The 56563-nt window shown below is 68.3% G+C and carries 57 protein-coding genes and 1 pseudogene (1 of these 58 cut by a window edge); 31 read left to right on the top strand and 27 right to left on the bottom strand.

Annotation, left to right across the window (positions count from 1 at the left end; translation table 11 throughout):
- Both D473_RS28120 and D473_RS0111170 read left to right on the top strand, forming a co-directional pair.
- Positions 1-137, top strand: partial view of a transposase family protein gene (locus D473_RS28120; RefSeq protein ID WP_017609157.1) — the final stretch only. The gene continues 163 nt to the left of window position 1, outside the view; only the last 137 of its 300 coding nucleotides appear in the window; its start codon lies beyond the left edge, outside the window; it ends in the stop codon at positions 135-137.
- 220 nt (positions 138-357) lie between these two features.
- Positions 358-1692, top strand: a complete 1335-nt coding sequence (locus D473_RS0111170) for a hypothetical protein (RefSeq protein WP_152436817.1) — start codon at positions 358-360, stop codon at positions 1690-1692.
- Positions 1693-1889: 197 nt separating this feature from the next.
- Here the strand turns inward: D473_RS0111170 and D473_RS27460 are convergent, their stop codons facing one another.
- Positions 1890-2030, bottom strand: coding sequence for a hypothetical protein (locus tag D473_RS27460; protein ID WP_161626421.1), 141 nt, complete (start codon positions 2028-2030; stop codon positions 1890-1892).
- A gap of 355 nt (positions 2031-2385) precedes the next feature.
- On the opposite strand from D473_RS27460, the gene D473_RS0111160 reads away from it, so the two are divergent.
- The 7 genes from D473_RS0111160 (at position 2386) to D473_RS0111130 (ending at position 8808) form a co-directional block, all read left to right on the top strand.
- Positions 2386-3546 carry a hypothetical protein gene (locus D473_RS0111160; RefSeq protein WP_017609154.1) on the top strand — a complete coding sequence of 387 codons (1161 nt, stop codon included), beginning with the start codon at positions 2386-2388 and terminating at the stop codon, positions 3544-3546.
- 152 nt (positions 3547-3698) lie between these two features.
- On the top strand, positions 3699-4034 hold the full coding sequence (locus D473_RS0111155) for a hypothetical protein (protein WP_017609153.1): 336 nt from the start codon (positions 3699-3701) through the stop codon (positions 4032-4034).
- Positions 4035-4109: 75 nt separating this feature from the next.
- Positions 4110-4406, top strand: coding sequence for a WXG100 family type VII secretion target (locus tag D473_RS0111150; RefSeq protein ID WP_017609152.1), 297 nt, complete (start codon positions 4110-4112; stop codon positions 4404-4406).
- A 14-nt stretch (positions 4407-4420) separates the two neighbouring features.
- Positions 4421-4783, top strand: a complete 363-nt coding sequence (locus D473_RS0111145) for a hypothetical protein (protein ID WP_017609151.1) — start codon at positions 4421-4423, stop codon at positions 4781-4783.
- Positions 4784-4841: 58 nt separating this feature from the next.
- Positions 4842-7196 carry a serine/threonine protein kinase gene (locus D473_RS0111140; protein ID WP_017609150.1) on the top strand — a complete coding sequence of 785 codons (2355 nt, stop codon included), beginning with the start codon at positions 4842-4844 and terminating at the stop codon, positions 7194-7196.
- Positions 7197-7289: 93 nt separating this feature from the next.
- Complete coding sequence (locus tag D473_RS0111135) at positions 7290-7715, top strand: GerW family sporulation protein (protein ID WP_017609149.1); 426 nt, start codon at positions 7290-7292, stop codon at positions 7713-7715.
- 163 nt (positions 7716-7878) lie between these two features.
- Positions 7879-8808, top strand: a complete 930-nt coding sequence (locus D473_RS0111130) for an AEC family transporter (RefSeq protein WP_026126838.1) — start codon at positions 7879-7881, stop codon at positions 8806-8808.
- An 85-nt stretch (positions 8809-8893) separates the two neighbouring features.
- Here D473_RS0111130 and D473_RS0111125 read toward each other — a convergent pair whose 3' ends face one another.
- The 5 genes from D473_RS0111125 to D473_RS0111105 form a co-directional block, all read right to left on the bottom strand.
- Positions 8894-10534 (bottom strand): OmpA family protein, encoded by a 1641-nt coding sequence (locus tag D473_RS0111125; RefSeq protein WP_017609147.1) that lies wholly within the window; start codon positions 10532-10534, stop codon positions 8894-8896.
- Positions 10535-11311: 777 nt separating this feature from the next.
- On the bottom strand, positions 11312-12727 hold the full coding sequence (locus D473_RS0111120; RefSeq protein ID WP_017609146.1) for a dihydrolipoamide acetyltransferase family protein: 1416 nt from the start codon (positions 12725-12727) through the stop codon (positions 11312-11314).
- A gap of 31 nt (positions 12728-12758) precedes the next feature.
- Positions 12759-13739 (bottom strand): alpha-ketoacid dehydrogenase subunit beta, encoded by a 981-nt coding sequence (locus D473_RS0111115; protein ID WP_017609145.1) that lies wholly within the window; start codon positions 13737-13739, stop codon positions 12759-12761.
- Between the two features lie 3 nt (positions 13740-13742).
- Positions 13743-14858, bottom strand: a complete 1116-nt coding sequence (pdhA, locus tag D473_RS0111110; RefSeq protein WP_017609144.1) for a pyruvate dehydrogenase (acetyl-transferring) E1 component subunit alpha — start codon at positions 14856-14858, stop codon at positions 13743-13745.
- Between the two features lie 404 nt (positions 14859-15262).
- A complete protein-coding gene (locus tag D473_RS0111105; protein WP_017609143.1) occupies positions 15263-15877 on the bottom strand; it encodes a sigma-70 family RNA polymerase sigma factor in 615 nt (204 codons plus the stop codon).
- Between the two features lie 318 nt (positions 15878-16195).
- Between D473_RS0111105 and purS the strand changes: the two genes are divergently transcribed.
- The 6 genes from purS to D473_RS0111075 all read left to right on the top strand — a co-directional run bounded on the left by purS (position 16196) and on the right by D473_RS0111075 (position 21587).
- A complete protein-coding gene (gene purS, locus D473_RS0111100) occupies positions 16196-16441 on the top strand; it encodes a phosphoribosylformylglycinamidine synthase subunit PurS (protein WP_017609142.1) in 246 nt (81 codons plus the stop codon).
- Between the two features lie 213 nt (positions 16442-16654).
- Entirely contained in the window at positions 16655-17128 is a 474-nt protein-coding gene (locus D473_RS0111095) for an ATP-binding protein (protein WP_017609141.1), read from the top strand.
- Between the two features lie 271 nt (positions 17129-17399).
- The gene (purQ, locus tag D473_RS0111090; RefSeq protein WP_017609140.1) at positions 17400-18095 is read left to right on the top strand and encodes a phosphoribosylformylglycinamidine synthase subunit PurQ; all 696 of its coding nucleotides are present in this window, start codon (positions 17400-17402) and stop codon (positions 18093-18095) included.
- A 102-nt stretch (positions 18096-18197) separates the two neighbouring features.
- Entirely contained in the window at positions 18198-18731 is a 534-nt protein-coding gene (locus D473_RS0111085; RefSeq protein ID WP_241474765.1) for a hypothetical protein, read from the top strand.
- 91 nt (positions 18732-18822) lie between these two features.
- Complete coding sequence (purL, locus tag D473_RS0111080) at positions 18823-21117, top strand: phosphoribosylformylglycinamidine synthase subunit PurL (protein ID WP_017609138.1); 2295 nt, start codon at positions 18823-18825, stop codon at positions 21115-21117.
- A gap of 230 nt (positions 21118-21347) precedes the next feature.
- The gene (locus D473_RS0111075; RefSeq protein ID WP_026126835.1) at positions 21348-21587 is read left to right on the top strand and encodes a hypothetical protein; all 240 of its coding nucleotides are present in this window, start codon (positions 21348-21350) and stop codon (positions 21585-21587) included.
- A 10-nt stretch (positions 21588-21597) separates the two neighbouring features.
- On the opposite strand, the gene D473_RS27675 is transcribed toward D473_RS0111075, so the two are convergent.
- The 6 genes from D473_RS27675 to D473_RS0111045 form a co-directional block, all read right to left on the bottom strand.
- Positions 21598-21801, bottom strand: a complete 204-nt coding sequence (locus tag D473_RS27675; RefSeq protein ID WP_017609136.1) for a hypothetical protein — start codon at positions 21799-21801, stop codon at positions 21598-21600.
- Between the two features lie 127 nt (positions 21802-21928).
- A complete protein-coding gene (locus D473_RS0111065) occupies positions 21929-22906 on the bottom strand; it encodes a glycine betaine ABC transporter substrate-binding protein (RefSeq protein WP_033353199.1) in 978 nt (325 codons plus the stop codon).
- Positions 22899-24851 carry an ABC transporter permease gene (locus D473_RS0111060; RefSeq protein ID WP_033353211.1) on the bottom strand — a complete coding sequence of 651 codons (1953 nt, stop codon included), beginning with the start codon at positions 24849-24851 and terminating at the stop codon, positions 22899-22901. Before D473_RS0111060 ends, D473_RS0111065 begins: the two co-directional genes overlap by 8 nt.
- A 1-nt stretch (position 24852) precedes the next feature.
- Complete coding sequence (locus tag D473_RS0111055) at positions 24853-26028, bottom strand: quaternary amine ABC transporter ATP-binding protein (RefSeq protein WP_026126832.1); 1176 nt, start codon at positions 26026-26028, stop codon at positions 24853-24855.
- Positions 26025-27599, bottom strand: coding sequence for a GMC family oxidoreductase (locus D473_RS0111050; RefSeq protein ID WP_017609132.1), 1575 nt, complete (start codon positions 27597-27599; stop codon positions 26025-26027). The genes D473_RS0111055 and D473_RS0111050 overlap by 4 nt, the downstream gene beginning before the upstream one ends.
- Before the next feature lie 252 nt (positions 27600-27851).
- Positions 27852-29309 carry an aldehyde dehydrogenase family protein gene (locus tag D473_RS0111045; RefSeq protein ID WP_026126831.1) on the bottom strand — a complete coding sequence of 486 codons (1458 nt, stop codon included), beginning with the start codon at positions 29307-29309 and terminating at the stop codon, positions 27852-27854.
- Positions 29310-29667: 358 nt separating this feature from the next.
- Here D473_RS0111045 and D473_RS0111040 point away from each other — a divergent pair, with 358 nt between their 5' ends.
- Positions 29668-30330, top strand: a complete 663-nt coding sequence (locus D473_RS0111040) for a class II aldolase/adducin family protein (RefSeq protein ID WP_017609130.1) — start codon at positions 29668-29670, stop codon at positions 30328-30330.
- Between the two features lie 324 nt (positions 30331-30654).
- Here the strand turns inward: D473_RS0111040 and D473_RS0111035 are convergent, their stop codons facing one another.
- The 5 genes from D473_RS0111035 to D473_RS0111015 are packed head-to-tail and all read right to left on the bottom strand — an operon-like array spanning position 30655 to position 33853.
- Entirely contained in the window at positions 30655-31209 is a 555-nt protein-coding gene (locus D473_RS0111035; RefSeq protein WP_017609129.1) for a hypothetical protein, read from the bottom strand.
- A gap of 31 nt (positions 31210-31240) precedes the next feature.
- Positions 31241-31786: a hypothetical protein gene (locus D473_RS0111030; RefSeq protein WP_017609128.1), complete on the bottom strand. Its 546-nt coding sequence runs from the start codon at positions 31784-31786 to the stop codon at positions 31241-31243.
- A 27-nt stretch (positions 31787-31813) separates the two neighbouring features.
- Entirely contained in the window at positions 31814-32008 is a 195-nt protein-coding gene (locus tag D473_RS0111025) for a helix-turn-helix transcriptional regulator (RefSeq protein WP_193373271.1), read from the bottom strand.
- Positions 32009-32042: 34 nt separating this feature from the next.
- Positions 32043-32891 carry an ABC transporter permease gene (locus D473_RS0111020; protein WP_017609126.1) on the bottom strand — a complete coding sequence of 283 codons (849 nt, stop codon included), beginning with the start codon at positions 32889-32891 and terminating at the stop codon, positions 32043-32045.
- Complete coding sequence (locus D473_RS0111015; RefSeq protein WP_033353209.1) at positions 32888-33853, bottom strand: ABC transporter ATP-binding protein; 966 nt, start codon at positions 33851-33853, stop codon at positions 32888-32890. The genes D473_RS0111020 and D473_RS0111015 overlap by 4 nt, the downstream gene beginning before the upstream one ends.
- A gap of 256 nt (positions 33854-34109) precedes the next feature.
- On the opposite strand from D473_RS0111015, the gene D473_RS0111010 reads away from it, so the two are divergent.
- Positions 34110-34514, top strand: a complete 405-nt coding sequence (locus D473_RS0111010) for a VOC family protein (protein WP_017609124.1) — start codon at positions 34110-34112, stop codon at positions 34512-34514.
- Between the two features lie 219 nt (positions 34515-34733).
- Here the strand turns inward: D473_RS0111010 and D473_RS0111005 are convergent, their stop codons facing one another.
- The 4 genes from D473_RS0111005 to D473_RS0110985 all read right to left on the bottom strand — a co-directional run bounded on the left by D473_RS0111005 (position 34734) and on the right by D473_RS0110985 (position 37397).
- A complete protein-coding gene (locus tag D473_RS0111005; protein ID WP_017609123.1) occupies positions 34734-35858 on the bottom strand; it encodes a methyltransferase domain-containing protein in 1125 nt (374 codons plus the stop codon).
- 213 nt (positions 35859-36071) lie between these two features.
- A complete protein-coding gene (locus D473_RS27670; protein ID WP_017609121.1) occupies positions 36072-36263 on the bottom strand; it encodes a hypothetical protein in 192 nt (63 codons plus the stop codon).
- 79 nt (positions 36264-36342) lie between these two features.
- Complete coding sequence (locus D473_RS0110990; protein WP_017609120.1) at positions 36343-36555, bottom strand: DUF397 domain-containing protein; 213 nt, start codon at positions 36553-36555, stop codon at positions 36343-36345.
- On the bottom strand, positions 36552-37397 hold the full coding sequence (locus D473_RS0110985) for a helix-turn-helix domain-containing protein (RefSeq protein ID WP_033353204.1): 846 nt from the start codon (positions 37395-37397) through the stop codon (positions 36552-36554). Before D473_RS0110985 ends, D473_RS0110990 begins: the two co-directional genes overlap by 4 nt.
- Before the next feature lie 238 nt (positions 37398-37635).
- Between D473_RS0110985 and D473_RS0110980 the strand changes: the two genes are divergently transcribed.
- Positions 37636-38175 (top strand): ATP-binding protein, encoded by a 540-nt coding sequence (locus tag D473_RS0110980; protein WP_017609118.1) that lies wholly within the window; start codon positions 37636-37638, stop codon positions 38173-38175.
- 575 nt (positions 38176-38750) lie between these two features.
- Here the strand turns inward: D473_RS0110980 and D473_RS0110970 are convergent.
- Positions 38751-39518: an alpha/beta fold hydrolase gene (locus D473_RS0110970; protein ID WP_017609116.1), complete on the bottom strand. Its 768-nt coding sequence runs from the start codon at positions 39516-39518 to the stop codon at positions 38751-38753.
- A 135-nt stretch (positions 39519-39653) separates the two neighbouring features.
- Here D473_RS0110970 and D473_RS0110965 point away from each other — a divergent pair, with 135 nt between their 5' ends.
- Complete coding sequence (locus D473_RS0110965) at positions 39654-39878, top strand: hypothetical protein (RefSeq protein WP_017609115.1); 225 nt, start codon at positions 39654-39656, stop codon at positions 39876-39878.
- A 1312-nt stretch (positions 39879-41190) separates the two neighbouring features.
- Positions 41191-41991, top strand: a complete 801-nt coding sequence (locus D473_RS0110960; protein WP_017609114.1) for an SURF1 family protein — start codon at positions 41191-41193, stop codon at positions 41989-41991.
- Here the strand turns inward: D473_RS0110960 and D473_RS0110955 are convergent.
- Positions 41967-42365, bottom strand: coding sequence for a DUF3817 domain-containing protein (locus D473_RS0110955; RefSeq protein ID WP_017609113.1), 399 nt, complete (start codon positions 42363-42365; stop codon positions 41967-41969). The genes D473_RS0110960 and D473_RS0110955 overlap by 25 nt on opposite strands.
- A gap of 159 nt (positions 42366-42524) precedes the next feature.
- Complete coding sequence (locus tag D473_RS0110950; protein WP_026126828.1) at positions 42525-44048, bottom strand: glycosyltransferase family 2 protein; 1524 nt, start codon at positions 44046-44048, stop codon at positions 42525-42527.
- A gap of 402 nt (positions 44049-44450) precedes the next feature.
- On the opposite strand from D473_RS0110950, the gene D473_RS0110945 reads away from it, so the two are divergent.
- The 3 genes from D473_RS0110945 (at position 44451) to D473_RS0110935 (ending at position 47077) form a co-directional block, all read left to right on the top strand.
- Positions 44451-45128, top strand: coding sequence for a WbqC family protein (locus D473_RS0110945; protein WP_017609111.1), 678 nt, complete (start codon positions 44451-44453; stop codon positions 45126-45128).
- 120 nt (positions 45129-45248) lie between these two features.
- Positions 45249-45962, top strand: a complete 714-nt coding sequence (locus D473_RS0110940) for a PIG-L deacetylase family protein (RefSeq protein WP_017609110.1) — start codon at positions 45249-45251, stop codon at positions 45960-45962.
- Between the two features lie 95 nt (positions 45963-46057).
- Positions 46058-47077 (top strand): NAD-dependent epimerase/dehydratase family protein, encoded by a 1020-nt coding sequence (locus D473_RS0110935; RefSeq protein WP_017609109.1) that lies wholly within the window; start codon positions 46058-46060, stop codon positions 47075-47077.
- A gap of 115 nt (positions 47078-47192) precedes the next feature.
- Here the strand turns inward: D473_RS0110935 and D473_RS0110930 are convergent, their stop codons facing one another.
- On the bottom strand, positions 47193-47564 hold the full coding sequence (locus tag D473_RS0110930; RefSeq protein WP_017609108.1) for a DUF202 domain-containing protein: 372 nt from the start codon (positions 47562-47564) through the stop codon (positions 47193-47195).
- On the bottom strand, positions 47561-47932 hold the full coding sequence (locus D473_RS0110925) for a YidH family protein (RefSeq protein WP_026126826.1): 372 nt from the start codon (positions 47930-47932) through the stop codon (positions 47561-47563). The genes D473_RS0110930 and D473_RS0110925 overlap by 4 nt, the downstream gene beginning before the upstream one ends.
- 276 nt (positions 47933-48208) lie before the next feature.
- On the opposite strand from D473_RS0110925, the gene trxA reads away from it, so the two are divergent.
- The 7 genes from trxA (at position 48209) to D473_RS0110885 (ending at position 54412) form a co-directional block, all read left to right on the top strand.
- The gene (trxA, locus tag D473_RS0110920; protein ID WP_017609106.1) at positions 48209-48604 is read left to right on the top strand and encodes a thioredoxin; all 396 of its coding nucleotides are present in this window, start codon (positions 48209-48211) and stop codon (positions 48602-48604) included.
- Positions 48605-48883: 279 nt separating this feature from the next.
- On the top strand, positions 48884-49753 hold the full coding sequence (gene pstB, locus D473_RS0110915) for a phosphate ABC transporter ATP-binding protein PstB (protein WP_017609105.1): 870 nt from the start codon (positions 48884-48886) through the stop codon (positions 49751-49753).
- Positions 49754-49802: 49 nt separating this feature from the next.
- Complete coding sequence (locus D473_RS0110910; RefSeq protein ID WP_017609104.1) at positions 49803-50570, top strand: response regulator transcription factor; 768 nt, start codon at positions 49803-49805, stop codon at positions 50568-50570.
- Positions 50571-50960: 390 nt separating this feature from the next.
- Positions 50961-52112, top strand: coding sequence for a phosphate ABC transporter substrate-binding protein PstS (pstS, locus tag D473_RS0110905; RefSeq protein ID WP_017609103.1), 1152 nt, complete (start codon positions 50961-50963; stop codon positions 52110-52112).
- A 91-nt stretch (positions 52113-52203) separates the two neighbouring features.
- The gene (gene pstC / locus D473_RS0110900) at positions 52204-53211 is read left to right on the top strand and encodes a phosphate ABC transporter permease subunit PstC (RefSeq protein ID WP_017609102.1); all 1008 of its coding nucleotides are present in this window, start codon (positions 52204-52206) and stop codon (positions 53209-53211) included.
- Positions 53208-54116: a phosphate ABC transporter permease PstA gene (gene pstA / locus D473_RS0110895; RefSeq protein ID WP_017609101.1), complete on the top strand. Its 909-nt coding sequence runs from the start codon at positions 53208-53210 to the stop codon at positions 54114-54116. Before pstC ends, pstA begins: the two co-directional genes overlap by 4 nt.
- 77 nt (positions 54117-54193) lie before the next feature.
- Positions 54194-54412, top strand: a complete 219-nt coding sequence (locus tag D473_RS0110885; RefSeq protein WP_017609100.1) for an EF-hand domain-containing protein — start codon at positions 54194-54196, stop codon at positions 54410-54412.
- 30 nt (positions 54413-54442) lie between these two features.
- Here D473_RS0110885 and D473_RS0110880 read toward each other — a convergent pair whose 3' ends face one another.
- Positions 54443-55159, bottom strand: coding sequence for a spermine/spermidine synthase domain-containing protein (locus tag D473_RS0110880; RefSeq protein ID WP_026126825.1), 717 nt, complete (start codon positions 55157-55159; stop codon positions 54443-54445).
- Positions 55160-56192: 1033 nt separating this feature from the next.
- Here D473_RS0110880 and D473_RS24685 point away from each other — a divergent pair.
- A pseudogene (locus D473_RS24685) lies at positions 56193-56563 on the top strand (HNH endonuclease); the annotation flags it as partial.

The following is a 56563-nucleotide window of genomic DNA, read 5'->3' as shown; positions in this document are numbered from 1 at the left end:
GCATCGGCGAGCGTGCCATGGCCGTGCTCACCGGCAGGTGGAGGGCACTGCGCCACACCACGACGGGCCCGTCCAAGATCGGGATGATCGTGCAAGCCGCGTTGGCTCTGACGAATATCGAAAAGCAAACTCGCTGAGATCACCTCAATGACGCATGGCGGGAACTTTTCCACGATTCGTGGCACGGAACGGAATTCAATCACGATGAAGCAGTAAGTGAATACATCGATGCCCACAATGTCACTCGTGAAAAAATTCAAGAAGAGCTCGACGCGACCCAACTCTAGATCTTTGGTGAAATTAGTTTCTTTGGGCTACAAATTTATGAGACTAGCATGCAACGCAATAATATCTTCGGTGTCCATTTCCGTGTTTCTGGCTGGGTGCTCCGTCAACAGCACTGAAAACCAGAACCCCGGCCCCGAGCCTTTGGCCGGCCACGCTCTCGAACACCACACCACCGATATCCCGCCCGACCCGGGCCCCGTCCCGAGCACCGTCACCGAGACCGCCTGGACCTGGGAAGGCACCCCCGGCACCACCATCCAGGCCATCCACCCCACACCCAGCGGTGCCCTGATCGAACTCAACAACGGCCTCATCGGCATGGACACCACCACCGGCGAAACCACCTGGAGCTACCTACTCCCCGACTCCACCGACCTCGAGGAAGACGAAACCGACCTGGCCCTCACCCCCGACGGCACCATCGCCGCTTTCTCCCCCGGCCAGACCACCGTCCTACTCGACACCGCCACCGGCCAAGAACACCAACGCATCGACCACCAAACCGAGGGCAGCGACGACCTGTTCACCCCCACCCGCCTCGGCCTGCCCCACACCACAGGCAACCTCACCTCCACCAGCGACCACGACCTCCACCTGACCCTGACCCCCTGGGAACACCAGGACCAGGATCAGGACACCGGATGGGAAACCACCCTGCCCGGATGCGACGACGGCAACAACGCCATCATCGAACAAGGCCTACTCACCGACGAGACCGCCGTCATCGTCCACACCTGCCCCACCCAAGACCCCGCCCTCACCGGCATCGACCTACAAACCGGCGAACAAACCTGGCACCTCCAACAAGGAGACGACTACCAACCCGACGAAAACGTCTACCCGATTCCGTTGTCTCCGAGAAAGACGGATTTCTTCGTATCCGATGACCTGCTGGTATTGGAGAACATCTCCCTTCAACGCGGAACCGTCGTCATCGACACCACCACCGGCGACCTCATCACCGATGACCTACCCAGCACCGCCGATGACTCCCTACTCCGTGTCTTCCCTAACGGATACTTGAACGTTGTGAGTAACAGCTCCGAACACAATAAAGTTCGGTACGAACTACGTGACTTCGACGGATCTGTCCGCGACACCATCTCCACGGACGAGAACGTGGCCCGAGGAAGTAATCATAGTTTTGTCCTCCTGGAAGAATCATTGGTCAAACTGCGTCTAACCGGCGAAGAAAAAGAACAGGAAATCGTCGTCCTAGAGTGGGGCAACGATAACGACCATCGCATCCCCCTCAACATCGAGCTCAACACCGAAGATATACTCAACTCCGACCGGCTCAATCGCGAAGTCGGTCCGATGACTTTCCGAGAGGTACCGGGAGCCGTCCTCCTACGCGAGTTCCCCAGAAATGACCACACCCCGCGCCTGACCGCACTCCGATGAAACCCCGCACCACTCTCGTCACCACAGCCACCCTGGTTCTCCTGGCCACCGCAGGCTGCACCGCCCCCGACCCACTGCGAGTCGAGCACCACACCACTGGTAGCGGCAGCATCGATCCCCAGGACCAGGAAAAACCTGTCCGAATCCACAAAGCCGGACCCGATCCCGACACACCTGCCGACACCTTCTTCATCGGCTCATCGCAGACCATCGAGGCCCATGTGCTCCACCACAGCATCCAACGGCTCATCGACCAGGGCACCTTCGCTCCGGAGGACCTCGATCAGGACACGTTCGCGGATCCGGAGCGCCACCAACTCCGCGACCCCAGCGATCACTTGTGCTACCACGATGTACAGCTGAACGATCTTCGTGACGCACTCGAAACAATTACTCAGCGAGAGCCAGATCACTTCTTGGTGCGCTCATACCTGAAAAATCGCCGTTCCGCGCACCGTTCTGGACCGATGGCCGGAATCGGCCAAACCCTACCGACAGGCACACGCTCGAACCGGCACCGAGTCGCCGCAGACGGGCTGGACAGGCCTTCTGCCCTGTATGAACGCCGTGCGGCCACTGTCAGAGAAGTGCCTCCGTGTCCCGTACTGCGCGGACCGAACCATAACCTTTCGGGGGGAGTCACATCTTCAGTCCCTGCGTTCCCTCGCCTCTGCCCCGAAAGGTAGGTCCTGCATGCGGCGCCCTCTCGCCCTGCTCTCGGCCGTGTGCGTGCTCTGTGTGGCCGCGTGCAGCGAGACGGGGGACGACGGCGACGCCGGGGCGCCCGAGACCGTCGACGACCTGGCGGAGCAAGGCCCCTCCGGGCTCGCTCTACTGCACCGCGGTCACGAGGGCGGCGACCCCGAGACCGACCAGACGCTGGTTTTTCACGACCCGGAGACCGGGCAGCCCGAGCAGCGCTTCGGCCTTCCCGAGGGCGCCGTCGACGCGATGGCGGAGGGACCTCAGGTACACGCACAGTTCTCCGAGGACTGGATGGTGTTCGTGTACGCCACGGAGGAGCCCAACGCCGTGAACATCGCGATGCTGACCGAAGCCGAGGACGCTGAGAGCTCCTCTCCGGAGGACGAGGAGAGCGGTGAGGACCCCACGCAGTTCAGCTACGAAGCCGTGGAATCGGTGCCGCCGGCCAACGGCGAAGTCGTCTCGGACCCCGTCGTGCACGAGGACCGCGTGTGGTACGTCTCGGACGCCCCTGAGGGCCCCAACCCACCGCAGGTCCTCTCGGTCCCCCTGGAGGCGCCCACCGGCACCCCGAACCAGGAAGGAACCCTCGCCCTCGGTGAGAACCAAGCCCCGAGCGACTGGGCCCTGACCCCCGAAGGCGCCCTCCACATCCGCGACAGCGTCCAGACCGAACAGCTCAACGGGGGTGGCAACCTCGTGGTGCGGCGCACCGGCGAGACGGTCGTCAACGCCACTCTGACCACCGACGGAGAACAGTGGCAGACCTTCGACGGTGCGGCCGTGTGGGGAGAAGGCACCGCCCTGCTGCGCCCCGATCCCTCCCCCGAGGACGAAGATCCCCCTCCGGGCGCTTACCTGGTGGAGGCCGACGGACAGGATTACACTGAAGCCCGTCTGCTCGAGGACGAATCCGGTCCCGTGGTGCAGTACGCCCTGACTCCAGAGCGTGATGCCGTGCTCCTGCAGACGGAGGACCAATGGTTCCGTATCGATCTCGACGACTCCGGGAAGACGGAGTCGACGGAGGAGGCCTTCCCTGTCCTGCACGACTCCTCCATGAACGGCTGGCCCCTGGCCGTGCGGTGGGTACGTGACCCCGTCCCCGTCGACCCGAGCAGCGCTCCCTCTCCGGACGCCCAGCAATAGGAACGAAAATTACTCCGTCCCTTCGAACCACCTGGAGTAATTGACGCACCCGGATCGGGATGGCTATCGTTCCCGATGTAAACTTCTGGCCTCCTGTTCCTTGTCCCCCACTGAACAAGGAACGGTTATCCCAATCCAACAGAAAGGGAACCATGTCCGGAACAGGTCTTGAAAATTTCGATACACTCGGCACCGGTGGCGAGCAGCTCGCACAGGAGTCGGAGTCGATCCAGCGTCAGATGAGCCAGCTCATCGACGACATGTCCGAGGACGCCAAGGTCCTCCAAGGTGAGGCCCTCAAGGAGTTCAACGAAGCCAAGAGGGCGCTCACCGAAAGGTTCGAAGAGCTCATGTCCTGGTGCTCCCAGAACGGCATCAAGTTGAACGAGGGCCAGTCCCAGTTCAGCACCACCGACATGGATTCCAGCGACGTCCTGGGCCAGTCGGGCGCCGACCTCGGCGGTCTCAACCGCCCGGTCAACGCCTGATCACACAGGTACCAGCCCGTCTTCACGGCGCTTCGGCACCGAGACCACGATCCCGCCTCAGGAAAGGGCGTCTTCATGTCCGCCAGCAATTTCGACGTCTACGGTGACGCGGCCGGCCTGCAGGGTCTCGCCGAGGACCAGCAGGCCCACCTCGGCCGCTTCACCGCGATCATGAGTCAGATCAACGAACAGTCGGAAATGACTGTCAGCCAGTGGGAAGGCTCCGGCAGCCCCCAATTCCAGGCCAAGGCTCAGGAGTACGACACACATTTCTCGGACGTGAACTCGGCCTTCGCCAAGTTGATCAACGCGACCGATGACACCGCGAACAACTACAACAGGCTCAACCAGTACCTCGACGGGTTGTTCTAGTAAGCTCGACGACGATGTCCATCCAGGCCCCTGCACCGTCGGCGGCGTCGGCCGACCCGGATCCGCAGCTCCCGGAGGCGTTCCATTACACGCCTGACGAGGAGAAGTACGTCCTGCAGGCCGACGCCCTCCGGCACCGACAACTCCGGTCGGCCCTGCTGTACGGTTCGAGCCGTTACTGGCGTCGACGGCAGCGGGTGTGGCCCGCGGTGATCGGCGGGGCCATCGTCACAGGACTCGTGTGCGGGATCATCGCCCTCATCGGCGCCTTCGAACGACAACAGGAGGTGAACGAGGAGCGCGGATTCGGACAGTTCCGGCAACAGTCGGTCCAGATCCTGCCCCACGACTCCCCCCTGCTGTCGGATCCCCTCTGAACCCCGCACACGTCAGAACCACCGTCCCTTTCCAACACGAACAGGGGGTCGACCTCGCATGTCCGGCTCCGCTCCCGAGGCAGAGTGGGCTCCCGGGTACACTTCCGCAGCGCTCCTGCTGCAGGGGCGCCGTGCCCGCATCGTCCGTGCCACTCGTGTCACCAGCGGTGCCGAGGTCGTCCTCAAGGTCCTGCCCCCCGACGCCGGCCGGGCAGAGATCGGCCATCTGCAGTCACTCGACGGGGTACCGGGCGCGGTACCCGTCCTGGACGCCGGGACCACCTCCGATGGGGCGTTCTTCGTCGTCCTGCCCTTCTACCCCGACGGTTCGTTCGGGGAGATGTTGGCCAAGAAGGGACCCGCGCCCATCCAGGAGGCCGCTGCTGTATCGCGCAGTGTTGCAGCCGCCCTGGGCGCCGTCCACGGCCGCGGCCTCGTACACAACGACGTCTGTCCAGGCAACGTGCTGCGCGCCGGACGCACCCCCGTACTCACCGGTTTCGGCGCTGTCCACCGGGCAGGGGAAGCGCTGCCTCCACCTCCCCCGTCCATGGAGTCCTTCCTGCACGCGCCCCCCGAGGCACTGCAGGGCGAGCCACGGACCTCCGCCTCGGACATCTACCAGCTCGCGTCCACCATCTGGACCATGCTCGTGGGTCACGCACCGTTCGCAACGACGGACGGCAGCCCTTTCGATCCTCACCAGTACGCGAACCGGGTGTTGCAGGACACCCCGCCCCCGGTACGCCGGTCCGACATCTCGCGCAGCCTCCGGCAGGTCCTCACCCGTGCCCTGTCCAAGAACCCCCGAGACCGCTACGCCACCACCGCGGACTTCGCCACGGCCTTCGAGCGAGCGCGCACCGGCCGGGTCGCCACCTCGCCTCAGAGGGATGGTGGGCAGTCGGCCGAGCAGCCCCCCGAGACCACACCTGCCGTAACTCCGTCCGGTCCCCAGGCCCCACTCTGGCCCTCCGGCCCCCAGGTCCCGCACGGCACCGTCTCCTCCGGGCCCCAGGATCCACACGACTCAGCGCAGCCGGATCCACGAGCGCCCCACGGTACAGCGCCCCCAGGGCACCAGGACCCGCCTCCGCAGTCCCCCTCCGGAGGGCAGATTCCTCCGGAGCCCTCACCCTCCTCCCGTCCTCGAGATGCATTCGAAGGACCGACGCCTTCGTCTGCCCCGGACGCACAGACCGGGTCGTCCTTGTCGGCTCCCGCTCACGAGGAGCCCCGGGGCCCATACCGTCCTGTGCCCCCCGCTCCCGTCGCACCACCGCCCGGTCCCTCGCCGGAACACCACCGGGAAGGTCAGTTCCACTCGCAGACCCCTGTACCTCCGCCCCCTGTGCCGCAGGGAACGTCTCCGGACCAACGGACCCCCGAGACCCCGCACGTCCCCGACGCTGTACAGCCGCACGGTGTCGAAAACACTGCTCCGTCCTCCGACGACACCCACTTGGGCGAGAACGCCGGGGCCAGACCCCGACCGCGAGCGCTACCGACCCCCGAAGAACGCGAACGCAACGGCGTGATGCCGGAGGAGGTGCCCAACGGCACCGCCGACCTGATGATGGCCAGGCTCCGGGGCGAGGAGATCTCTCCCCTGCGTGCGTGGTCACGTCTCGAAGGTTGGCGTGGCGATGCGGAGTCTTCCCGTCTCCCCGTCGAGAAGGGGCGGGAGAAGGAGAACGAGGGGTGGGAAGCGCTCGATGTCCCCCCGAGCGGTCTTCCGCGGTGGCGTCGACAAATGCACATCGCCGTAGCTGTCTGCGGCACGCTCGTGGTCACGCTGGTCACCAGCTCCTTCGCTGCCACCAACACCTCCGGGCCGATGATCGCGGCTGCCGAGAATTCCGATTCGGAGGAGGACGGTGGCTCTGACGAATCCGGCTCGGAGGAGCAGGCCGCCACCGAGGCCGAGCCGGTCGAGCCATCTCCCCCACCCGAGGTGGCCGAGCCGAGCGGGGTCGCCCTGGAAGACGCGCTCAGCGCCGTCACACTCACTTGGACCGACAACAGCGGCGGCACCGCTGACTACTTCGTGCTCGGCAGCATCCGAGGCCAGGACCCCGAAACCCTGGCACGCACCGGTCCCGGAGCAGAGACCGCACAGGTCGACACCCCGAACAACTCCGCCGAGTACTGCTACACGGTGATCGCTGTCGAGGGGGCCGCATCCCCTGCGGACGAAGTCTGCACCACCCGTGCAGCCGACCGCGCAGAGGCAGAGCGTGAGGCCGAGCGTGAGGCCGAGGAGGCCGCGGAAGAGGAAGAAGAGAGCGAGGACGAAGCCGCCTCGGACGAGGATGAAAGCGCCGACGACGCGGACGACACCTCGGGTTCCGGGTCCGGCAGCTCCGATTCCGGTGGAGGCGGTTCCGGTTCCTCCGGCGGCTCGGGCGATTGACCGGTAACGGACACACCGGACGGAGCGCCCCCGCAGGGTTCGGTTGCGGCTATAGCGTGACATCGGTTGACCGTGCTCCGGAAAGGAACGCCCATGTCCGACCAGACCAGCCCCACGTTGTCCGTACTCGGCCGCCTCATCGACGGGGTCCGTGAGAGCGCTCGAGCCACGACGGTGTTCGGCGCCCCGGTGACCTCCGGGGAGACCACGGTCGTCCCCGTGGCCCGGGTGGGGTTCATCAGCTCCATGGGAGGCGGGATCAGCCGCGCGGCCATGCTCGGCGGCGACGGCGCGGGCGGGATCGGGGCCGTGAGGGCCCGGCCCTCGGGGTTCATCGTGCTCGACGGTGAGGGCGCGGCTTTCCGTCCGATCCGTCAGCCGGCGACGAAGCTGGCCCTGCCGTTGGCGGCGATCACGGCGGTGGCCCTCACGCGCATCGTGACGGTGTCCGTGCGCGAGGCCCGTCGGCGCAAGAAGCTCGAGGCGAGGCGGGCCGAGGGGGAGAACGCCGCGGACTGAACGCCCGACGACCCTCGAACGCAGGCCGGTGCCGCGCGGCACCGGCCTTTCCGTTGTGCGCGCCCCGGAGCGTATTGGTGCGACCCGGGACGTATCGGCTCGGAGCAGGTCGGATAACGTGCTCCACGCTGTTGAGCACGTGCAGACGACGGGGGGGCGCTTCTTGTCCGGGGTCATAACAGGGTTCGGGGTCATCGCGAGCATCGTGGTGGTGGGTTACCTGCTCGGACGGTGGCCGGTCCTGGGGCCGAGCGGGCGCGAGGTGCTGCACAAGCTCGCGTTCTACGTGGCGAGCCCGGCGCTGCTTTTCACGTTGCTTGCCGACACGGATCTGACGCTGCTGGTGTCGGGGCCGGTCGTGGTGAGCCTGCTGAGCGTGTTCGCCGTCGCGTCCGTGTTCATCGTCGTGGGGCTGGTGCGGCGTTGGGGTGTGGGACGCACGACGGTGGGGACGTTGTCGTCGAGTTACGTCAACGCCGGGAACCTGGGACTGCCGGTGGCGGCGTACGTGTTGGGTGACGCGACGCTGGTGGCGCCGATCCTGTTGTTGCAGTTGTTGCTCATGGCGCCGGTGGGACTGACGCTGTTGGACCTGAACCGGGGTGAGGTACGCGGCGTGGGCCCGGTGGTGCGGCGGTCGTTGGGGACACCGGTACGCAATCCGATCCTCATCGGTTCGTTGGCGGGTGTGGCGGTCTCGGCGTCGGGCTGGACGCCGCCGGGGCCGTTGATGGAGCCGTTCGAGTTGGTCGGGGCGATGGCGGTCCCGGCGATGCTGTTGGCCTTCGGGATATCGCTCAACGGGAGCCGGATGCCGGGGCGCGGGCCGGACAAGGCGCCGATGTTCCTGGCGGTGGCGCTGAAGTCGGTGCTGCAGCCCGCGGTGGCGTGGGTGCTGGGAGCGTGGGCGTTCGGCCTGGGCGCGGCGGACCTGTTCTCGGTGGTGGTGCTGGCGGCGTTGCCGACGGCGCAGAACGTGTTCAACTACGCCTCGCTGTACCGCACGTCCGAGACGATGGTGCGGGAAGTGGTACTGGTGACGACGGTTCTGACGGTGCCGGTGCTGCTCACGGTGACGCTGTTCCTGGGTTGACCGCACCGGACCCGCACACGCCACGGGCCCGCCCCGAAGGGACGGGCCCGCACGCTACTGGGCTTTCTCGTTACTGCTGTGCCCGCTAGTTGCTGAAGGGCACACCCTCGATCTCGCCGAACGGCCCGGCACGCAGGGTCATGTCGCCGACCTCGCTGGGCGGGGCGGAGAACACGGCGATGAGCTGGTAGCTGTTGCCGGGCTGCATCTCGTGCACCTCGTCGGCGAACGGCCCCATGCTGCCCTCGCCGAACTGGAAGTAGGTGATGTAGCGGGCCAGGTCGGAGTCGGGTTCCAGGAGCTGGAAACCGCCCAGGGTGCCGTCGGTGAAGTCCGCGGGGGCGCCGGGGAGCACACCGTCTTCGCCGGTCAGGTCGGGGGTGACGGGGTCGTCGCTGGTGTTGGTCAGCGAGACGGTGCTGATGACGTAGGCGCCGTCGCGCACCAGGGGGTGCACGTCGAGCTGGACGTCCTCGTAGGTCTCGGTGGCCACGATCTCGGCGTCGGCCTCCTCGATGAAGTCGGCGGGCGGGAAGACGTTACGGTCGCTGGAGCCCAGCACGTCCTCGTCGCGTTCGGCGGACTGGCCGTCGATGTCGGCGGGGTCGACGGGGTACTCGAACTCGACGCGGCGGTTGCGGGCGCGGGCCTCCTCGTCGTCGGAACCGCCCTCCTCGGCGACGGGTTCGTCGGCGCCCCGGCCCTCCAGCTCGAAGGTGAAGTCACCGCCCAGCTCCTCCTCCAGGACCTCGCGCACGGTCTCGGCCCGCTCCTCCGAGAGGGTCTCGTTGTAGTCGTCTGCGCCCTTGCCGTCGGTGTGCCCGATCACGGTGATCTCGCGCTGGTCGGGGTCGATGTTGTTGCCGACGGAGGCGGCGGCCTCACGCACGACCTCCTCGGCCTCTCCCGTCAGTTCGGCCTCGTCGAACTCGAACATCACGTCGGCCTTCAGAGCGACGGTCTCGGTGTCCCCGTCGCGGGTCGTGGAGGTGGTCTCGGAATCGACGAAACTCTCCAGCCCGCCGACCATCTCGACCTGGTCGCCGTCGGGGCGCCGGTTCTCGAACTCGATGACGTCGCCGGCCTCCGGGGCCGGGTCACCCGCGTCGCCGCCCATGTCGGCGCCGTTGGGGTCCTCGGGGTCGGACCGCTCCTCGTCCACGTCCTGGATCGGGAGCCCGGTCATGGCTCCCAGGCCGCTGCCCACGTAGGTGAGTTCGGTGACGTCGTCGGAGAAGCGGGGGAAGTAGAGGCGGTGCACGTTGGTGGCGTCGGTCTCCACCGGGAAGAGGCCGTCGCTGCGCGGGGGCACCGAACCGTAGGGGGCGTCGCTGCCGTCCTGCAGGGGGCCGGCGGTCACGCCGCTGACGGGGTCGACGAGGATCGGCGGCAGGCCGAGGGTGGTGTTGCTGCCCCTCAGGGGTGCGCGGATCGTCGTCTCGTAGTGCAGCACCATGTGGTCGTCGGTGCGCTCCAGGCCGGTGACGGAGAAGGTGGTCTCCACGTCCTGGCCGGTGTCGAGGAAGATCGGGCCTTCGCGGGTGTAGGGGAAGTCGGCCTCGACCTCCTCCTCGCGGGGTTCATCGACGTTCTCGGTGTCGGGGTCCTCGCGGTCGCCCGTGAGGTCGCGGACCACACCGCAGCTGGTCAGGGCCGTGGTCGCCGCGAGGACGGCGGCGGTCACCGCCAGGCCTCGTGCGGCTCGGGGATCGGTGGTCAGGGACATGTGGGGGGCCTTCCTCGCGATCGTCCTGATGGCCGGTAGGACTCCGCCCCCGGGCGTTCGGTTCCGACCTGAACGGTTCGGTCCGGTTCCGGCCGCTACGGTTGGGCGGCCCCACCCGGACCTGAGCCGTGGTGCAGGGCCCTCGGTGTGTCATGCGCCGCTCCTCGTCCACGCCCTGGATCGGGAGTCCGGTCATGGCGCCCGGTCCGCTGCCCACGTAGGTGACGTGGGTGACCTCGTCGGACAGGCGCGGGAAGTACCAGCGGTATTCGTTCCTTGATCCGCCTGCGGGCGGATTCGGTGCGCTTCTTCTGCAACTCCCGTCGCAGCTCGAGCCGGCGCCTGCGGTAGCGGTCGAGTTTGCGTCCCGCAGGTTGGTCCAGGGATTTGCCGCCCGCACCTGCGCATACCTGTGGGACGAGCACTTCTGGTCCCCGTCCTCCTGCACGGCCTCATTCGGGGGCGCACCGCTCGCTGTGGCCGAGGGGTACATCGCGGCCCCGGAGAAGCGATGCCTCCCGAGCGTGAACGCCCGGGGCTCCTCGCTGGAGCCCACCGAACATCTCTGCTCCGGGGCTCCGCGTGTCCGAAGGCCACGCGGAACCGGACCCCGCGCCCGTGGGGCGTTCCAGGTGTCGCCTGCCCGCCAGAGGGCACACCTGTACAAGGGCCTGTCCCTCTCCCCCTTTGAGGGACGGGCCCGCCTCGCGGGAAGGGCCCGGACGCGACCGCACGGTCGTGTCCGGGCCCTCACTCGTGTCGGGTCTCTTCCAGCGGTCAGCCCCAGGCCAGAGCGGTCAGCTCCGGGTCCTCCAGGGCGGTACCGATGTCGCGCAGCACCTTCGAGCCGAGCTCGCCGTCGACGAGCCGGTGGTCGAAGGAGAGCGCCAGCGTGGTCACCTTGCGCACGGCCAGTTCGCCCTCGTGCACCCACGGCATGTCGCGGATCTGCCCGAACGCGAGGATGGCCGCCTCACCGGGGTTGATGATCGGGGTCCCGGCGTCGACGCCGAACACCCCGACGTTGGTGATGGTGATGGTGCCGCCGGACATGTCGGCCGGGCTGGTCTTTCCTTCCCGCGCGGTCTCGGTGAGCCCCTTGAGGGAGGCCGCCAGCTCGGGCAGGGCCTGGGCGTGGGCGTCCTTGATGTTGGGCACCACCAGGCCGCGGTCGGTGGCGGCCGCGATTCCCAGGTTCACGTAGTCCTTGAGCACGATCTCCTGGTTCTCCCCGTCCCAGGAGGAGTTGACCTCGGGGTGGCGCCGCACCGCCATGAGCAGTGCCTTCGCGACCAACAGCAGCGGCGAGACCTTGACGTCGGCGAAGTCGGGGCGCTCGCGCAGCCGTTTGACCGCGTTCATCGTCCCGGTGATGTCGATCTGCAGGAACTCGGTGACGTGCGGCGCGGTGAAGGCGCTGTCGACCATGGCGGCGGCGGTGTGCTTGCGCACGCCCTTGACGGGGACACGGCGCTCGCGGGCGCTCTGGTCCCCGGCCGCCGGTGCCGGTCGTGCGGCTGCGGCGGGCTCGGGCGCCGCGGTGGCGGGTTCGGCCGCCGACCGCACGTCGTCGCGGGTGACGATGCCGTCGGTCCCCGTGGGGGTGAGCGACGCCAGGTCGACACCGAGGTCCTTGGCGAGCTTGCGCACGGGGGGCTTGGCCAGCGGCCGTCCCTGTGCGGCCGCTCCGTTCGGCGCGGCCGGTTCGGCCGGTGCCGGCGCGGCGGGCTCGGGCTCCGGGGCCGGTGCCGTCGGCACCGTGCCCGCCGGGGCGTGGCGGCGGCGGGCGCGGCGCTGGGTGGGCGCGGCCTTCTCCCCGTAGCCGACCAGGGGTTTCTCCTTCTCCTCACCGTCGTCGGCGGGGGTCTCGGGTGCGGCGGTCGTGGCCGTTCCGCCGTCGGAGGCACCACCTCCGGAGCCGGTGCCGTCGTCGATGGTGATGATGACCGTGCCGACCTCGACGGTCTCGCCCTCCTGGGCCCTGAGCTCCTTGACGGTGCCCGCGTAGGGGCTGGGCAGTTCCACGACCGCCTTGGCCGTCTCGATCTCGCAGATCATCTGATTGACGGTGAGCTCGTCGCCCGGTGCCACGTACCAAGTGAGCAGTTCGGCCTCGACCAGGCCCTCACCGACGTCGGGCAGTTTGAACGCGTGCACGCCGTCGACCGCGGGGTCGCTCTTCTGAATCGCCATGTCCTCTGTCTTCCCCTGTCTGCCTCGCCGTCTAGTACGCGAACGCGCGGTCCACACCGTCCAGAACGCGGTCAAGATCCGGAAGGTAGTGCTCCTCCAGACGCGACTGCGGGTACGGGGTGTCGAACGCGGTGACGCGGATGACGGGCGATTCCAGGTGGTAGAAGCACTCCTCGGTGACACGTGCGGCGATCTCCGCTCCGGGGCCGCCGGTGAGGGTGGCCTCGTGGGTGAGGACCAATCGGCCGGTGCGCTTCACCGACTCCACGATCGTGGGGTAGTCGACCGGCGCGAGCGAGCGGAGGTCGATCACCTCCAGCGAGTGGTCGGTGTCGGCCTCGGCGGCCTGCAGGGCGGTCTTGATCATGGGCCCGTAGGCGAGCAGGGTCGCGTCGGTGCCCGGGCGGGCGATGCGGGCCGCCCCCATGGAGAGGGCGTCGTCGAAGGCGGTGCCGGTGTCGACCTCGGCCTTCTCGTAGTAGCGGCGCTTGGGTTCGAGGAAGATGACCGGGTCCTCGCTGCGGATCGCCTGTTGGATGCCCCAGTAGGCGTCCTCGGGGTTGGCGATCGTCATGACGCGCAGACCCGGGGTGTGCGTGAAGTAGGCCTCGGGGGACTCGCTGTGGTGCTCCACGGCGCCGATGCCGCCGCCGTAGGGGATGCGTATGACCAGCGGCACGCTGAGCTTGCCGGCGGAGCGGCGGCGCATCTTCGCGAGCTGGGTGAAGGTCTGGTTGGTGGCCGGGAAGAAGAACCCGTCGAACTGGATCTCCACGACCGGACGGTAGCCGCGCAGGGCCATGCCGATCGCGGTGCCGACGATGCCGGACTCGGCCAGCGGGGTGTCGATGACCCGGTCGGCGCCGAAGTCCTTGTGCAAGCCGTCGGTGACGCGGAAGACCCCGCCGAGGCGGCCGACGTCCTCGCCCATGACCAAGACCTTGGGGTCGTGCTCCATGGCGGCGCGCAGGCCGGCGTTGATGGCCTTGCTGATGGTGAGTTTGCTCGTCATGGCCTACCGGCCCCCTTCCGCCCCGGCACCCTCGAACGAGGCCAGGTACTCCGCGAATTCGGACCGCTGCTGGTCGATGTGGACGTTGGGTTCGGCGTAGACCTCGTCGAAGATCTCGAGCGGTTCGGGGTCGGGCAGGGCTCGGCACTGGGTGCGCACCTGCTCGCCGATCCGCTCGGCCTCCTCGTCCACGGAGGCGAAGAACGCGTCGTCGGCCAGGCCGTTGTTCTCCAAGTAGCGCCGGACCCGCAGGATGGGGTCCTTGGCCTTCCACTCGTCGAGCTCGGCGGAGGCGCGGTAGCGGCTGGGGTCGTCGTTGGTGGTATGGGCGCCCATGCGGTAGGTGAAGGCCTCCACCAGGGTGGGCCCGTTGCCCTCGCGGGCGTTGGTGAGCGCGGCACGGGTCACGGCCAGGCAGGCCAGGACGTCGTTGCCGTCCACGCGCATGCCGGGGAAGCCGTAACCGGCGGCGCGGCGGTAGATGGGGGCGCGGGACTGCCGGCCCTGGGGCTCGGAGATCGCCCACTGGTTGTTCTGGCAGAAGAAGACGACCGGCGCGTTGTCGACGGCGGCGAAGTTGAACGCCTCGTTGGTGTCGCCCTGGCTGGTGGCTCCGTCACCGAAGTAGGCGATCACGGCACTGCCGTCCTCGCCGACGGCGCCGTCGCGCTGGATGCCCATCGCGTAGCCGGTCGCGTGCAGGGCCTGGCTGCCGATGACGATGGTGTACAGGTGGAGCCCGTGTTCGTGGGGGTCCCAGCCGCCGTTGGTGACGCCGCGGAACATGCCGAGCAGTTCCTCGGGTTCGATGCCCCGGCACCAGGCGACGCCGTGTTCGCGGTAGGACGGGAACGCCATGTCGCGGTCGGTGAGCGCACGCGCGGAGCCGATCTGTGCGGCTTCCTGGCCGAGCAGGGAGGCCCAGAGGCCCAGTTCGCCCTGGCGTTGCAGGGACACCGCCTCGCTGTCGACGCGGCGGACCAGGACCAGGTCCCGGTACAGAGCGCGGACCTCGTCCGCGCTGATCTCCAAGGGGTAATCAGGGTGGCCCGTGAGCTCACCTTCGGGTGTCAGGAGCTGGATGAGCTCCGGTTCCTCGTGCGCGGTGGTGTCCGACACGTTGCTCCTCGGGTTCTCGGGGCCGAATTCGCGCGGGTGGCGCCGATCGGCCGGATCAAGGTCCGCATCGCACCCGGGGTGTGGGCACAGCGGACAGCCCTCCCCATATCGTGACAGAACTCACCATGGAGAGCGCAAGACCCGGACGCCACCTTTTCCGTCCGGTCACCATGATCCAAGAAGCTTCGAGGGCCTCGATAGCAGGGCTTCCTAGGGCTTACAAGGTCTTCCGAGGACTTTGTGGCCGCTTGTCGGGAGGAGCGGCGGCCACGGCATCGGGGCCGCCACGAAGGCCGTGGCACAGGGCGGCCCGGCCACCGCGGGAGGCCGGACTGATCGCACTGGGGATCGTCACGAGGGGCTGCCGGGAACACGGAGCGCTCCCACCGCGCTCGGAAGCCGCCTCAGCCGGGCACGCGCATCCCGCGCTCGCGTCCGTAGTCGGCGAGCATCTCGCGCAGCTGGCGGCGGGCACGGTGCAGACGCGACATCACGGTGCCCAGCGGCGTGTCCATGCGCTCGGCGACCTCCTTGTAGGCGTAACCCTCGATGTCGACGAGGTAGATGACCTCTTGGAAGTCCTCCGGCAGCCGGGCCAGAGCCCGCTTGATGTCGCTGTCGGGCAGGTGGTCCAGCACCTCGGTCTCGGCGGAGCGCATCCCCGAGGAGCTGTGTGTCGCTGCGGCGGCGAGCTGCCAGTCCTTGATCTCGTCGGTGGTCTCCTGGCGCGGCTCGCGCTGCTTCTTGCGGTAGCTGTTGATGAAGGTGTTGGTCAGGATCCGGTACAGCCAGGCGCGCAGGTTCGTGCCGGCACGGAACTGATGGAAATTGGCGAAGGCCTTGGTGAACGTCTCCTGGACGAGGTCTTCTGCGTCGGCCGGGTTACGGGTCATCCGCAGGGCCGTGGGATAGAGCTGGTCGGCGAACGGCGTGACCGCGTCGGCGAAGTCGAGCGTCTGTTCCTTCTGGTGGCCGGCGCGCTCCTCGCGTGCCTCACCGGTCGTGGGAGTCTGGTCCATTTCGATAGTCGTCAAGATTCCCCCTCAGGACGACCGCGGACGATCTCTTCCACTCTGTTAGACGCCATGTGATGCTTCCAATGATGACACCAATGATGGTGAGACGGGTCACTGGCCTCCAGAAGACGGTTCCAGCGCGAGTAAAACCTCGGCGCGTCGGCTGGTCAACCGCTGGTCAGGACCCCCTCTCCAGCGCCCGGGGCCGCTGCCCCGTGCCGTACTCTGGCGTCGCCCCCTTCCGAGAGGGTTCTTGGAGGCCCCGTCATTCCCGGCGGCTCTGGGGGGCACACCCGTCGACTTCTTCCTGTGGAGGACCCAATGGCCCGCGTCGTTGTGGACGTCATGCTCAAGCCGGAGATCCTGGACCCCCAGGGCCAGGCGATCGCCGCGGCCGGTTCCCGGCTGGGCTTCGAGGGTGTGGAGCAGGTCCGCCAGGGCAAACGCTTCGAGGTCGAGATTGACGGTGAGCTCGACGACGCCGCCTACGCCGAGGTGCGCCGGATGGCCGAGACCCTGCTCGCCAACACCGTCATCGAGGAGTTCGAGGTCCGCCCCGCCTCCTGACCCGCACCCGGCACGACGAGCAGCGGGCTTTCCACTGGCGACCGGGCCGAAACCCGCACGAACCGGTACCGGAGCGTCATGAGTGCCGGATGTGTCCGATCACCGGACGGCCGTGCCCTGCAGGGCACGGCCCTTCGTTTTACTCACGAGGGGTCGGGAACGTCTCCATACGTGTCGAGCACCTGACCGACCAGGAGCACGAGAGGTGGACGCATGGACGCCGGTTTCTCGATCACGCTCCCCCGACAGGCGTACACGGTGGCCGTGGTACGCGACATCCTCGACACCCTTCTCGGCCGCGGGGGCCTGTGCCGCGGGTGTGTCGACGACATCCTCCTCGCGGCCTCCGAAGCCGGGGCCAACGCCGTCGAGCACGGAGGCCCCGCCCCCGACTACACGGTGGAGGCCGAGATGGGGCCCCGGTGGTGCGAGGTCCGGGTCTCCCACACCGGCAGAGCGCCGGACGGCACCCGTCTGGCCGAACGTTTCACCAACGAGACCGTGCCCCTACCGAGTCCGGAATCGGAATCGGGCAGGGGCATCGTTCTGATGCGGTACCTCATGGACGAGGTCGCCTTCCAGGACGAACCGCGCACCATGGTGGTGCTGCGCAAGCGCCGGACCGCCTGCGACCGCCCGCTGGAGTCGCCCCCGCCCGAGCGCACCAGCCGTTACGCCCTCCTCTGACCCGGCCGGGGCACACGTGTGACGCACACCATGGCGCGGGCCGTGTTCCTGTCGGGATCCACACCCCGGCCCCCGATCCGCCCTGCGGGATCGGGACGATCACACAGACCGGGGTGCTTGCGGAGCGGTCTTCCCCGTACTCGAGCACAGGCGAACGGGTACGCTGCAGTCGAAGGCACCGTCCGCCGCGTGACGTGGGCGGGGAGGCTCCACCGCGAGACCTTCCGAGCCGGACCGACCCCTCGCCGAACGACTTTTCCGGAGTGTGCACATGACAGCCCGCGTGGGCGTCGTCACCTTCCCAGGTTCCCTCGACGACAAGGACGCGGCGCGTGCCGTCGCACTGGCGGGGGCCGACCCCGTACCGCTGTGGCACGACGACGCCGACCTCAAGGGTGTGGACGCGGTCGTCCTGCCCGGTGGCTTCTCCTACGGCGACTACCTGCGCTGCGGGGCCATCGCCCGGTTCGCTCCCCTCATGGGCGAGCTCGTGCCCGCCGCCCGCTCGGGTGCGCTGCCGGTGCTGGGTATCTGCAACGGGTTCCAGATCCTGGCCGAGAGCCAACTGCTGCCCGGAGCGCTGACCCGCAACGCCTCGCTGCGTTTCGTCAACCGCGACCAGGTCCTGCGGGTGGAGAACACCCGTACCGCCTGGACCGGTGGTTACACCGAGGGCCAGGAGATCCTCGTGGTCCTCAAGAGCGGTGAGGGGTGCTACGTCGCCTCCGAGGAGACCCTCGACCACCTGGAGGCCGAAGGGCGGGTCCTGGCCCGCTACGTCGGCGAGGACCCGAACGGTTCCTACCGCGGTATCGCCGGGCTGAGCAACGAGCACGGCAACATCGTCGGGCTCATGCCCCACCCCGAGCACGCCGTCGAGGCGCTCACCGGTCCTTCCACCGACGGGCTGGGCTTCTTCGCCTCCATCCTGACCCACCTGGGTTCCCGCACGCCCGAACCGGCCTAGTCGTGTTTTCTGCATCATTGCGGGCCCGCTGCTGCGAGAGCCTTCTGAAAAACACTCCTTAGCCGCCGAACACGAACGACCTGGGGGACGATCCTGTCGATGATGGCGCTGCTGCGATCCCGAAGAACGATGTTCATCCTGGCCGGGCTGGTCATCGTCGGACTCGTGGTCTCCGGGGGGATCGGGCTCGTGCGGTCGATGTCCACCGTCGCGCAGACCGGCCCCGCCCCTGGACAAGGACAGCCGGGTGGTGGCGGCGAGGGTGAACAGACCGATCCCCTCGAGGCACCGGAGGCCGGCACGCTCGGCCAGGCCCCGGACGGGCTGGAGTACTCCTCCGAGGACGACGACGTCGAGTGCAACCCGGCCGAGTGCGTCCGGATCGTCTCGGTCATGGGCACCGACGAGGACACCGACGTCTCCTCCGACGAGGCCGTCGAGGCGGTCTACGACCAGCTGCGGGGGCAGGACTGGGGCCAGCTCCTTCCCCAGGGCGCCGAGGAGCCTTCCGACGTTCCCCAGAGCGAGACCATCATGACCGACGGCGAGGTCATGGTCGCCGACGCCACCGAGCACGGGTCCGACGGTGCCGTCGCCGTCCTCATGCTCGGCAACGCCAACCCGCCCGCCAACTGATCCGCGCCTCCCCCGGCCGGAGCGCCCTCTGTGCCGGCCGGGTGGGCGGCACGGCCCGGTTCACAACCGCACACTCCGAACGGAACGACGTATGTCTGAAGTACCCGGTCCCGACACCGTCTCCGCGGCGCTCGACCAGCCGGACACGCCGCAGCCCTATGCCGAGCTCGGTATGGCCGATGACGAGTACGCGCGGGTCCGCGAGATTCTGGGCCGCCGCCCCACCGCAGCCGAACTGGCCATCTACTCGGTGATGTGGAGCGAGCACTGCTCCTACAAGTCCTCCAAGGTGCACCTGCGCCAGTTCGGGGAGAAGGCGCCCGAGAGCGACGCCCTGCTCGTGGGCATGGGCGAGAACGCGGGTGTGGTCGACGTCGGGGACGGCCGCGCCGTGACGTTCAAGATCGAGTCGCACAACAGCCCCTCCTACGTGGAGCCGCACCAGGGCGCGGCCACGGGTGTGGGCGGCATCGTCCGCGACATCCTGACGATGGGCGCACGCCCGGTCGCCGTCATGGATGCGCTGCGCTTCGGCCCGCCCGACGCCGACGACACGAAGCGGGTCCTGCCCGGGGTCGTCTCCGGGATCTCCTCCTACGGCAACTGCCTCGGGCTGCCCAACATCGGCGGTGAGCTCGGCTTCGACCCCGGCTATCTCGGGAACCCGCTGGTCAACGCGTTGTGCGTGGGGGTCATGCGGCACGAGGACATCAAGCTCGCCGAGGCGCCCGGCCCTGGCAACAAGGTCGTGCTGTTCGGCGCCACGACCGGCCCGGACGGGATCGGCGGCGCTTCGGTACTGGCCAGCGCCAATTTCGACGAGGACTCGCACACCAAGCGTCCCAGCGTGCAGGTCGGCGACCCGTTCATGGAGAAGCTGCTCATCGAGTGCAGCCTGGAGCTGTACGGCAAGAACCTCGTCGTCGGCATCCAGGACCTCGGCGCGGCCGGGGTCTCGTGCGCGACCACCGAGCTGGCCGCGGGCGGGACCGGCGGCATGGACATCCAGTTGGAGCGCGTGCCGCTGCGCGATCACCGGCTCACCCCCGAGGAGATCCTCATGAGTGAGTCGCAGGAGCGCATGATGGCGGTCGTGGAGCCGGGGAAGATGCAGGACTTCCTCGCGATCTGCGAGAAGTGGGGGATCCTCGCCGCGGAGATCGGCGAGGTCACCGACGTGTCCGAGGAGGAGGCCGAGCGCGGCGGCCGCCTGGTGATGACCTGGCACGGGGAGACGATCGTGGACATGCCTCCGCGTACCGCCTCCGACGAGGGCCCGGTCTACCAGCGGCCCTACGAGCGCCCCGAGTCGCAGGACACGCTCCAGGCCGACGACGCCGCGAGGCTCCCGCGCCCGGAGAGCGACGGCGAGCTGCGCGAGCAGGTGCTGCGGGTGCTGGGTGCCCCGGGGGTGGGCGACCCGACGTGGGTGACGCAGCAGTACGACAGTTACGTGCGCGGTGACACGGTCGTGTCCGCCCCGCACGACTCCGGCATGATCCGCGTCTCGGACGACTCCTACCGTGGTGTGGCGCTGGCGACCGACGGCAACGGGCGCCACACGCGCCTGGACCCGTACACGGGCACGCAGCTCGCGTACGCGGAGGCCTTCCGGAACGTGGCCGCCACCGGCGCGCGCCCGCTGGCGGTGACCAACTGCCTCAACTTCGGTTCCCCCGAGGACCCGGGCGTGATGTGGCAGTTCGCGGAGACCGCCCGTGGCCTGGCCGACGCCTGCCGGACCCTGGGAACCCCGGTGACCGGCGGAAATGTCAGTTTCTACAACCAGACCGGCCAGAACCCGATCAACCCGACCCCGGTCGTGGGTGTGCTCGGTGTGGTCGATGACGTCCGCAAGCGCCTGCGGTCCGGGTTCGAGGCCGACAACGCGGTGGTGCTGCTGCTGGGCACGACCCGTCCGGAGTTCTCCGGTTCGGCGTGGGCCGACACCGTGCACGGCCACCTGGGCGGGCTGCCGCCGCAGGTGGACCTGACCGCGGAGGCCGCGCTGGGCGAGGTGCTGGCCGAGGCCGCCGAGCAGGGTTTGGCCGCGTCCGCGCACGACCTGTCCGACGGCGGTCTGGCTGTGGCGCTGGCCGAGTCGGCGCTGCGCGGCGGCAAGGGTGTGCGTGTGGACCTGGACGGCGACGCGTTCACCGCGCTGTTCAGCGAGTCCGGTGCACGTGCGCTGGTGGAGGCCACGGCCGAGAACGCCGCAGCGGTGCGGGCGCTGGCCGAGCGGCACGGCGTTCCGGTCACGGAGCTGGGCACGGTCGGTGGCGACACTCTGGCGGTCGGGCACCCGGGCGGGACGCTCGAGATCGCCCTCACGGACCTGCGGTCCTCCTATGAGGCTGCGCTGCCCGCGCTCATGGGCGGCGTGTAACCCCCCGCCGTTCTCCCGCCAGGCAGGGGCGTCCCGTTCACGGGGCGTCCCTTCGTCGTGTGCGGACGTGTCGGCACCGGGAAGGTCCCTGTTTCACGACGCAGGCGGTGGGCGGGTGTTTCCGGGTGGGTATGGGGCGGGAGAGGGCCGCTGCAGGCGGGGTCGCGGGCAGCAGCCGCGAGGGCACCGGTAGAACAAGAGAGGGCCGTCGTCGAGGAAGGAGCCGGTTCATGCGTGTAGGAAGACTCAGGGGTACGCTCGGCAGTTCGGACCGTCCCGCCAGCGCCCTGGGGTTCCGTAGAGTGCTCGCCGTCTTCGGTGCACTCGTCCTGCTCATCGGGGCGATCGCGGCGTTCGCGCTGACCGATCAGATGTGGCTGGGGATCCTGCTCGGCGCGGGGTTCGTGGCCGCGTGCGTGAACGTGTACTGGGTGAGTCGACGGCTGCAGCACGAGCGTCCGAACCGCTGACCCACCCCGGTCAGACCGTGATCAGAGGGACCCGGTAGTTCAGCGAATCCCCGATGACCGAGATGTCGCCGGGGTCGGATGTGACAACCGCGTAGCGCGTTCGCATCGACGTATGGACCACGGTGGCCTCAACGACGTCGCACGTCCCCGAGACACCCAGCATGGCTCCGGCTCTCTTCGCGTCGTCCTCCCCGAAGTCCAGGACCTCGGCCACCTTGACGATCCGCGCGAGTCCGGCTTGCCGGGAACNGGCGGGGACCCCCCCCGCCAGACCTGCGCCAGGACCGCAGCAGGAAGAAGCGGGCGGGGGCCGCCCGGCCCCCGCCCAGTTCACACAGCCGTCACCGGACGCGCTGTTCGTAGCCTTCCGGGAGCCACTCCCGCCACACGTCGGGGTTCTCGTCCACCCAGACCTCGGCTGCTTCCGTGGGGTCCATCCCTTCGTCGGCGATCATGCCGGCGACCTCGTTCTGCTGGGCGTTGGTCCACTCCCAGTTGTCCAGGAACCGGTAGGCGTGGTCGTCCTCCTCCACGAAGCCGGACCTGAAGATCTTGTTCAGGTCGTAGACGGGGTAATCGCAGTCGATGTACTCCAGGTCCGCGTCGCACCCGTCGTAGTGGTCGGGGAAGTCGACCTTCACCAGATCCAGTTGCTCATGGATCCAGTGCGGCTTGTTGGAGTAGAAGAGCACCGGCTCCTCGTTGGCGTACCGGCTCCGCACCTCGGTCATCTGGGCGGCCTCGGTGCCGGCGTAGACGATCTCCAGGTCCATGTCGAAGGCGTTGATCATCCCCTGGTCCTGGGAGACGAAGCCGGGCGCGCCGGCCAGGAACTCGCCGCTGTCGCCGGTCTCGGCGGTCCGGAACAGGTCGGTGTTCTCCCGCAGGCCCTCGTGGTCCAGGAGCTCGGGGTTCTCCTCGGCGAGGTAGGCCGGCATGTACCAGCCGATCACGCCCTCGTTGCCGGTGGAACCGCCGTCGACGACGGTGTCGTTGCCCTCGGGCCCGTACAGCTCGTACAGGTCCTCGTGGCCCCAGTTCTCCAGGATCACGTCGATCGCGCCCTGGTCCAGGGCCTGCCACGAGGGCTGCTCGTCGACCCTCATCAACTGGGTGTCGTAGCCCATCTCCTCCTCGAGGACGTAGGCCAGCACCTCGGCGCTGGCCTCGTAGCCGACCCAGCCGTTGACGGCGATCCGGACGAGGCCGGGGTCGCGGGCCATCTGGTCGGTGCGTACCGCGCAGGAGCTCACCATCAGCAGGGTCATGCCCACGGCCAGCAGGCGCAGCAGCCCGTTCTTCCTCGCAGAACTAGGCATGGGATGCCCTCCTTCCTTGCGTGAGGCGGTCCAGGAACAGCCCCAGTCCGACGATGGCCAGGCCCGAGGCCAGCCCCAGGCCCAGCTGGTTCTGGGCCAGACCGAAGACCACGTCGAAGCCGAGCGAGCCGGCACCGACCAGTGCGCCCATGACGACCATGGACAGGACCAGGATGATGCCCTGGTTGACGGCCAACAGGAGCGATCCGCGGGCCAGCGGCAGCTGGACCTTGGTGAGCATCTGCCACTTGGTGGAGCCCTGCGAGTCCGCGGCCTCCACGGCCCCGGCGGGCACCCCGCGGATGCCGTCGTTGACCAGGCGGATCACCGGTGGCAGCGCGAAGATGACGGCCGCGGCCAGTGCGGGGACGCGTCCGATGCCGAACAGGGCCACCGCCGGGATCAGGTAGACGAACGGCGGCAGGGTCTGCATGGCGTCCAGCACCGGGCGCAGGATCGTGGCGAACACGTCGTTGCGCGACATGAGCACGCCCAGGACCACACCCAGGGCAAGGGTCAGCAGCGAGGCGACCAGTACCTGGGAGAGGGTGTCCATCGCGTTGTCCCACACACCCAGCAGGCCCACGAGTACGAACGAGCCGGCGGAGAGCACGGCCACGCGCACGCCGCCGAAGATCCATCCCAGGGCCGCGGCCACCAGGACCACCAGCCACCAGGGCGAGCCGGTCAACACCTGGCTCAAGGGCGCGAGGACCCATTCCAGCGTCCACGTGCCCATCGCCGAGGTCGCTCCGCCGACGGCGCTCTCGATGGCGTCGTTGACGGCGTTGACGGGCGCGGCGATGTCGACGGCCCAGTTCCGGGGCCATCCGCCCAGGTCGAACGAGCGGCCGATGACGACCGTCGCCAGTACCGCGAGGAGCCCGCCGCCGAGGACCGGCAGGCGTAGCCGCTCGGGAACCCGGGGGGTGTGGGCGCCGTTGCCGACCGCGCCGGTGACCCGGTCCATCGCGATGGCCAGCATGACGATGGCCAACCCCGCCTGGAAGGCCTGGCCGACGTTGACCTTGGACAGGGCCTGGAAGATCGCGTCGCCCAGACCGCCCGCGCCGATGACCGAGGCGATCACGACCATGGAGACCGCGAGCATGATGGTCTGGTTGATCCCGAGCAGGATGGTGCGCTTGGCCAGGGGAAGCTGCACCTTGGTCAGCACCTGCCAGGGCGTGGAGCCCAGCGAGGTGGTCGCCTCGATCGCGCCCCGGTCCACCTCGCGAAGGGCCAGCGCGGTGATGCGCACCACCGGCGGCAGGGCGTAGACGGCCGTGATCACCGCCGCGGCCGGGTTGCCGATACCGAACAGCAGCACGAACGGCAGCAGGTAGGCGAAGGCCGGCATGATCTGCATGAAGTCCAGCGCCGGCCGCAGCCGACGGTGGAAGCGCTCGCTGCGTCCGGCCAGGATCCCCAACGGCAGCCCGAACAGCAGGGCGATGAAGACCGAGGTGATGATCAACGCCAGGGTCGTCATCGAGGCGTTCCACAGCCCGGTCAGGGCGAAGACGCCGAAGGTGGCCAGCACCAGCAGCGCCACGCGCCATCCGGCCGCGCGCCAGGCGGAGAGTACGCCCAGGGCGGTCACGCCGACCCAGGTGAGCGCGTCCAGGGCCTGGTTGATCAGCACGACCGCTGAGCCCAGGCCCACGGAGACGTAGTTGAAGAAGTAGAGGAAGAGCGGGCTGTCGTTACGGTTCTGGACGATCCAGGCGTAGATCCCGTCGAGCCAGGCCATGAAGCTGTCGCCGATCCCGGTGGGAAAGCCCCCGGCCCAGGACGGGTGGCCGGCCGTGCGGCTCACCCAGTACCCGGCGACCAGCACGGCCAACACGACCAGGGCCTGGAACCAGCTACGGCGCCACACTCCTTCGCCGTCGCCCGTAGCGGCCCCGCTCGGGGTCCTCGCGGGCTGTGTCATCGCGGCCATCTCACCCACCGTTCCCGGTCGGTGCGGTCTCGCCGTGGCCGTCCTCGGCGGCGGCGTCCGGCAGGTCCTCGGCGTTGTCCTCGACGATCGCCTCGAAGGCCCCCTCTTCCTCGAGCTGGTCCTCGGCGATGGCACGCAACACGTCGTCACGGCCCACAAAGCCCAGGAGCTCACCGTTCTCCTCGACCCGGACCGGAGCCACACTGGAAGCCAACAGCGGCAACACCTGCGAGAGCACGGTGCCCGGCTCCACGCTGGGCCCGTCGGTCTCCTCCTCCGGGAAGGCCTCACGCATCAGCCACCGCGCGGTCAGTACCGTCGTACGCGCCACGTCCGAGGTGAAGTCGGCCACGTAGGCGTTGGCCGGACGCCCCACCACCTCCTCGGGGGTGCCGACCTGCACCAGCTCGCCGTCGCGCATGATCGCGATCCGGTCACCCAGCTTCAGCGCTTCCTGCAGGTCGTGGGTGATGAAGACCGCGGTCTTGTCCAGCTCCTTCTGCAGCCGCAGGACCTCGTCCTGCATGTCCCGGCGGATCAACGGGTCCAGCGCGCTGAAGGGCTCGTCGAACAGCAGCACCTGCGGGTCCACCGCCAGGGCGCGGGCCAGGCCCACCCGCTGCTGCATACCGCCCGACAGCTGGCCCGGACGGGAGTTCTCCTGCCCGCCCAGACCCACCATCTCGATCATCTCGCGGGCACGCTCGTAGCGCTCGGCGCGCCCGACGCCGCGGATCTCCAGCCCGTAGGCGACGTTGTCGATGATCTTGCGGTTGGGCAGCAGCCCGAAGTGCTGGAAGACCATCGCGACCTTGCGGCGGCGCAGCTCCCGCAGGCGCTGCTCGCCGGCCTGCTCGACGTCCTCGCCGTCGAGCAGGATCCGGCCCGAGGTCGGCTCGATCAGCCGGGTCAGGCACCGGATCAGCGTGGACTTGCCCGAGCCCGACAGGCCCATGACCACGAAGATCTCACCCGGGCGCACGTCGAAGGACACATCACGCACCGCGACGGTGGCCCCGGTCTGCGCCGTGATGGTCTCCCGGTCGGCCTTCTCCAGGTCGGTTCCCACGACCTTGTCGGCGTTCTTGCCGAAGACCTTCCACAGGTTGCGGACGGAGAAGGTCACGTCCGTGGCTTCCGCCGGGGTATTGGGGGATTCTGCGATCGGGGTACTCATCGGGTCTCCTCGTTCTCGGCCAGGCGGTCCTCGCGGATCAGGTCCGCTGCGCGCTCGCCCAGGGTCAGGACCATGACCATCGGGTTGGGGGTGGGAAGGGTGGGAAAGACCGACGCGTCGGCCACGCGCAGCCCCTTGAGCCCGCGCACGCGCAGGCGCGGGTCGACGACGGCGCCCTCGTCGTCCGTCGCGCCCATGCGGCAGGTACCGGCCGGGTGGTAGACGGTGTGGGCAGCGCGGCGGCCGTACTCGGACAGCTCCTCGTCCGTTTGCACCTGCGGGCCGGGCGCGACCTCGCGTTTGAGCCAGGACTTGAACGGCTCGGTGGCGGCGACCTCGCGGGCGACCTTGAGCCCGTCGACGACGGTCTGCTCGTCGTAGCCGTCGGGGTCGGTGAAGTAGCGGAAGTCCAGCGCCGGGTGGACCTTCGGGTCGGAGCTGGTCAGGGACAGCTTCCCGCGCGAACGGGACCGCGGGATGTTGGGGGTCATGCAGACCGCGTAGCCCTCCTCCGGCGACTCATAGCCGAGACGCGCCGTATTGTCGTCGAAGGGGATCTGGTAGATGTGGAACATCAGGTCCGGGCGCGGGTCACTCTCGTCGCGGCGCACGAAAAGGGCCGCGTCGGAGTCCATGACGGTCTCCTCGGGCACCCGGCGCCCGGTCTCCCACATGATGATCGACTCGGGGTGGTCCTGCAGGTTCTCCCCCACACCCTTGAGGTCGTGGCGGGGCTCGATGCCCACGGCCGACAGCTCCTCGGCGTTGCCGATGCCGTTGAGCATCAGCAGGCGGGGGCTGTCGACGGCGCCCGCGGCCAGAACGACCTCGTGGCGGGCGTGGACGGTGACGCGCTCGCCGTCCTTGGTGGTGGCGCTGACTCCCGTGGCCCGGTCACCGTCGAACTCGAGCCGGTCGGCCCAGGTTTCCAGCATCACGGTGAGGTTGTCGCGCACACCCATGATCGGGTGCAGGTAAGCGACCGACGAGGAGGACCGGTACCCGGTGTAGGGGTCGTAGGCGATCGACAGGAAACCGGCGCCGTCCGCGAAGCCGCCGCCGTGGGAGGTCTTGGCGTTGAAGTCCTCCACGACCGGCACGCCCGCCGCCTCCGAGGCCGAGGACACCCAGTCCTTGACCATGTCGTTGCGGTCCTTCTCGGCGATCGGAACGATGTTGTTCTTGAGCCGGTCGGCGTAGGACTGCACGGTCGCGTTGTCCCAGCCCTCGGCCCCCGCGGCGACCCACTCGTCGAGGTCCTCGGCGAAGGGCCGGAAGCTGATGAGTGTGTTGTGGGAGGAGCAGCCTCCCAGGACACGGGCGCGCGAGTGCAGGATGTGGGAGTTGCCCCGCGGCTGCTCCGTGGTGGTGTACTTCATGTCGAGGTCGCCGTCGAGAACGCTGAGCCACTCCTTGAGGCGCAGCACGTTCTCGTGGTCGCGGTCGTCAGGACCGGCCTCGATGACACACACGGTGGTGTTCGGGTCCTCGGTCAGGCGGTTGGCGATGACCGGGCCCGCCGTTCCACCGCCGACGATGACGTAGTCGTACGTGTTCTCTTGTGTCGACACGGTCTGATTCCTCTCGTTTTCCATGCCTGGGGGGTATGCGGGGAAACCGACCTCTGGTGTCGTCAGGTTCGACGTGTTCTTCTCTTGTGGCCGGTTCTTCCGTTACGGCCCCGGGTCCCCGCGGGACCGGAGGGATGCCCGGCGACGTGTCGGACGGTCATGTCGCCGGGCAGTCGTCCGCCCCGGCGCGGCGACGCCGCACCGGGGCGGGGGGTCGGTCCGGGACGCCCAGGCGTCCCGCTCACGTCTGCTTCAGCCGAACCAGCGCTGCGGTTCGGGGGCGAGGTTGCGGTAGATGTGCTTGGCCTCGCGGTACTCGTCCAGGCCGGCGAGACCGAGCTCGCGGCCGACACCGCTCCGCCCGAATCCGCCCCACTCGGCTCCCGGGAAGTAGGGACCGTAGTCGTTGATCCACACGGTGCCGTGGCGCAGGCCGGCGGCCACACGCTCACCGCGGCCGGCGTCGTCGGTCCACACGCCGCCGGAGAGGCCGTAGTCGGTGTCGTTGCCGAGTTCGATCGCCTCTTCCTCGGTGCGGAAGCGCTCGACGGTCACGACCGGGCCGAAGACCTCGGCCTGGACGATGTCCATGGAGCGGTCGCAGTCGACGAAGACGGTCGGACGGTAGAAGTAGCCGTCCTGGAGCTCGGTCTCGTCGGGGCGCTTTCCGCCGACGAGGACACGGGCTCCCTCCTCGACGCCGCGCGCCACGGCCTTCTCGACCTTGCCCCGGTGCTCGGCCGAGACCAGCGGGCCGCAGCGCACGCCCTCGACCTGACCGCGGCCGATACGGATGGCGTCCGCGCGGCGGGCCAGTTCGGCGGTGAACTCGTCGTGGATGTCCTCGTGCACGATCAGGCGCGCGCCGGCCGAGCAGACCTGGCCCGAGTGGAAGAACGCGGCGTTGAGCGCGTAGTCCACGGCGGTGTCCAGGTCGACGTCCGGGAAGATGATGTTCGGGTTCTTGCCACCGAGCTCGAGCGCGATCTTCTTGACCGTCTCGGAGGCGGCCGCCATGATCCGGCGCCCGGTGACCAGGCCGCCGGTGAAGGAGACCAGGTCGACGTCGGGGTGCTCGGACAGGGGCGCGCCTGCCTCGGGACCGGTGCCCAGGACCATGTTGACCACACCGGCCGGGACGCCGGCCTCGGTGGTCAGATCCACGAGCTTGGCGGTGGTGACCGGGGTGATCTCGCTGGGCTTGATCACCATGGTGTTGCCCGCGGCGATGGCCGGGGCCACCTTCCAGACGAGCTGGAGCAGCGGGTAGTTCCACGGAGTGATCATGCCGCAGACACCCACGGGTTCGTACACGACCTTGCTCTGGATGCCCTCGGGCGTGGCGACGATGCGTCCGGCGTCCTTGTCGGCCAGACCGGCGTAGTAACGGAAGACGTCGGTGACGTCGTCGACGTCGATCCCGCCTTCCTCGATGGTCTTGCCGGTGTCGAAGGACTCCATGACGGCGATCTCGTGCCGGTCGCGCTGGAGCAGGTCGGCGATGCGGTCCAGCATGCGCCCGCGCTCGGCGGCGGGGGTGCGGCGCCAGTCACCGGCGTCGAATGCGCGCCGGGCGGCGGCGATGGCGTCTTCTGCGTCGGCGCNGCGTCCCCCCCGCCACTGGCCGTCGATGTAGAGGCTGGTGGCGGTGGTCGAACCAGGCTGGGACAGATACGTCGCCGACGGAAGGGTTACGTCGGGTTCGTTCACGGGGGCGGTGTGCCCGAGGTTGGTCGTCACAAACAGCCTCGTCTCATAGGACTCTTACGCATCAACATTCCCATTACCCCCAATGACCTGCAAAAATACCTTAATATGACACAAAGGACCGTGGCACGCATCACGTAACGTGCGTCGGGTGCGCGGGCAAAAGGTACCGACGTGACGCCTGTGGCCAGGGAGGACATACATGGATGACGATCCCTGGACGAGACTTTGGGACTGATTTAGGGTGACCTATAGTTAGGCTGCCCTAATAAGGTTCTGCTCGGTACCGACCGGACAGCACCCGCCGGGCCCGCCCGAGGGTGGGGAACCGCTCGCCCGTCCGTGACCATCCGAGGAACGCATGCTGCTCGAACCAGAACGCCGCGACGTCTGCCTGACCGCGCGCTCGGTCGCCGCGAGCGCCGGTGCCGCCCCCGGCGAGACGGGCACCGTGAGCGTCCGCCGGGGCGATCTCGTCGTCGTCACGCCCTCCGGAGTCGCCCTCGACCAGCTCCAGCCCGCGGACTGCCCCGTGATGTCGCTGGACGACCGGGTGCTCGAGGGCCGGCGCGAGCCCGCGGCCGAGGCCACCCTGCACATGGCCGTGCACCGCCGGTCCGCCGACCACGACCGCGACGCCACCGCCGTCATCGGTGCCGCCACGGTCGACACGGTCGCCGTCTCCAGCGTCCTGGACGAGCTTCCGCCGGTGCACCACCGCGCCGCCTCCCTGGGCGGAGCCATCGCGGTGACCCCTTACACGACCTACGGCACCGGGGACATCGCCGACCACGCGGTCAAGGCGCTCAAGGGCCGCGACGCGGCGCTGCTCGCCGACCACGGCGGCGTGGCGCTGGGCCGCGACCTGGCGCACGCGTTGGAGAACCTGCGCCTGCTCGACTGGCTGTGCGCCACTTACCTGCGCGCGGCCCAGATCGGCAGGCCCCGCGTCCTCACCGAGGACGAGCTCGCCGAGATCCGGCACCGCGACACCTACGGCTGGGCCGGCCCCGACCTGTTCTGATCGGGCGACGCAGGGAGCTACGGCCCCACGACGTTCACGCTCGGCAACCCCCCGAACCGGGCTCTTGTGTCCCGGCTCGATACCGACCGACCCGACTGTGCTGCGTGCGCGGCGATGACGAGGCCGTGAGCGCCTCGTTTCTGCCCGTTCGCCTGGACATGGGCGGTCAGGGCCGCGTGATGCAACGAAGTGGCCTCTGTGTAATCGAGTACCTCCATGTAGGTGAGGAACTCCGCGCGTTTTTCCTGGAGGCACAGGCGATACAAGCAGGTCGAGACGGTTCCGCGACTCGACCGCTCGGACCGGGTCGTCGACTGTTCGGGGTCAGCTCTCGGCGGGTTCGTCCATGTCATCGAGGACCTCGTCCGGCCGGGTCCAGGCCACGTAACAGGCGGGGAAGCACCCGTGGCACACGGCGGTGACGTACACCAACGGCAACAGCACCGCGAGCGCCACGGACGCGGAGAAGTCCGAGGAGAGGAGCGCGCCACCCATCCCCGAGGCCACGGTGAGCAGGGCGATGAGCGCCGCGTTGGTCACCCGGTGCCCCAGGAGCGAAGCTTGGTCGAACTCGGCGCGCTGGTACTCGTCCAGACCGATCTGCCTCGGCGTACACCGGGAAGCGATGCTGACCCTGCTGCTGAGGACGACGCTCAGGGCGGACACGGCGACGAAACCGGCGAACGGCAGGTAGGCCCAGGGGGCGGACATCAGGAGCGCGATGACGAAACAGGCGATGCCGAGCACAGTTGCGCCTGCCAGCGCCAGGACGGCTCTCCTGCGCCGGGAACGCAGGGCCCAGTAGGACCGTCGCTCCGGGTCCTCGATCACCTCCAGCATACGGCGTTGCTTCTTGGTGAGCTCTTCGACAGAAGTCACGGGACCTCTCCAGGGGGTAGGGGGTTCAGGTTCAGCTCTCGTCGGGTTCGCCCGTGTCGTCGACGGGTTCGTCGGGCTGGACCCAGGCCAGGTAACAGGCGGGCAGGGAGACGTGGACCATGGTCAGGACCCACAACAGGGTCAGCGCCAGTGTCGACGGGAACTCCACGTCCAGCGGTTCATTGATCGTGACCACCGCGACCACGACGAAGACCGTGATCAGCAGGCCACCCATGGTCTGTTGGGAGAACCGGTGGGCGGCATCGCGCTCGGCCCGCTGGCGCTCGTCGAGCAGGCGGTGGGGCAGCGACATCCGGGTGGCCCGGTTGAGCTGGGTCACCAGCAGCATCACTGCGGCATAGGCGACGGTGAAGACCCCGAGCACGGGGAACTTCATCCCGGTCGGCAGGTCCTGGACCCGCTCCGATCCGATGAGCATCACGGTGCCGGCCAGGATCAGCGCCAGGTACAGGAGCGTGTACAGGCGGCGACGGGTGCGCGAGGCCCACGCACGGCGGAGCCGGGGGGATTCGACCTTCCTCAACTTGGCCTGGTCCGAGGGGGACGGCGGCTGCATCTCTTGTCTCCTTCACGATTCGCGGGGTCACTGTCCGATGCGGGGGAAGGGCTCGGTGGAGAAGACGACCTCCACCGGCACCTCGAAGAACCCGGCGATACGCAGCGCCAGGTGAAGGCTGGGGCTGTACTCGCCGCGCTCCAGGTAGCCGACGGTCTGGTAGTGCACTCCCAGCGCCCCGGCCAACTGCCGCCGCGAGACACCGCGCTCGGCGCGCAGCATCGCGATGCGGTTGTGCACGGTCTCGCCCTTGCCCTCAGTAGGCACGCTTCATCGCCCTCTCCCTGGCCTCGCTGACCCGTGATCCGGACTCGCGCCGGGCCATCCTGCGCAGCACCCAGGGTGCGACGAGGAACCCGACCACGGCCCACACCATGAGTACACCCGCGGCCTGGGGCAATTCCCACGCACCCGTGGCCTCGAAGGCCAGCTGGGTCTCCGGCAGCAGCGCGGCGCGCATGCCCACGCCGGCCCAGTACAGCGGGAAGAGCATCCCGATCACGCCCGCCCAGGCGGGGAGGATGTCCAAGGGGAAGAAGAGGCCGGAGACGACCGTCAGTCCCAGGAGGGCCATCATGACCACCGCGACCGTCATGCGCGGGTTGGTGGTGAGCGAGCCCAGGATCGCTCCGTAAGGGGCCAGAGCCATGATTCCCAGGGCGCAGAAGCACAGCAGGGTGAGCAGCCCTGTCCACCCCTGGATGCTGAAACCGTCGACCAGCACCAGGGACGCCACGATGATCAGGGTCAACGAGACCGCGCTGGTGAGCAGCAGCTGGAGGCTCTTGCCGACGGTGTAGCCGATCATGCCGTGCGGCAGGGCCTTGGCACGCAACAACGTGCCGTCCTCGCGCTCGGAGCCGATCATCTGGGCGAGGAGCAGGAGTGTGTTGGCCAGGAGGAAGGCCACGCCCCCGGTCATGAGGTAGGCCGAGCCGTCGGCACCGGTCTCGTTGTGCTCGAGGTCCGCTCCGATCGCGACTCCGACGAACACGAGGGGATAGAAGATGTAGCCGAAGAGCTCGCTGGGGGTCGTGGACAGGCGGAGGAAATCGGTCCATCCCCGGGCCACACCCAGGCGCACGGCGTTCGTGGCGGGGTTCATCGGTCCTTCCTCTCGTACTCGGCGGCGTTCGCGGGACCGCCGGACCCGTGGCGGCGGACCAGGTCCATGTAGACGTCCTCGAGGGTGGCCCGGGTGACCCGCAGGTCGGTCACGGAGTCACCGTGGTCCGCGTACAGGCCGGCGACGAACTTCGCGGGTTCGCGGGTGCTGTGCACACTGCGCCGGCCGTCGACGGTCCAGGCGAGCTCGCTGTCCCCGCCGAGGTCGGTGGCCAGCTGTTCGGCGCTGCCGTCGGCCACGATCCGGCCTCCGGTGAGGACGAGGATGCGGTCGGCGAGCCGTTCGGCTTCGTCGAGGTCGTGTGTGGTGAGCAGGACGGCGGTGTCGTTCTCGTCGACGACGTCGTGCACGAGGTCGTGGAAGTCCCTGCGGGCCTGCGGGTCGAAGCCCGCCGTGGGCTCGTCGAGGAAGAGCAGCCGGGGCCGCCCGACGAGGCCGATCGCGACGTCCAGTCGGCGCCGTTGCCCGCCGGAGAGCGACTTGACCTGCTGGTGGGCATGGCCGGCCAGCCCCACGCGGCCCAGGAGTGTGTCGGTGTCGAAGGGCCGCACGCGCTCGGGGGTCGAGTAGGCGGCGTAGTAGCGGCCGAAGTGGTGCAGGAGTTCACGCACCCGCCACACGCCGTGGTCGCGCCAGGACTGCAGTACCACCCCGAGTTCGGCGCGCCAGGCCTCGTCCGCGCGGGCGGGGTCCTGTCCGAGGACCTCCACGCGGCCGGCCGAGCGGCGGCGGAAGCCTTCCAGGATCTCGATCGTGGTGGTCTTGCCGGCGCCGTTGGGGCCGAGCAGCGCCACGACCTCGCCGGCGCGCACGGTGAGGCCGAGGCCGTCCAGGACCCGGGTGGGCCCGTAGTCCATACGCAGGTCCTCGGCCTCGACGACCGTCTCCGTGGGGGTTCCGGTGGCGGAGTCGACGGCCCGGCCCGCCGGTGGGTCAGCCATGGTGGCCACAGCCCTTCCTCGTTTCGTCTGACCTCTTCGTTGTTATGTAGTAGGTGTACTACACAAAGGGGGAGGAACGCTATGGCGTGTCGGGCAAAAATGCCGCTTCGGATCACAAAATCGCAGGCCAAACCCGCACGAACGTGACCGCATCCGGCCACGGGAAGACAGGGGACGACGACGGGACGGGCCAACGACGGTCCGAAGGGAGACAATGGGCGCGACGGCCGTCGCCCCACTCCGTAGGAGGTCCGCCATGCGATGCAGCTACATCCGGCTCCTGGTCAACGACTACGAAGCCTGTTTCCACTTCTACGCCGACCTGCTCAAGCTCCCGGTCCTGTGGGGCGACGAGAGCAGCCGCTACGCCGAGTTCGACGTGGGATCACCGACCAAGTTGGCGATCAACCAGCGCGAGGTCATGGCCGAAGCGTTGGAGACCGACACCGCCGACCCAGAGTTGCCCCACCAGGACCGCCTCGCCGTGGTCTTCGAGGCCGAGGACGTCGACGCGACCACGGAACAGCTGGTCGCCGCCGGTGCGCGCCAGGTCATGGAGCCACGGGACTGGACGGCGTGGGGGGTCCGCGCGGCGCACTTCCGCGACCCCGACGGCTACCTGCTCGAGATCAACCACCCGTTGATCCCCCTCGAGGACTGAGCGGCGCACGGCCATCTCCACGGGGACGCCTCACGGGGGCACTTCTCGCTCCCAGGACCGGGCTCACCGGCCGGACCCGGCCCTGGGAGCAGCCCCGGCCCACGACGGAAGACGTGGACCGGCGCGCGGTGGGTTCGTCCGTATGGACGGCAGAGGTGAGAGCCGAGGCCGGTGGACCATTCCTCGCGGCGCTGCTGCACCTTCTGGGGAACCGACGACTCACCCGTCTGTGTCGACGAGGTGCTCCCAGCTCCGACCGAGCGGCTCGCACGCCACCCGGTAGAAGCCGTGGGCGGGATCGGCCTCGAGTACGAAGCTCTCCAGTCCGGGCATCCCGGTCTCGCGCAGCAATCGATAGGCGGCCGCCAGCTCCCCGTCCAAGTCACGGTCGCCGCCGCCGGTGACCGTGCCGTCCGGCCACAGGTAGGCCCACGCGGTCCCCGCGCCCACCCAGACGATCCTGTCGGGTGTGCCGTGGAAAGGTCGCAAGCCGGTTCCCAGACGCACCCCGGGCAGCATGAGCAGCAACTGGGTCATCATCCCGGAGCCGATCAGCTCCGCCGACCCGGTCGGGAAAGGTGTCAACTGTGCGGCCGGCTGCCCGAGGCCGGGAAAGGGCAGTTCACCGGGGCGTTGGGCGCGGTCGCGCATGAACGCTCCCTCACGTATGAACGGCCCGGAGAGCGAGCCGCCGCGGCGCCGCAACGCCGCGATCGGTGTGCTGTGCGCAGCCGGGTGCGGGCTCCAGGGCAGCACGAGGGCCCCGCCTTCTCTGAGAGCGCCCACCCACGAGTTCGGAATGCGGGTCGCAGCGCAGGTGGCGATGACCGCGTCGTAGGTTTCCCCGGTGGCAGGGGCGGCAGGTGTGGCCGCGGTACGCACGGTGACACCGGTTCCGCCGAGTCGTTCCCTGGCCAGGGCCGCCATACCGGGATCGATCTCCACGCTGGTGATCTCACCCTCTGCACCCACCAGCTCGGACAGGATGGCGGCGTTCCACCCGGTGCCGGTACCGATCTCGAGCACACGCATGCCCTTGTGAATCCCGGCCGCAGCGATCATGTCCGCCATCACTTGCGGGGCCGACGACGAGGAACTGGGCTCGTTGCGCGGCCCGGACCCGCCGTCGTTGGCCTGAGTGGTGACCGCGTCGGTGGAGTAGACCAGATGCGCCCACCGATCGGGGTCAGCGGTCCGGTACAGCGGAAGGCCGGTCGCGTCGGGCCAGACCATGTCCGGGATGAAGCGGTGACGGGGGTGGGCGACGAACGCGTCGCGGATCGCAGGGGTGGTGTCGAGGCGCTCCACCAGGACGTTGTGGAGGGCATCGAGGTCTGCCGTCACGTTTCTCCCGCTCCGTTGCATCCGCTGCAGGTGGACACCTCACGGTGGGTCCACCCGCCTCCGCTGCCGTCACCGTCGGACTCGATCACGACGGTGCCTTCGCCTTTGCACATGGAGCACTGGGCCACGGGAGTCTCCTGTCAGGGGGCGGGTAGCTGTTGTTCTACCCGCACGGAGACCTGAGCACCGGGTACGGTGGGCGAGGAACGAATCCTACCCGGGGGCTTTCTTCTGTTTCTGGTAAAGAGTTCCGGCGAATACGGCCCACACGATCAACGTGGCCATCGCCGCCGTATATCCGGCGACTCCGGACCACCACGCAGGGGCGTAGGCAGCAAACAGCACGCTGCCAGAGGTGAGGAGCGCGAACCCTACGTGCAGAAAGCGTTTGTCCAAGACGTTCACTTCCCCTCCTTCCGGTCACCAGCCCGCCTGGACGATGCAGTACCCCCACTACGCCTCCGGTAGTCCCGGCCCGGGCGGTTCAGCGAGTGTCGGTCATGGCCGTGCTCAGGAAGGCACGCCACTCGGCGGCAGAGAAGTGCAGGACACCCAGCTCACGGTGCTTGGTGTCCCGGACCCCAGTGACCGGCCCTTCTGCGACCTCGACGCACTCTCCGCGATCGTTGGTGTAGCTCGACTTGTGCCACGGGCCGGTAGGGACAAAGGATGCATCGGTAGTCGTGCTCGAAGTCATGATGGCCTTTTGTGTTCGTCGATCAGCGTCTTGAGGAAGGTCTGCGACTCGGACGTGGAGAGCGCGGATGCCTGTAGTTGGTCAAACGCTATCTCGTGTTCCACGATGTCTGCTTGGTCCTCAAAGAAGAGTCCGTTCGGAGGGACGTCGACGAACAGGGCTCGATCGTTCTCCTCGAAAGTGAGCAGCGAGAACCCGTAGGTGCGGGACATGCCCACGGACGCCGGCAGCACCTGGAGGTTGATCGAGGGCCGAGCCGCAAGGGTCAGCAGGTGATCGAGCTGGGCAGCCATGACTTCAGGGCCGCCGATGATGCAACGCAGGCAGGACTCGTCCAGGATCATCCAGATACGCGGAGGCGTCTCCCTCTCCAGGACATTCGCGTGCCGCTGTATGCGCGCTTCCACGCGCCGCCTGCGCTCCTCCTCGTCCGGAACGAAGCCCCGAGCCATCATCGCCTCGATGTAGTCCGGATGCTGGAGCAGACCGGGGATCAAGCCGACGGTGTAGTGCTGAATCTTCGCCGCCTCGTGCTCCAGCCCGTAGAAGGCACCGATGCTGACGTCCTTGTATTGGAACCACCAGGGTTTCTGCTTACGGGACGCCTTGGCGATGTCGACCAGGTCCTCGCGCAGTTCGTCGGTCGAACCGTAGAGACGGCACAGCTCAGAGACATCGGCCGAGTTCAAACGGATGAACTTGCCGGTCTCGATCCTGATGATCTTGCCGGGGTCCCATCCCATGCGCCTGGATACTTCCTCCTGCGACAGCTTGGCCTGAGAGCGGAGCCGCTTGAGCTGGCTTACCAAATGGCGACGGCGAACGGGGGAACCCTGGGCCACGGCTGTCTCCTCGTGCATGTAGCGAACCTGCCTCCCATCATCCCAGACGCGCAAACTCCACTTTTCGGTTATAGCGGTCTAGTTTTTTGCAAGTCATGGATTTTTCTTCCCTCGTGTATCACCATAAGTGGACAGTGGAGCAGGGCAACGAACCCGCCCACAAAAAAGGCCCTGGTGGGTGCTAGCACCACCCGCCAGGGCCGCGCCAGTGACCATGCTTGAACAAGGAGTCACCGACATGGCCATTATCCACCCAACCCCTACCCCCGCCTACCCAGGACGGCGATGGGAGGCCCGGCACTACCCCGGAACCGCGCCCACCTGCGCACGCTTCCGTTCCGAACTCCGCGGCGACCTGGCCACCCTCGCCGGCATCCCGCGCCAGGCACGCGAGGACATCGAGCTCTGCGCGAGCGAAGCATTCGCCAACGCAGTCAGGCACTCGCGCTCCCAGCACCGCGGCGGAACCGTGAGCCGGCTGCTGTCCACCCCACTCGTCATGGGCCCCAAGACCACCATGCGGCTCTGCGTCATCGACGAAGGCCCCTCGGGCCGGCCTCCGGCGCGGCCATTCATCCCACCGCAAGTGGACCAACGATCAGCAGAGGAATGGGAAACCACCGAATCCGGACGCGGCCTCCTGCTCATCCACCACCTGGCCGACGAATGGGGCACCCGCCCCTGGCCCCGCTCCGAGGCATCGAACACCCTCGGCACGGTGCTGTGGGCCGAGTTCACATTCACACGCGCGAGCTGCGTCTGCGGGGGTACGCGATGAGCACCGCGACACTGCCGACCGGCATACACCAGGTCCTGACCGCACCCCACGGCCAACGCTTCACCAAACCCGGGATCCCGCGAACCCACCAAGCACGCATGCTCGCCCAAATGGCCGACAACCCCCGCGTGCGCTACCGACAACTCCACGGAGAACTCCCCGCCTGGATGAACGCCCGGGAAGTGAACACCCAGAAAGAACGAACACCTCCGCGCCGGCTTCAGCAACCGCGCCCACGACCGGCCCCACCCACCATCCCGCGCCCCAGGACACCGAACGAAACCAACCCCAGCCCCGGCGCACAGCCCTCTTCACGCCCCCGCCCCTCGCGACCACCCGCGCCGATGCCACCGCGACGCCCGGGCAACCACCGCAAACCACACCGACGCACCGGATGGATCCTGGCCGGCCACACCCTCGCCGCCACCGCCGGAGCATGCGTGTACCACCTGTTCGGATTCCTGGGCTGAAACGCCAAGAACGCTCGCAGGGCTCTTGCTACCGGAGCCGGGTCCGACCGTCGAAGCCGGCGCCGGTAGCAAGAGCCACAGGGCCAGGGCCCATGGGTTCAGGGATCAGGAAGTGATGTGCTCCAGCAGGAGCTCGTTGACCCGATCGGGCTGTTCCACCCCGAGCAGGTGCGCAGCGCCGGGAATGATCTCGAACCGCACGTCGGCGATGCCGTCGGCCAGGCGACGCCCGTGCCCCGGAGGCAACAGCGGGTCGTGGGCCGCGGAGACCACCAGCGTGGGCGCCTTGATCTCCGGGAGCAGGTCGCGCTGATCCATGCCGACGAGGGCCTCGCACACGGAAACGAACCCCTCGGGATCGAGGCCGGCGACGTCGTCGGCCAGAGCGGTGGCCACCTCGGCACTCTGTTCGTACATGTCGGGCGTGAACCACGGCAGGACGACGTCGGCGGTGACGGCCTCCATGCCGGCGGTACGCGCACGCTCGGCGATCCGATCCCACCCGTGGATCCGCGGGGTGCGCGGCGCGGGGGCCAGCAAAACGAGCCGGTCGATGGTGCGGGGCGAGTTCACGGCGATCCACACCAACAAGGACGAGCTCAGGCCCGCGCCGACGGCCGAGACGCGGGTGATGCCTTCGGTGTCCAGGACGGACAGCAGGTCGAGGGCGAGGTCCTCGATCCGGTAGGGCCCGGGCGGGACGGCCGATCCGCCGTGGCCGCGGTGGTCGATCCGTAGGACCCTGTGGTTCCGGGTGAGCTCGGGCATCTGCGGTTCCCACACCGACATGCGTGCCCCGAACGGCGGGACGAGGAGCACGACGGGTGCGTGGCTGGGCCCGTCGAGCCGGTACTGGAGCGGGTTCACGGACATCGCACCTCCGGGTCGACTCGACCGCCAGGCTATCCGGTGCATTCCAGGCATCCGAGAGTGGCGCACCACCGTCCGCGTACGCGCCCTCCATCAACACGAGGGGTAGTGCACGCAGCACTCTGCGCATGCGCGAACATGGGTGTCATGGTGAGCCGCCCTGGCACCGAGGAGGAGAACGTGACCCCGACCTGGGACGACATCGACGCCGACGCTCTGCGCGAGACCATGAGGTTCTCGGGGGCCCTGTCGGAGGTGGAGGCGATCAATCTGGCGCTGCGTGTGTACGCGGCGCGGCACCGCAGCAGAGCGGAGGCCGGCCGGGAGCGCGAACGCCGCATCGCGCAGCGCCGTGCGAGTTGAGGTCTCAGTCCCGCCCAACCACGCGAAGGGCTCAGGCCCAAAGCACCCACGACGGCGCCGGGCCTCCCCCTCCCACAGGGGGCAGGTCTGCTCAGCCACAATCTGCGCGGGGTGCGCGCCCCCGGTGCCACAGAAACCCCGGAGCCTCCGCGCGTACCACGCGGTGGCCTCAGCCACCACGTCTACGCGGTCTCTGGACGCCCGGAGCCCACCAACCATCCGGGCACAGAAGCGCGCGAGCCCGCACGAGACCTTGGGCTCAACCGGGGGAAGGCCCCTCACCCCAAGAAAACGGAAGAGACAGAAACAGGCCCCCGCCCCAGGGGGTGTCCGCGCTCAACCACACAAAGAGCCGAGCCCCAGAGCACCTGCACGGTGCCAGGCCTCCCTCCCTCCAGGCTCTCTTCTCTTCTTTTTTCAGGGTGTGTTCGTGGTTTCCCTCGGTGCCCCCGTGCCCCGCTCCTGGGGCCGGGCTTGTCTGTGGCCGGGGTCCACACCCCCTGGCGTGCGGCTCTGCGCATGCCTTCTCCCACTCCTGTGGAAAGGGGCCTTCCCTCGGCCGAGGCCAAGGGCAAGGCGCGGGCTCACGCTCCCCCGTACATACGTGGTTGAGGGGCTCCGGGCGTCCAGAGACCGCGTATAGACGGCTGGGGAGACCACCGCGCGGAACGCGCAGGGGGCCTTCGGCCCAAGGGGCGACGCACCGCGCGAGGACTGTGGCTGAGCGAACCTGTCGCCTTTGGGGGAGGGGAGAGCCTGCACCGTGCACCTGCGCTGGGGGCTGAGCCCTTTGTGTGGTTGAGCATCTGGGTCTCTTGTGGCCCGGGAGAACCTGCACCGTGCACGTGCTCTGGGGCTCAGCCCTTTGTGTGGTTGAGCATCTGGGTCTCTTGTGGCCGGGGAGAACCTGCACCGTGCACGTGCTCTGGGGCTGAGCCCTTTGTGTGGCTGAACCCACCAGGGCCCTGTGGTTGCGCGGGGTCGGCACCCCTGGGGAGGCCCGGCCCACACAAAAAGCGGCGAGGGTCGCTTCCGCATCCCCCCTCAAAGTACGGAAGCGACCCTCGCCTGGGAAACGGCCGGCGACTCCTCCCCCCTGGAGTCGCGGCCTGGAAGGCCTCTCCGCGGAAGCGATCTTGTCGTTCCGCGTTGATAGGAACACTACCCACCCCAACCACGAATAACAACCCTCAGTCACGGAGAACTACTTAAAGTAACCGTCATTGACCAACAGAGAATTACCAAGCGTGTGTGGCCATCGTCAACCAGGGGTCACGAGCGTCCGCTCACAGGTCGCCCATAGCCTGGAACGGTGAGATCACCGCTCCTGAATCCGCGCTGGCTGGGCATCCATCTGGCGGCCCTGATCGTCCTGGCCGTGTGTGTCGCGGGCACCACATGGCAGGTCGTCCGCTCCTTCGAACCCGACCGGGAGACCATCACCAACCCGGTCGAGGACCTCGCCGAGGCCCGCCCCGTCGAGAAGGACTTCGAACCGGGCGAGTACATGCACCCGGACCGGATCGCCAACAACGCGGTGCAGGCCGACGGGCAGTACGACGCCGACGGCCAGCTCCTCGTGCCGCGGGCCATGGACGGTGTCGAGGGCTACGACGTGGTCCTCCCCCTGGTCGCCGACGACGGTGCGGCCATCACGATCAACCGGGGGTGGACCGAGGACCCCGACGGCATCCCCGAGCCGCCCGGCGGCCAGGTCTCCGTGACCGGATGGCTGCTGCCGGCCCAGACCGCCGAGGACGGCATCCGCCCCATGGAGATGCCCGAGGGCCAGGTGGAACGCATCTCCCCGGCCGTGCTCCTGCAGGAGTGGGAACACGACGCGATGTACGAGGGCTACATCGTCGTGCCCGAGGGCGACCCCGCCAACGACGGCCTCGAGCCGGTGCCGCCGCCAGAGCCTCCGAAGGGTGTCACGGTCAACTGGCGCAGCCTCAGCTACTCGGTCCAGTGGGGGATGTTCGGCGTCTCCGCGCTGGTCTTCTGGATCATCCTCATGCGCCGTGAACTGGAAGAGGCCCGCACCCCGGAAGGGGAACGGGCCTCGTCGGACGACGGCGACGGCGGGGGTCAACCGGTGCGTGCGGGCTCCTGAGAGCCGCCCTCCACGACGGCTTCCTCCTTCGCCTGCTCCTGCTTCACGATGCGGCGCTCGATGACGAAGCCCAGGACCGGGACGGTGCCCGAGAGCGCGACGCCCAGAGTGCGTCCGGCGCCCCAGCGGCGGTCCAGGGCCACCCAGATGACCACGAGCACGTAGGCCATGTACACGTATCCGTGCGGCAAGGTGATGTACATGACCAGGGGTGTGTCCGGGCCGAACCAGTGCTCCCAGCCCTGGGGTGCGCTGAAGAGGGCAAACATCGAGCTCTCTCCCACCAGGTACCTGGCGGGCATGGCCACGAACACCAGCCCGATCAGGAACACACCCGTGACGTAGGCGAGCACTCTGTACAGAGCGAACGACACGCGCCTCTTGTCCACCGTTACCTCACCCGTTTCGCGACGATCACAGGCTCCGCGGGGTGGCCGCAGGGCCTCTCCCCACGAGGCTAAACGCCGCCCGTGACCACCCCGATCCGGGGCCGACCCAGCCGGCGCCGGATCACAGGGTCGCGCGGAGCACGCCTACTTGGCGCGCACGGGGCTGGCCCAGCGGCCGTCGGAGCGGGCCGTCCACGCCTTGGGGATCGTGCGCAGCGCGAGGAAGGCGTCGATGATGCGGATCGGGAAGAAGAAGAGCCCGTAGACCAGGTAGGACGGGCGCCGCCGCACCATCGCCATCAGGCAGGTGAGCATGTAATCGGGCACGAAGAGCCCGACGAGCACCGCGGTGAGCGGCAGGAACGCGGTGACCGCGGTGAAGCCCTCCTCGAAGAAGGGCAGTGCCAGGACGGCGTCGCCCCCGAAGGTGCCCAGGACCACGAACGCCCCGACCAGCACGGTCGCCAGCAGTACGAGTGAGACGAGCACGACCTCGAGGACGTAGAGGAGCAGCGCGGCGCAGAAGCTGCTGGGCCAGAGCTTGTGGCGGCGGATGGTCTGCCAGAGCCCGAGGGTCCAGCGGCTGACCTGGCGGTAGTAGTCACGCAGAGTGAAGGGGTCCTGGCTGTAGGCCTTGGTGTCGGGCTCCATCGAGATCCGGCCGAGGCGCTTGTGGTGCACCTCGAAGGTCATGTTGAAGTCCTCGATGACCAGGCCCTCGGGGTTGATGTCGATCTCGCGCAGGGCGCTGGTGCGGTAGACGCTGGCGAAGCCCGGGACGATGAAGGACACGTTCGCATGGCGCCAGGTCTGCCCGAAGCGCATGAGGTACTGGAGCATGAAGTACAGGCGGTCACGGTAGGCGGAGATGAGGCGCCCCATGAAGCTGCGCCCGTCGGGTTTCCACTCCGAGACCACGAAACCGGCGACGGCGGCCACGTCCGGTTCGGCGAGCTGGCGCCTGGCCCCCTCGACGTAGCTCGGGTGCAGTTCGGTGTCGGCGTCGAGGATGAGCACGCCGTCGTAGTTGTCGGTGAGGGCGAACTCCTCGATGACGGCCTCGATGGCCCCGGCCTTGCCGCGGTTGTTGAGCAGCTCCAGGACGTTGACGCCGGTGCGTGCGGCGATCTCGGCGGTGGTGTCGGAGGAGGCGTCGGAGACCACGTAGACGTCCCAGCGGTCGAAGAGGCCCAGGGCCGAACCGATCGCCGCCTCGATGACCGGTTCCTCGTTGTGCGCCGGGATGATCACCGCGATGGACAGGTCGGCGGGGTCGAGGGTGCCCTCGCCCGAGCCGGGGTTTTCGGCGGTGTCCTCGATCTGTTCCGGACCGTCCTCGTCGGTGTCCGGAGGCGGCCCCGAGCCGCCGGCGCCGACGAGCACCCGCTCCGGTTCGCGCTCGACCGCCGTCCGTGCGGGGGCACCGAGACGTCGTCGCGCGACCAGGGAACGCACCGAGTCCTCACCCAGGCGCAGCAGCCCGACGACCGTCCAGAGCAGCAGGTTCACCCCGAAGGCCAGCCACAGGAAGACGTAGCCGAGGGCGCCCAGCCCGGATGCCGCCGCGACACCCGTCGCGAAGTCGAACCAGTAGACGAACAGAGCTGTGGCCAGAGCCAGGGCTACCAACCCGACCAGCACACCAGCGGTGAAACGCACGCTTCGCACAGTCCTGGAACCTCTCGAGAGTTCTGGGTTTCGGACCGACATTAACCCGCAAAGTCGGCGTTAGGTTGACGCCTCGCGGAACTGTTGGGTTCACATGCCTTCGTGGCCTATGGAGGCCACGCAAATCTTCTGCAAGGGCTTGCATCTGCTGCCACCCATTAGAAGATATGTGCGGTGGGCTTCCAACGGTTACGACTGTCTCCGGTTTATCCTGGTCGCCCGGAAGCGGCAGTACCGCCTACTTGTCCAGTACGACGGAGGAGAATCACCGGCGTGGCAGGTCCATTTTTGTCCAAATCGCCCTGTACTTCCCTTACGTCACATAGTCAACACGCCGTGGCGGATGAGACGTTCCACGAAACACCAGGCCGGAGAATCGCATGTGTCCACCAGCCGCACTATTTGCCCTGGTTGGGGCTCATCGACAAGATCGACCGTTCCGACGTCTATGTCGTACTGGACACGGTCCAGTTCGAACGTCGGGGCTGGCAGAACCGAAACTACGTCGCTGGAGAGGGCGGCAGGCAACTTCTCACGGTTCCGGTCGTCCAGACGGCCCGGGACGAGCGAATCCTGGACAAGCAGATCGACAACACACAGAAATGGAGGATGAAGCACCATCGCGCGCTCCTGAACCACAGCTACCGAAGCGCGCCGTACCTGGATGAATACCGCGAGGATGCCTCCCGTCTCTACGAGCAGAGATGGGATCACATGGCAGAACTGTCCATCGCCACGACACACCTGCTCCTCGAAGCCTTCGGGATCGACACACCCGTTGTGCGTGCCAGCCGGCTCGGGGAGTTCACCGGACGCAAGAGCGAACTCATCGCCCAGGTGTGCAACGCCGTCGACGCCGACACCCTGCTGTCAGGGGACGGCGCACGCGGCTACCTCGACGCCGACCTGTTGAAACAGCACGGGGTCGAGGTCGAGTGGCAGGACTTCGAGCACCCCGTCTACCCGCAGCGAAGCGGCGGATCCGACGGGTTCACCTCGCACCTGGCCGCGATCGATCTGCTGTTCAACGCGGGACCGGCGTCACTCGAGCTGCTCCGGAGCGCCCGGCGACCGCTCTGACACACCTGCCGCCCCGTACGACAACACGAGCCGACACGACCCGGACCGCATCGGGACCGCCCCGCTGCGTTGAATCCCCCCCAGTCGCCTCCTCCAGAGATCAAAGGACGGAAACTGGAAATGACGACGGACTGGTCCCGAGAGCGCGTCCTCATCTTCGCGCCCCATCCCGACGACGAGACACTCGGCTGCGGCGGCCTCATGAGCAAGGCCAAGGACGCGGGCGCCGAGGTGTTCGTACAGTTCTTCACGGTTGGCGACACCGCCGACCAATCGCCCAAGGGCTTCTCGACCGCACAGGAACGCCGCACCGAGATCAAGAAGGTCGCAGACCACTTCCGCTGGGACGACTGGCACATGGCCCTGCCCGGCGACCAGTACCACCTGCGTCTGGACACCGTGGCCCGAGTCGACCTCAACCAACTCATCGAGAGGGACAGCCCCCTGTCGATCACGCGCCTGCGACCCACTGTCGTCATCGCGCCGCACCACACGAGTTACAACCAGGACCACCAGGTCGTCGCCGACGCGGTACACACGTCGCTGCGGCCCTCCGACCACCGGCTGCGCCACCACCCGAGGCTGGTCCTGGCCTACGAGGAAGCCGCCGACCAGTGGCGCACCGACGCGGTCGTCCCGCCCAACCTGATCGTCGAGCTCCGGGAACGGGACGTCGAAGCCAAGCTCGGCGGCATGGAGATGTACGGGTCCCAGAGCCACGAACACCCGCACACCCGATCGGAGCTGACCCTGCGCAGCCTCGCAGCCCTGCGCGGCATGCAGGCCGGGGTCGCCCACGGCGAGGGTTACCACGTTCTGCGCCACCTGTTGTGAACCGGCCGACCGTCCACCGACCGCATTCCCCACGAGGGACCAGACCTTCCGACAGAAATGACAGAACGACACACCGCCTGCAGTGGAGGGGAACAATGAAGGCCGTAGTCACCGGTGGAGCCGGTTTCATCGGTTCGCACTTGTGCGACCATCTCATCGCCCAGGGGCACCAGGTCACCGTCGTCGACGATCTGTCGACCGGGTCCATGGCCAACCTGGCCCAGCTCGGCGAGGAGCCCGGTTTCTCCTTCGTCCAGGGCGACATCCTGGACCGCGAGCTCATCGACGAGCTCGTCTCGGACGCGGACACCGTGTACCACCTGGCCGCCGCCGTGGGTGTCTACAACATCGTGGACAACCCTCTGCGCTCACTGCGCACCAACCTGCACGGCACCGAGAACATCGTCGAGGCGGCCGTCCGCCACCGTGTGCCCTACATGGTGGCCTCCACCAGCGAGGTCTACGGCAAGAACGACGCCGACGGCCTCAAGGAGGACGACGACCGCATCTACGGTTCGCCCACCAAGAGCCGCTGGTCCTACGCCGCGGCCAAGGGCCTGGACGAACTGGTCGCCTACGTGCACGGCGCCGAGTCCGGCGTGCCGTGTGTCATCACGCGGTTCTTCAACGTCGTGGGCCCGCGCCAGACCGGCCGCTACGGCATGGTGGTGCCGCGCTTCGTCGACCAGGCCCTGGCCGGCGAGCCCATCACCGTGTACGGCACGGGCGCCCAGCGGCGCTGCTTCGGCTCGGTCTTCGACGTGGTCCCGGCGATGACGCGCCTGATGGACACCCCGCAGTCCTTCAACCAGGCCGTCAACCTCGGCGGGCGCGAGGAGATCTCGATCAAGGGGCTGGCCGACCGGGTCGTGGAGCTCACCGGGGCCGACAGCCCGATCACCTACACGGACTACGAGCAGGCCTACGGAGAGGGGTACGAGGACATGCAGCGCCGCTACCCCGACACCTCGTTGGCCAGGCGGCTCATCGGTTACGAACCCACCCGCGACCTCGACGCCATCATCCACTCGATCGTCGACCACCGGCGTTCGGGGCTCGATGCGGCGGCCGAGCCGGTGACGGCCGCGGCGACCGCGGCCACGGCCCCCGTGTAGACGGCGCGAACGGCTGCGGGGCCCGGTCGCTCGGAGAGGCCGCGGCCCCGGTCCCGGGCCCGCCGGGGCGCACCCGCGAGTGCCCCGACGGGGCCGCCCCCGTGCGCGGTCCGTTTCATTGCAGGAACACAGTGGCGAGCAGGAGCACGCTCATCCCCAGCGTCACCGCACACAGCAGGAGCATCGCCCAGGGACGGGCGACGTTGGTCGGCGTCCCGCCCGTCACGGGGTCACGGGTGCCCATGGTGCTCCGGCGCCAGCGCACCCACAGGTGGGTCGAGACGACGGCGAAGACGATCAGCAGCGCCACCATGAGGACCACCCGCACCTGGGGCGGGGCTTCGGGGACGGCCGCTTCCCCCGGCACCAGAGCGCCCCGCATGTGCAGCAGTCCGACCACCAGGACGAGAGCGAGGGTGCGCTGCCACGACATCAGGGTGCGTTCGGGTTGCAGGCCGGGATCGGTACGTGGACCGGAGGTACTCACAGCAGGTTCCCCAACAGCACCAGCAGCGACACCAAGGCCACCACGAACGTGGTGATGAGCGGCAACATGCTCAGTTTGAGCGGTGCGCCCCGGCCCATGGCCTTCTGTACCCGCAGCCATCGCACCGGGGCGTAGACGGTGATGACCCCGGCCAGCAGCGTCAGCAGCAGTCCCACGGCTGTGCGGGTCGCCTCGCTCCACTCCAAGGGCAACAGATGCAGGACCGCCACGGCGCCCGCGAGCAGGGCCAAGGCGGTGCGGACCCAGGCCAGGAACGTTCGTTCGTTGGCGAGGGTGAACCGGTAGTCGACGGTTCCGGCACCGGCGTCCCCGGCCGTTCCCCCGTGCTCCGGTGTCCCGGTCTCCATCATGCCCTTCTCTCTTGGTCTTGTCGCGGGTTCCTGTCTCACCCCCAGTCAACCTCCTCCTTCCCGTCCGAACTGGTAGGGACGGTGTGATCGGCCGGCCCACGGGCCTCGGCAGGGGCGTCCCGGCTTCCGTTGGAATGCGGCCCGCAGGTGACCGTGTTGTCGCAAGAACCTGATCGACCGCGACCGGTCGCGTGCCGCCGGAGCTGATGCTCACGGGGGTTCACGCCTGGTAGTAAGACCGGGTAGGCGACGCCCAACACTCAAGGAGACCACGTGGCCACCGTCGAGCTCACGAAGGACAATTTCGCGGACACGCTGCAGGACAACGACTTCGTCCTCATCGACTTCTGGGCGGACTGGTGCGGCCCCTGCCGCCAGTTCGCGCCCGTCTTCGAGAAGTCCTCGGAGACGCACACCGACATCGTGCACGCCAAGGTCGACACCGAGGCCCAGCGCGAGTTGGCCTTCGAGTTCAAGATCCAGTCCATCCCGACCCTGATGATCGTGCGCGAGCGCACCGTCATCTACAACGAGCCGGGTGCCCTGCCTGCCGAGGCTCTGGAGAGCCTGATCACCCAGGCCAAGGAGCTGGACATGGAGGAGGTCCGGCAGAAGATCGACGAGCAGGACGGCCAGGAAGGCGAGCAGCAGAACGATCAGCAGGGCTGATCCGCTGCCGAGCGGCGTCACGGGACCGGTCCCCCGCCGGGTGTGTGGGGACCGGTCCCTTCGTCGCTCCAGGAGGGGGAGCGGGCCGCGGGCACGCACACCCACGGGGCGGTGACGCCCGGTCACACCTTCGGTGACCGGGCACCCCCATTCCACCTCCCACGTTCACTCTTGCCACGGAGCTCGTTCACCGGGACTTCATGCTGACCCCTTTGTATGGGTATGACTGCGCAGCTTCCCGCTGCGCCCCGAATGCAGCCCGACCCCGGAAGTGGCTCCATGTCTGCCAGCAACACCACCGCGAACCCTCGTGACGCCGAGCCGGGCGCCGGCCCCGACACCGCCGCGCACGGACGGAAGAGGCCCGCGTCGGGCGAGCCCGTCTTCGAGGTGTCCGACCTGTCCATCGTCTACGGGACCAACAGGGCCGTGCGCGACGTGAACCTCAAGGTCGACCCTCAGCAGATCACCGCGATGATCGGCCCGTCCGGCTGCGGCAAGAGCACGGTCCTGCGCACCCTGAACCGCATGAACGATCTCATCCCCGGTGCCCGGGTCGAGGGCCGGGTGACCTATCACGGCGAGGACCTCTACGCCCCCGAGGTCGACCCCATCGAGGTGCGCCGCCGCATCGGGATGGTCTTCCAGAAGCCCAACCCGTTCCCCAAGTCGATCTACGACAACGTCGCCTACGGCCCCCGTATCAACGGCATGCGCGGCAACATGGACGAGATCGTCGAGCGGAGCCTGGTCAAGGCCGCCCTGTGGGAGGAGGTCAAGGACAAGCTCAAGGACAACGCGTTCGCGCTGTCCGGCGGCCAGCAGCAGCGCCTGTGCATCGCCCGGACGATCGCGGTCAACCCCGAGGTCATCCTCATGGACGAACCGTGCTCGGCACTGGACCCGATCGCCACCCTCAAGATCGAGGACCTCATGTACGAGCTCGCGAGCGAGTACACGATCGTCATCGTCACCCACAACATGCAGCAGGCGGCGCGGGTCTCGGACCGCACGGCCTTCTTCACCGCCTCCGTCGACGAGGCCGGGGACCGCTTCGGCAACCTCGTGGAGTACGACGAGACCTCCACGATCTTCAGCAGGCCCGCCGACCAGCGCACCGAGGACTACATCGCCGGACGCTTCGGCTGACCCTCCTCTCGCCCCGGGACCGCACATCCCCTCGACGAAGTGGACCCCCATGCCCGCTGTCACGCCATCGATCCCCGGACCCACGGAGGCACTGGACGTGTCGGGGCCGGCAGGGGACCCGCTCCGGGTGCTGTTGGTGGAACCGGAATCGGAGCAATCGCACCAGCTCGTGCTGTCACTGAGCGGCCACGACGTGGACATCACCGTGTGCGTGGACGGCGCCGAGGCCCTGCTGCGGGTGGGGATGGCTCGCCCCGACACTCTGCTCACCAACGCGGATCCGCCGGAAGTGGAGCTGGAGACCCTGGTGCGGGTGACGCGGCGCGTCACCGACATCCCGATCCTCATCGGGGTGGGGACCGGTGACTCGCAGCGTGCGGTGCGGGCCCTGGCCGCGGGTGCGACGGCATGTGTCAGCCGCCCGTACAGGATCCCGGAGCTGGCCGCGCTGCTGCGCGGCTCCCTGCCCCCCGGTGAGCACGGTGAGACGAACGGAGCGGGGACGATGGTGGTCCGTGCGGGGGCGTTGGAGTTGGACACGCTCGGGCACCGGCTGTTCGTGGACGGCGCCCCGGTGGACCTGGCCCTGCGCGAGTTCGGGATCATGGACTTCCTGTTGCGCAACGACGGCCGGGTGGTCGACCGCGAGGAACTGTGGACCGAGGTCTGGCACAAACCCCTGCCTCCGGTGAACAACACGATCGCGGTGCACATCCGCCGTCTGCGGCACAAACTGGGTGACTCCGAGGCGCGGCCCCGGTTCATACACACGGTGCGCGGGGTCGGTTACCGGCTCGACGCGGGCAGCGGGGGATGATCCCCGTCGAACGCCCCTCACCGGGTGGCCGGAAACGTGTTTCCGGCCACCGTGTGACTTCGTTCATTTCCCCGACACCCTCTGCGATGAAATGAACGCACACGTGAACTGAACCCGCGGCAGAAAACGCACGAGAAAAACACCCGCACCGGCGCCCGACGCCGGTGCTTCAGTCGTTCCTGCAGGTGGACAGCGCCCCTCGAGAGGGCAACAGGCCACCACAGAAAATACCCCCCGCTCGATGCGTTATCGATTAGTGACATCGATTCACTGCCCATTCACCGGCTTTCCACCATCTCGTCCCGATCGCGATGTCCAGGCGTCTTTATCTGCTCCTAATGTCGTTTCTGTCAGCCCCGACAGTGGTGATTCGACGAGGAGAAACAGGACATGCGCAACGGGCGTTCCAAGCTCGCCACTCTGGCGGCCATCCCCTTGCTCGCGGCCGCGTGCAGCAGCGGGGGCGAGGACACCGAAAACGCCAACACCAGTGGAGACGCCCTCAGCGGGTCTCTGACCGGTGCCGGCGCCAGCTTCCCGGACCCGCTCTTCCAGGACTGGATCTACACGTACACCAACGACGTCCAGCCCGATACCAGCATCAACTACCAGAGCGTGGGCTCCGGTGCCGGGATCGAGCAGTTCATGGAGGAGACCGTCGACTTCGGCTCCTCCGAGGAGTACCTCGACGACGAGGCCCTCCAGGAGGCCGCCGACAACCGCGGCTGTGAAGCCCTCCAGTTCCCCGTCACCTTCGGCTCCGTGGTCATCGCCATGAACAACCCCGAGCTGGACGGACTGGCCCTGGACGCGGAGACCATCGCCGGGATCTACTCCCGCGACATCACCACCTTCGACGACCCGGCGATCGCCGAACTCAACCCGGAGATGGACCTGCCCAGCGACGAGATCGTTCCGGTCCACCGCTCCGACAGCTCCGGCACCACCGCCGTGTTCACCCACTACCTCGCCCACGAGGTCGAGTCCTGGGACGAGGAGTACGGAGAGGGCAAGGAGCTCGACTGGCCCTCCGGCCTGGTCGGCGGCCAGCAGAACGACGGTGTCTCACAGGGCATCACCCAGAACCCGGGCGGCCTGGGCTACGTGAACCAGTCCTTCGCCCAGGAGTCGGAGCTGTCGGTCGCCCACGTCGTCAACTCCGACGGTGAGCCCATCGAGCCGACCACCGAGTCGACGATCGCCGCCTCCGAGGAGGCCGAGGTTCCCGAGAACTTCCAGTTCCACATCGACGACATCGGTGGCTCGGGTTACCCGATCGCCGGCACCAACTGGATCTTCACCTACACCTGCGGTTACGACCAGGAGACCACCGACACTCTCGTCGACTACTGGACCTGGGCCCTGACCGACGAGTCCGCGCAGGAGATCGCCGGCGAGCTGGGCTACGCGCCCCTCGGCGACGAGCTCACCGAGCGGGTCATCGCCGAGCTGGAGCGCACCAACTCCGAGAACGGCGACGGCTCCGAGGACGGCGAGGACGAGGACTCCGAGGAGGACTCCGCCGAGGACGGCGACCAGTAGATCCCCTTCGGCGGGGCCGGGCCACACAGCCCGGCCCCGCCGTACACAGTTCACGCTCTCCGCTCCCACGAAAGCCATTGAGGAGAAGCACATGCCCACCGAGGCCCCCGAGGCCCCGCAGGCCCCAGAGGAACGCCCGAGGGGGACGCTGACCTCCGGCCGGGGCCGACTGGCCGACCCGATCTTCAAGTGGGTCGTCGCCGGCTGCGGGACACTCGTCCTGATCATCCTGGCCCTGATGGTGATCCGCACGACGGCCGAAGCCTGGCCCGTCTTCGCCAAGGAGGGTTTCTTCGGGTTCCTCTTCGGCGAGGAGTGGACCAGCGGAGACTCACGCACCGAGATCACCGGCACCTACGGGGCCTGGCCCTTCATCTACGGCACCCTGATCACCGCCGCCATCGCGATCGTCATCGCGCTGCCGCTGTCGATCATGGTCGCCGTCTACCTGACCCACATGGCTCCGACCCGGCTCGCCAAGCCGCTGTCCTACACCGTCGAGCTGCTCGCCGCGGTGCCCAGCGTCATCTTCGGCCTGTGGGGCCTGCACTGGTTCCTCCCGAACGTGATGCGGCCCTTCTTCGAGTGGCTCGAGGGCCTGCTCGGATGGTTCTTCCTCTTCGAGGGACCCGTGCTGGGGGTGGGATACCTGCCCGCCGGCATCGTGCTGGCCATCATGATCCTGCCGATCATGACCGCGATCGTGCGCGAGGTCATCGTCGTCCAGCCCCTGGACCAGCAGATGGCCTCCTACGCACTGGGCTCCACCCGCTGGGAGGTCATCACCAAGGTCGTGCTGCCGTCGAGCTTCTCCGGCATCGTCGCCGCCGCCATGCTCGGCATGGGCCGCGCGCTCGGCGAGACCATCGCAGTGCTCATGCTCATCGGCGGCTCGCAGTCCTGGGGCGCCAGCCTCTTCGGTACCGGAAGCAGCATGGCCTCCCACATCGCCGCGACCTTCGGTGAGGCCAACCCCGAGACCCGGACCGCCCTCATGGCGATCGGCGTCGCCCTCTTCCTGGTCACGATGGTCATCAACATCCTCGCCCGCGTCATCGTCTGGCGTCTGGGGCAGACGAAGGGAGACGCCGCCGTATGAGCGCCCCCACCACCGACCGACCCGCGTCGGCGCCCGCACCGCTGAGCCAGCTGCCCCCGGGTTCCGGCTTGCGCAGATTCAAGAACCGTTCCGCGACCGTCGTCCTCACCGGGGCGATGGTCCTGGCGATGGTCCCGCTGTTCCTCATCATCTTCGAGGTGCTCAACCGCGGCATCGGCGTCGTCAACCTGGGGTTCTTCACCGAGACCGAGCCGCCCCCGCGCCGCGACGGAGGCGGGTACGCGGCCGGGTTCATCGGCACGCTCTACATCATGGCGCTGGCGATCCTCATGTCGATCCCGTTCGGCATCGCCACCGCCGTCTACGTCGTCGAGTACGGGCCCAACCGGCTGACGGCCTCGATCCGCTTCTTCACCGACGTGATGACCGGGATCCCGTCGATCTTCGTCGGCCTGTTCGTGTACGGGCTGCTGGTGATCGGCTGGGGCGGCCTGGGCTTCGGTACCTTCGTGGGTGCCGTCGCGATCGGTGTGATGATGCTGCCGATCGTGACCCGGTCGGCGGAGGAGATGCTGCGGCTGGTGCCCGATGAGATGCGCAACGCCAGCTACGGCCTCGGCGCGCGCAAGTGGCAGACCATCATGCGCACGGTGTTGCCGGCCGCCGCTCCCGGCCTGACGACCGGGTCGATGCTCGCGATCGCCCGCGGTATCGGCGAGACCGCACCGCTGATGCTGACCGCGTTCGGTTCGGGTCTGATCGTGACGGCCTTCCAGGGTGAGCCGCAGGGTTCGGTGCCGCTACAGCTCTACCGCGGTGCCGCGCAGCCCTTCGAGGCCGGCATCGACCGTGCCTGGGGCGCGGCCCTCTGCTTGTTCGCGCTGGTGCTGGTGTTCACGGTCGCGGCCCGCTGGATCGGGTCGCGCGCCTCCATCGGGAAGTAGGGCGGCACGGTGCCCGGCCGGGCGTCGGAGGGCGGTAACCTTCCCGGGACCCGCCCCCGATCCCCGGAGCGTTCCCCATGTCCGAGCAGACCGACTACGCGGCCACCTTCTCCCTGGTGGACAGCGACGGCGACGGCCTGATCTCCGCAGACGAGTTCCTCTCCCTCATGAGCAATCTGGGTGAGGAGAGCACCCCGGAGCAGGCCGTCGCCGCCGTGCGCGAGATGGACTCCGACGGCGACGACCGGGTGTCCCTGACGGAGTTCACCGCCTATATGGCCCGCAACCACGCGTGAGGTCCCGGCGCGTGTGAGAGCCCGGCGGGGTCAGTGCGGGGCCGTGGCGACGTAGACGACGTCCGGCACACCTCGGGCGACAGGGACCTCGACCACGTCCACGGAGGCGAACCGGTCACGCAGCTGCGTCTCGAAGGCCGCCACCTCGTTCGCGCTCCAGAACGTCAGGACCCCGCCGGGTGCGAGCAGCCGGACGAGGCGGTCGAGCCCGTCGGAGCTGTAGAGGCGGCCGTTGCCCTCGACCACGGTCCAGTCGGGGCCGTTGTCGGTGTCCATGCAGATCGCGTCGTAGCGCTCGGGTTCCTCGGCCTCGGAGGCCTCGGCCAGCCACGTGACGAGGTCGGCGTTGTGGACCCGGCAACGGGGGTCCTGGTGCACGTGTCCGGCGGCCTCGCCGAGTTCGCCGTCGTGCCAGTCGATGACGTGCGGCTCCAGCTCGACCACGTCCACACGGGCCACGCGGGGGTGGTCGAGCGCCTCGCGGGCGGAGAATCCCACACCCAGTCCGCCGATCAGGACCCGGGCCAGGGAACGCCCGCGCGGCAGGGCCGCCAGGCTCGCGCGCACCATCTCGCGCTCGGAGGTGCCGTCCCGGGTGTCCATGAGGAAGAGCCCGTTGCTGTAGATCTCGTAGTGCGCCCCCACGCGGCGGAGCACGAGGTCTCCCCCGGTCTCACCGGTCACGCGCGCCAGGGTGGCCTTCTCGCCGTCCGGTTCGGACGCGGGCGCTGTCATCGGCTGGTCCATGCCCATATTCTGCCCCCGGCACGGGGCGCGGGCATCCGGGCCGGGACGGGCACCACGTGTGGCCGGCCCCGGCAAAAACCCTGTGCGTCGTCCGAGGACCCTCCGCTAAGCTCCCCGACCGTGGGTATCTGCGTTGTCTTCATCCGGGACCGCCGCTTCTAGCGGCGCGGTCCCTCGATTCCTCTTCCGAGCACCCGCCGCTCTCAGCAGCTATCGCTGGGCGGCCCTGCACGAGGCGTTCGGCGGGGGCCGGTGAGACGGGTCCTGTTCCGACTGCCCCGGTCACGTCCCGCGGGTGAGCCCGCGGCCCAGTTGTACTGCTCACAGAGGTCTTGTTCTTCCCCTGGTTGGGCATGCGCCACCTATGGATCCTGGGCAGCAGAGTTCGGGGGTTTCTGGATTTCGGGGTCGCGGAGTGGGGTTCGTTGATGTGATCGGGGTTCGGGGACGGGGGGATTGGGTTTATTCGGAATGAGGGTTCTTGTGGTGCCGGGGGACCGTGGTTCGTCGGGGTCGGGATTTTAGCCCGGCCGGGTCTACGCGCAACCCGCTTCGGCGCCACACACACCTGATTCTTTGCGGGGATGGTGGCGGCGTTCTGCGGGGTTGACCACGGCGCCTCGGGGTGTGCGCTCCGACCCTTGACGCCGGGCTCACCCGACCCTCATCGACGAACCCCTCCACCCCGGCGCCCGGTCGCCAAAGAAGTGGGGTCCCAAAAGCCAACCCCCTGTGGTGGCCACATTGCGACCACCGGGCCAGGTGTGTGCGCGGCCGCTCGCTCCTGCGAAGGCACCGGCCAACGACTGGCCCCGGCACTCCCGGTGACGCATCGAGGCCAGGGCAAGCCGGCGTGCGCGCGGTTCGGCCCTTCTTATTTTATCGCGGGAAAGCGGGACGGTGGAGTTATCCACAAGGCCATTTTCGGGGAATATCTAAGGAGAACCCCGAGGCGGCTTCGTAGATCAAGGTAAGGGTCTTACACCCTTGGGGATAGTGCCGTTTCCAGAGATGCTTCTTTTAGAATGGAAGCATGACGGACCACACCGCAGCACCCAGCGCAGGAACGGCCCCCGACGCGGCCGTTGCCGCGCTGGGCGCTGCGGCCGATGAGGTCATCGCCTCCTTCGGCGGTGATATTCCGTTCGGTGCGGCTGCTGGTGTGTTGGAGCGTATCGAGGCGGTGCACGCCAATATCGACGAGCTCACGGTCGCGATGCTCGCCCCGCTCGCGCGGATGGAAGCCTCGGGTGAATTGCTCGAAGAGGGCGGCCAGAAAAACGCGGGTGCCTACCTGGCTCACGCGTGGGGCATCCATTCCGATGAGGCCAAGCGGCTGGCCCTGTTGGCCACCGGCCTGCACACCGGGTCCCTGCCCGACACGGCTGCCGCTCTCGCGGAGGG

The organism is Nocardiopsis xinjiangensis YIM 90004, assembly GCF_000341145.1.
Taxonomy (GTDB): domain Bacteria; phylum Actinomycetota; class Actinomycetes; order Streptosporangiales; family Streptosporangiaceae; genus Nocardiopsis; species Nocardiopsis xinjiangensis.
This window is presented reverse-complemented; position numbering and strand designations above follow the sequence as displayed.

Bases quoted from the DNA above. Each gene is read 5' to 3' on its own strand.
- D473_RS0111075 (WP_026126835.1), top strand. From the start codon at position 21,348: ATGCGTGTAGGAAGACTCAGGGGTACGCTCGGCAGTTCGGACCGTCCC.
- pstB (WP_017609105.1), top strand. From the start codon at position 48,884: ATGTCTGCCAGCAACACCACCGCGAACCCTCGTGACGCCGAGCCGGGC.
- D473_RS0111040 (WP_017609130.1), top strand. From the start codon at position 29,668: ATGCTGCTCGAACCAGAACGCCGCGACGTCTGCCTGACCGCGCGCTCG.
- D473_RS0111095 (WP_017609141.1), top strand. From the start codon at position 16,655: ATGGACGCCGGTTTCTCGATCACGCTCCCCCGACAGGCGTACACGGTG.
- D473_RS0110925 (WP_026126826.1), bottom strand. From the start codon at position 47,932: ATGGAGACCGGGACACCGGAGCACGGGGGAACGGCCGGGGACGCCGGT.
- D473_RS0111140 (WP_017609150.1), top strand. From the start codon at position 4,842: ATGTCCGGCTCCGCTCCCGAGGCAGAGTGGGCTCCCGGGTACACTTCC.
- D473_RS0111150 (WP_017609152.1), top strand. From the start codon at position 4,110: ATGTCCGCCAGCAATTTCGACGTCTACGGTGACGCGGCCGGCCTGCAG.
- D473_RS0111120 (WP_017609146.1), bottom strand. From the start codon at position 12,727: ATGGCGATTCAGAAGAGCGACCCCGCGGTCGACGGCGTGCACGCGTTC.
- D473_RS0111115 (WP_017609145.1), bottom strand. From the start codon at position 13,739: ATGACGAGCAAACTCACCATCAGCAAGGCCATCAACGCCGGCCTGCGC.
- D473_RS0111025 (WP_193373271.1), bottom strand. From the start codon at position 32,008: ATGCTGCGCGCCGAGCGCGGTGTCTCGCGGCGGCAGTTGGCCGGGGCG.
- D473_RS0110885 (WP_017609100.1), top strand. From the start codon at position 54,194: ATGTCCGAGCAGACCGACTACGCGGCCACCTTCTCCCTGGTGGACAGC.
- D473_RS0111065 (WP_033353199.1), bottom strand. From the start codon at position 22,906: ATGCCTAGTTCTGCGAGGAAGAACGGGCTGCTGCGCCTGCTGGCCGTG.
- D473_RS0110910 (WP_017609104.1), top strand. From the start codon at position 49,803: ATGCCCGCTGTCACGCCATCGATCCCCGGACCCACGGAGGCACTGGAC.
- D473_RS0110970 (WP_017609116.1), bottom strand. From the start codon at position 39,518: ATGTCCGTGAACCCGCTCCAGTACCGGCTCGACGGGCCCAGCCACGCA.
- pstC (WP_017609102.1), top strand. From the start codon at position 52,204: ATGCCCACCGAGGCCCCCGAGGCCCCGCAGGCCCCAGAGGAACGCCCG.
- D473_RS0111160 (WP_017609154.1), top strand. From the start codon at position 2,386: ATGCGGCGCCCTCTCGCCCTGCTCTCGGCCGTGTGCGTGCTCTGTGTG.
- D473_RS0111020 (WP_017609126.1), bottom strand. From the start codon at position 32,891: ATGAACCCCGCCACGAACGCCGTGCGCCTGGGTGTGGCCCGGGGATGG.
- pstA (WP_017609101.1), top strand. From the start codon at position 53,208: ATGAGCGCCCCCACCACCGACCGACCCGCGTCGGCGCCCGCACCGCTG.
- D473_RS0111135 (WP_017609149.1), top strand. From the start codon at position 7,290: ATGTCCGACCAGACCAGCCCCACGTTGTCCGTACTCGGCCGCCTCATC.
- D473_RS0111010 (WP_017609124.1), top strand. From the start codon at position 34,110: ATGCGATGCAGCTACATCCGGCTCCTGGTCAACGACTACGAAGCCTGT.
- D473_RS0110880 (WP_026126825.1), bottom strand. From the start codon at position 55,159: ATGGACCAGCCGATGACAGCGCCCGCGTCCGAACCGGACGGCGAGAAG.
- D473_RS0111060 (WP_033353211.1), bottom strand. From the start codon at position 24,851: ATGGCCGCGATGACACAGCCCGCGAGGACCCCGAGCGGGGCCGCTACG.
- D473_RS0110990 (WP_017609120.1), bottom strand. From the start codon at position 36,555: ATGACTTCGAGCACGACTACCGATGCATCCTTTGTCCCTACCGGCCCG.
- purQ (WP_017609140.1), top strand. From the start codon at position 17,400: ATGACAGCCCGCGTGGGCGTCGTCACCTTCCCAGGTTCCCTCGACGAC.
- D473_RS0111055 (WP_026126832.1), bottom strand. From the start codon at position 26,028: ATGAGTACCCCGATCGCAGAATCCCCCAATACCCCGGCGGAAGCCACG.
- D473_RS0111085 (WP_241474765.1), top strand. From the start codon at position 18,198: ATGGCGCTGCTGCGATCCCGAAGAACGATGTTCATCCTGGCCGGGCTG.
- D473_RS0111125 (WP_017609147.1), bottom strand. From the start codon at position 10,534: ATGTCCCTGACCACCGATCCCCGAGCCGCACGAGGCCTGGCGGTGACC.
- D473_RS0111155 (WP_017609153.1), top strand. From the start codon at position 3,699: ATGTCCGGAACAGGTCTTGAAAATTTCGATACACTCGGCACCGGTGGC.
- pstS (WP_017609103.1), top strand. From the start codon at position 50,961: ATGCGCAACGGGCGTTCCAAGCTCGCCACTCTGGCGGCCATCCCCTTG.
- purL (WP_017609138.1), top strand. From the start codon at position 18,823: ATGTCTGAAGTACCCGGTCCCGACACCGTCTCCGCGGCGCTCGACCAG.
- D473_RS0111030 (WP_017609128.1), bottom strand. From the start codon at position 31,786: ATGCAGCCGCCGTCCCCCTCGGACCAGGCCAAGTTGAGGAAGGTCGAA.
- D473_RS0111145 (WP_017609151.1), top strand. From the start codon at position 4,421: ATGTCCATCCAGGCCCCTGCACCGTCGGCGGCGTCGGCCGACCCGGAT.
- D473_RS0111015 (WP_033353209.1), bottom strand. From the start codon at position 33,853: ATGGCTGACCCACCGGCGGGCCGGGCCGTCGACTCCGCCACCGGAACC.
- D473_RS0111105 (WP_017609143.1), bottom strand. From the start codon at position 15,877: ATGGACCAGACTCCCACGACCGGTGAGGCACGCGAGGAGCGCGCCGGC.
- purS (WP_017609142.1), top strand. From the start codon at position 16,196: ATGGCCCGCGTCGTTGTGGACGTCATGCTCAAGCCGGAGATCCTGGAC.
- D473_RS0110965 (WP_017609115.1), top strand. From the start codon at position 39,654: ATGGGTGTCATGGTGAGCCGCCCTGGCACCGAGGAGGAGAACGTGACC.
- D473_RS0110940 (WP_017609110.1), top strand. From the start codon at position 45,249: ATGACGACGGACTGGTCCCGAGAGCGCGTCCTCATCTTCGCGCCCCAT.
- D473_RS0110935 (WP_017609109.1), top strand. From the start codon at position 46,058: ATGAAGGCCGTAGTCACCGGTGGAGCCGGTTTCATCGGTTCGCACTTG.
- D473_RS0110980 (WP_017609118.1), top strand. From the start codon at position 37,636: ATGGCCATTATCCACCCAACCCCTACCCCCGCCTACCCAGGACGGCGA.